The following is a 47,096-nucleotide window of genomic DNA, read 5'->3' as shown; positions in this document are numbered from 1 at the left end:
CTGACGCCAAAGAAGCTGGCCACTTCTGCCTGCGATGCTGTACCGCGCTCACAGGCCCGGACAACTTTGCGTCGTAGATCCACGGAATAAGCAGCGCCCATGATGGCCTCCTCAAGGTGGCGAAGCTCATGGTTAGACCGCTTTAATTCCTCTACATTCCTCCGTCTAGCATTCCGACAACCGCGTTAGGCTTGTGTAGGGTGGGCGCAGCCCACGCGGTGATCGAACAACCGCGTGGGCTGCGCCCACCCTACGAATATCGAACTCCAGCGGATTACTTCATCCCCGCTCCAGGTAGGTCTTCAACACCGCCGCATCATCCAGCTCCGACCATCCCCGCTCCAGCGTTTCCCGATACTTCCGCAGCGCCGCATCCCCCAGCGGCGTCGCATAGCCGGCCGCATGCGCCATGCCGGTGGCCAGGGTCACGTCCTTGGTCAGGATGTGGGCGAAGGCGCGCGGCGCGTAATCGTCGCGCAGCGCGCGCGCCATGCGGTCTTCGAAAACCCAGGAATTACCGCTCGAGGCGCGGATGATGTCGAAGATCTGGTTCGCATCCAGCCCGATCTTCATGCCCAGCGCCAGCGCTTCAGCGCCGGCTACGAGGTTGATGCCGGCCAGCAGATTGTTGACCAGCTTGGCCTTCGCGGCGTCGCCGTGCACTGCCCCGAGCACGAAGCGCTTTTCCGCCATCGCCGACAAGAGCGGCTCGAGCGTCGCCAGCAGCGAGGTTTCGCCGGCAATCATCATGCTCATCGTGCCCGCCTCGGCCTTGGCCGGGCCGCCGGAAATCGGCGCATCGATCGCGGCAATGCCTCGCTCAGCCAGGCGCTGGGCAATGCGTATGCTGTCCTCCGGCGCGATCGTCGAGCACAACAGCACGGTTTTCGTCTTCGCACCCAGCTGCGCCAACCCCTGCTCGCCGAACAGCACCTCGTCGATCTGCTGCGCATTCACCACGACAACGATGGCCACGTCGGCCAGGCGGCCCAGCGCCGCACTGGAGTCGCACTCCTGCATGCCCAGGCTAGCGGCTTCCTGCTGCGCTTCGGGTCGAATATCGCGCACCGCGAGCGTATAGCCGCGCTTGTGCAGGTTTTTGGCTATGCCCATGCCCATGGCGCCTATGCCGATGACGCCGATGATCGATGACTGATTCATGGAAAACGATTCCGGTTGGTTGTTGAGTGTTCACGATCGCGCAATACGAAGCGCTTGACCGCGGCCGGCCATTGTATGGCCGTTCGGCAAACGGTCAAAAACGGCACAAATATTTCCCAGTCGAAAACCTTTACACTTGCGCAAACGCAAGCTAGTTGTTTTCGCGCAAGTATTTGTTATTAATGAAACTTTATTTCCTGGCACACACATTGCTTATAGGAAAACAAAGTGCAGGGAGAAGAACATGAAACGCGTGAACAAAGTGTATTGCCTGGTATTGGCGCTGGTCGCCGCTTCGGCACTGGCTGCCCCTTTCGTCTTTCATCATGGGGCCGGCCCAACGGACAGCGAAGCTGCGCTACAGCTAGACGGCGGCGGCCGCGCCAACAGTTCCGGCGCCACCACGGACGTTAGCGCCGGCCATATCGGCTCGGACGGCCCGCCGACCATAGGCGCTTCCTACGCGGACATCGAGCATTTCAGCTTCCGGCCGGTAATGGGCGACATCGACGACAGCCATGCGGCGCCCGACGGCACACTGCTGAATGTCGGCAATCTTCCCTTCCCGGTAGGCGCAGCCAGCAGCGCTGGCTCGGCACAGGCATACGACAACGCAGGCAGCGCTTCCGGCGTTCCCGGGACGCCGGCCGGCCTGAATGGCCCGGGCATGGCGTTCAATCTGCCCTTCGGTTCGACGCCATCGCGTAATGGCGCTGTGCAAAGCGTGCCGGAAAGCGCCGCCTTTCTGCCACTGTCGCTTCCCGGCAGCGGCGACGGCTCCGGCGACAGCGCTGCCAACAACGGCAGCAACGGTTCCGACACCGGCGCCGGCAACGCGGCCGGCGGCATGGACGGCGCCGGCGGCACGCCCGGCAATACCGAGGGCGTATTCAATCCTGCCTTCGCCGCGCCACTGAACAACAGCCTGCCGGACACCGCCGACGCTGGCGGCGCAGCAAGCGCCGACGTGCCCGAACCCGGCACCATCGCGCTGTTCGGTTTCGGCCTGCTCGGCTTTGCCGCTGCGCGTCGCCGGGCCGCGGCACGCGCCTCACGCTGAAGCGAGGCGCTAACTCGCCCGCTTCCCGACGCGCCGCGGGCGCTCCTGCGCCATCTTGTAATGAGATGTAAGGCCTGAGCGGCATTGCCCGAAGCAGCGCTCGGCACATGCCGCAGCCTCGCCCTTGGCGGCTGCAGCCCGTTCGCCTCCCTCCCCTTCCCAGTGCCACCTCAACCCGCAATGCCGCCACGCATGTTGCAAGCGGTTACGAGATGGCGTTGCCTTAATGCATTAGTTCTATTGCCGCCCCAATTTCCGCCGGCTAATAATGACGACTGTTAAATTTGTTTCCTGAACGTATCGTTACCGGCAGCATGCAGCAACGCCACCGGGGGCGACACACCAGCACCTCGACATGTCCTCAGATTCATCGACAGCTTTCCATTCCTCCAACAAGACTTCCACTGCCGCGACACCCGCGCCCTCGGCCATGGGCGGTCTGTACGCCAGCATCTGGCGCCACGCCGCCGGCGCGCGCCGGCAACTGCTCATCAGCTGGCTATTGCTCGTCGCCGCCGCGGTGCTGGAACTGGTTGCGCCCTGGCTTGCCGCGCGCGCCATCGACACCCTGCAGAAAAACGGCGCCGGCGCGCTGACCCATGCCGCCGGCTATGTCGGCGCGATCCTCGCGGTCTCGGGCCTGGCCTGGGCGCTGCACGGCCCGGGCCGCATCGGCGAGCGCACGGTGGCGCTGCGCATCCGCCAGCGCTTTTCCGATGCGCTGTATGCCAAGCTGATGCGCCTGCCGATGTCCTGGCACGATCGTCATCATTCCGGCGAAGTGCAGCAGCGCATCGGCCAGTCGACCTCGGCGCTGTACAACTTCGCCCAGAGCCAGTTCACCTACCTGAAGAGCGCGGTGTACTTCATCGGCGCGGCCGCCGCGCTGATCCTGTATTCGCCGTGGATCGGTCTGCTGGCCCTTGCCGGCTACATCGGCGTAGCCTTCCTGATGGTGCGCTTCGATGGCCCGCTGATGCGCCTGGCGCAGGAAGAAAACACGGCCGAGCGCCGCTTCCAGGCCAAGATGCTGGACTTCCTCGGCAATGTCTCCACCGTGTTCTCGCTGCGCATGCAGCAGAGCTCGCGTCAGCTCGTCAACGAGCGCATGGACGATGTCTTCGTGCCGCTGAAGAAGAGCATCGTGCTGGTGGAAGCGAAATGGTGCGCCGCCGACCTGGCCTCGGTGATGCTGACCTGGGGCCTGGTGGCTGCAGCCGCATGGCCGCGCCACGGCGGCACGGTGCTGCTCGGCAGCGTGTTCCTGGTGCACCAGTATGCGCAGCAGGCGCGCGGCGTCGTGCTGTCGGCTGCAGACAAGTTCCAATCCTTCGCCCGCACCCGCACCGACGTGGCCAGCGCGGATCCGATCCTGTCGGCCGAGGACATGCCCGCCGCTGGCGAAGCGCTGCATGCGGATTGGCAGCGGCTGTCGATCAAGGGCCTGTGCTATGAGCATCCGGCGCCGGACGCGGGAGCCGATGCTCAGGCGCCGGCGGGTCTGCATCATGTATCGCTGCAATGCGAACGCGGCGACCGCATCGCCCTGATCGGCCACAGCGGCTCGGGCAAGAGCACGCTCATGCGCGTGCTTGCCGGCCACTACATGCCGACGCAGGGGCGTTTCGAGACCGATGCGCGCGCTTATCCGCACACTCGTCACCTCGGCAGCATTGCCACGCTGATACCGCAGGAAGGCGATGTCTTCGAAGCCACCGTGCGGGAAAACATCTCGCTATCCGGTGCGCACAGCGATGAAGAGATCGCGCGCGTCATCCATGCCAGCGCCTTCGACACGGTGATGCGCGACGGCGCGATGGGGCTTTCCACCCCGATCACCGAGCGCGGCTTCAATCTCTCCGGCGGCCAGCGCCAGCGGCTGTGCCTGGCGCGCGGCCTGCTCGCGGCAAGCGCGAGCTCGCTGATCATGCTCGATGAGCCGACCAGCGCGCTCGACCCGGTCACCGAGGACACCGTGCTCTCGCGCATCTCCGCCGCCTTCCCGGAGGCCTGCGTGATGGCCTCGGTGCATCGCATGAGCCTGCTGCATCACTTCAACAAGGTAGTGATGATGGCCAATGGCCGGGTGCAGGATGCGGGCACGGTGGAGGAACTGCTTGCACGGCAGCCGGCCTTCCGCGAGATGCTCAACATGGCGAGCGAGGAGCTTGCGTAGCGTGAGCTGAAGAAGGAAGTCCATTGGAGTTGCAGTTGCTGTTGCCGTTGCAGTTGCAGTTGCCGTTGCCGTTGCCATTGCTTTTAATCCCGTTGATCGCGCCGTGGCGCCGGGCCCTGAAGCGGATAAGGTGCGGCGTCTGTCTGAGCGAAGCGCAGCGTAGCGAGTTTAGCCGCGCCCCGCTTCAGGGCTCGGCGCCACGGGAACCCCGCGCAGCGGGGCGCGATCTCCGGGTCGCCTTTTCTTGGTTACTTCTTTTGGCGAGCAAAAGAAGTGACCCGGCTGCCGGGCCGGGACCCGGCTTGCTCGCCAAGTGCGATGTCCTTTTTGGGTCATCGGGCCTCGGATTTCGACCGGGCGGGCCTTTCAATTCAAGCCTCGACCAACGCGACGACGACCAAGGCAAGAGCCCGCCCCCTCAACGACATCACTCCGGTGATGCAATACGTCTACCTACTCCTCGACCTAGCCGGGTCCCGGCCCGGCAGCCGGCCTACTTCTTTTGCGCGCCAAAAGAAGTAGGCAAGAAAAGGCGCCCGCGGAGATTGCGCCCCGCTGCGCGGGGTCCCCGTGACGGCGCAATCAACGGGGGTTAAAAGCAACGGCAACGGCAACTGCAACTGCAACTGCGTTGCACTCGCGCAGCGTTGTCCTATTACAGCCAATGCAGCAGTTACCGCGCGCGGCGACCTTCAAAGGACCGGCTTGCCAGCCCGACCTACGCCGTATAACGCGCGCTATCCCCAGCCGTGACGTCATAGGTCGCACCCGATATCCGATATGCCTCATCGGATGCGAGAAACAGCGCCACCGGCGCAATGTCCTGCGGCTGCAGCCACGGAATGTGCATCGGGTTCTGCCTGGCGAGCATCTTCGCGACCTCGTCCACCGGCGGATTCTGCGGCGCCTCTTCGGTATGCTGGGTTTCCTTCACCGCGCCGCGCAGCCGCGTTGGATTGCGCGTGAGCAGCGTATCGACCAGGCCCGGCTCGACGCAATTGACCGTGATGCCATGGTCAGCCATCTCCAGCGACACCGACTTCATCAAGCCGATCACGCCCCACTTCGACGCGCTGTAGCTCGAACCGTTCTTCCAGCCCTGCCGGCCCTGGCGCGACGCGATCATGATGATGCGAGCGGTCTTCTTCTGCATCATCATCGGCGCGAATGCGCGGATCGTGTTCGCATATCCGGTCAGATTCACATCGATGATGTCGCGCCATTCGAGGTCGTTCATCTCGAGCAGCGGCTTCATCGTCTGTATCGCCGCATTCGGTATCAGGATGTCGACATGGCCGAACTCCTTTTCGGCGCGCTTGGCCGCATCACGCAGCGCATTCATGTCGCGCACATCGGCCACCACCGGGATGAAGCGCCGGCCCTGCGCCGCCACCAGCCTTGCGGTCTCGTCGAGATCGGCGCGGCTCGCCGGCTCGGCTTCCGAGATCGCGCTGGCTGGGCCGGCGATATCGATGCCCATCACATCCGCGCCTTCGGCCGCGAAGGCTTGTGCAAGGGCACGCCCGATGCCGCGCGCCGCGCCGGTGATGACCACGGTCTTGCCTTTTAGGCGGCCGCTGCCCTTGACCAGCGGCTCGGTGGCGATGACCTTCTCCGCATGCGCGGACGATGCGCCCAGCGCCGCGCCAGCCACGGTGGCGCCGGCGCCGATGAGGAAGGCGCGCCGCGAGGCTGCCTCCTCGCTGGATGACGCACCTGCGCGCGAGGCGTCCGGTGCGGATTCGGGGTGATGGTGTTCCATGCTGATCTCCATAGGCGCTGACAGCGGCGCGATTGAGCCATGCGCGCGGGGTCGCTGTCGATGGCGGCCCGCAATGCAGGTGACGACGAGCGTAGCGTCGAGACGCCGTGCGCGCCACTCATCGACGCCGCCAATCAACGTCAGACTTTTCCGGACAGCGCTCGGTCCGTGCAGGGACGCGTGCGAGCGCCAGGATTCGCGCCTTCGATGGAACCGTTATGAACGCTGGCGGAACTAAGGCTGCGCTTCGCATCAGCGCATCCATGCGCCCGCCCAAGCGGTAATCACGCATATCTTTCGCGCACCGCACATCCCTCCATCCATCGCATCACTGCCGTATGAGGAAAGTCCACATGGACGCATTGTCATCCACCCCCAAGCCAACGCAAGGCATAGCTACGCCGCGAGTAACGCCCGATGCGCCGGGACGATAAGAAAACGCGACCCAGCAAACAACCGGAGAACATTCATGCAAGGCTTACCATCTTCGTCTTCGCATTCTTCCAGCGACACGGCACAGCAACAGCCGCTGGAGCCGCGACAAACCCCGCCCCCGGCGCAACCGGCCGGCAATCAACAGCCGTCTCACCCGGATGCTGCGCTGCAGCCGAATGTGGCCACACCGCCTGGCGCACCGGGACTGCTGCACGCAGTACCTGCGGCGCCGCAGGCGGCAACAGCGCCATTGCTCGCCCCGGCGCCCGGCATGCACTCGGGGCAGAAGCGCGCGACGCCGGATGGCGGTTCGGAACCGCGCGACACGGACAATCCCAAGCGGCCGCGAACCGCAACATCGGCAGCCACGCCTCCCCGGAGGCAGTCGCGGGATGCAGACGACCCTGACAAGAATGCGCTGCCGCACCCGAGCAGGTACGACCTGTATGCATCAAGCTTCGCGATTTACAACGACGCCGACGGCATGGACGTGGACCAACCCACGTCCAGCGCCGCCTCATCGAACGGGGCTGGCAACACATCGCCATGGCAGCGCCAACCCCGGCTGGAGACAACGCATAGTCCGCGTCAATTGATCGAATTGCGGAAGGACCAGCGGTATGCCGAACTCCCGTCGCTGATTACTGCGCTGGTGTTCGCGGATCCGCACATGTTCTACAACGCGCTCACGGAAGAGCATGACGATGTCAATGCCACCGACCAATATGGCTGTACGGCCTTGCACTATGCCGCCGCCCTCGGCCTGGGCGATACGGCTGATACGGTTGATGCGGTCCATGCGCTTTTGCAGTGCGGCATCGAGATCAATGCCATCAACACCGACGGCAAGACTGCGCTGCACTATGCCGCGGCCAATGGCGCACAGGCCGTCACCAATGCTTTGCTCGCCTACTCCGGTAGGGTGATCAACGCCATCGACAATGAGGAAAGAACGGCATTGCTGCACGCCGTGGCGCATGGCCATATCGCCATTGCCGATGCCTTGCTTGCCCAGCACGACATACAGGTCAATATCGCCGACAGCGAGGGCAATACGGCACTGATGTACGCCGTGAAGCATGCCTGCTCTTCACCGGGCCATGAGCCTGAGGCATTGATTGGAAAATTGCTGGGCATCGGCAACATCGATGTCAACCGCAGCGACCTGAAGGGCAATACGCCATTGCTTCACGCGGTGTCGGGAGGGAAAACGGAAATCGCCCTTATGCTGCTCAGGGCGCCGCGCATCGATGTCAGCGCGCGCAACGCGGCAGGGAAGACTGCCATCATGCTGGCCTGCAATGATGCAGCGCTCATCGGCTCACTGCTCTCCAGCCCTGGCATCGATGTCAACGCCTGCGACAACAAAGGCAGTACGGCGCTGATCCGGGCGCTGGAGAGCCGCGAGTATGAGAAGGCGTGGCAATTGCTGCGCGCGCCGGGCATCGATGTAAACGTGAAGAATCAAAAGGGGCACACCGCCTTCTCCTGGGCATTCGAAGACCAGAACGGCGCGGTCGCAGCACTGCTGTTCGCGCGCGTGGACCACATCATCGCTTCGGCCCGCCAGCACGACGATGCCGCCCTGGCCCTGACCGCGGCCGCGGGCGAGACGGCGACGGTTTCGTCCCTGCTCGGCAAACCGGACGTCAATGTCAACGCCGTGCACGCCAACAACCTCACCGCGTTGATGCTCGCAGCCGCCAATGGCCATCCGGACATCGTGCGGGTCTTGCTCGCTGCGCCTGGAATCGACGTCAATGCAACTGACGCAGCCGGGTTCACCGCATTGATGCTGGCCGCAGAAATGGGGTGCGAAGCGACGGTCAGATTGCTGCTCGACGCGCGTGGCATCGATGTCCATGCGTCAAGCGCGAACGACCATACCGCACTGGCGCTAGCCGCGGCGCAAGGACATGGCGCGATAGTCAAGGCCCTGCTTCATATGCCCGGTGGCGAGCGCGCAAGCACGCCCATGGAAGAAAGCTCGGCCTTCGGGCATGCATGGAAGAAGGGCCATGCGGACATCATGAGGATGTTGCTGGCCAGGCCCGAAATCGGGATCGATGTCCTGCGTGGCTCGATCTCGCCATGTGCATTCTTGAGAGATGAAACCGATTTGCGCAAGTTCTTCGCACTGACCCACTTCATGGACATGGAGCGCAGGGCCACTGAAGCCTTGTTGTTGGAGGCGGCGATGAAAAACAACGAAAGTGCGGTGCGGCTGCTCGTTGCCATGCCAGGCATCAATATCAATTGCACTGACATTTCCGGCATGACCGCGCTGATGCATGCCGCGCAGCATGGGCACCGCTCCATGGTCCGGATGCTGTTGTCAGTGCCCGGCATACGGCTCGATATCGGAGAGGGTACAGAGGATGGCACTGCCGCGGACCTGGCGCGAAAAAACTGGCACGACGATATCTGCAAGGAGTTGCGCGATCATGCTTCACTGATGAGCCTCCCTTTTCAAAAGCTCCAATCGGTTTTCGAAGCCGTCTTCGCAAGAGCGGCCATACATCGCGAAGCGAGCACGGAACAGATCAGCAGGATCGACGAGATTTGCGAACGTCTCGAATCCGGCACGTGCGCCGCCGCCGATATCGCGGCCTTTTCGGAATTTGCCGTCATCTTGCCTTCGGCCGTACGTCAACGATTCGCCCGATCGCTCGCTTTCGGCTTTATCACCGGCCACTTCCGCGAAGCCGATGGCAGCCTGACCGAAACATGCGCAGCGTTCATCGGCGACAAGGTATTGCGTATGCGCTTTGATGAAATCGCCTACGCCGTCAGCGCCGCGACAGCCAACATCAACCTGTACCGGAGCGACAGGTTCAACTTGCTCGGCTTCGCGGCCGCGTCGGGCAACGTCCGCATGATCCGGGCGCTGGTGCGCCTGGGCGCGCATGTGGATCTGCCTTCCCCGAATGGCGAGACCGCGTTTGCCATCGCCATCGAAAACCGGCAATGGCAAGCCTGCGCCGAACTCGTCGCCTGCGGCGCGCAGGCGACGCTGCCCTTGCATGATGGCCGCCCCGCGCTGTACCACATCGTTGGCGCGGCCTGCGCTGCCGGGCAACCCGAAGCGCCTCTCATCGATCTGCTGCGCGAGCTGAGGGCAAGGGACATCCCCTTCGATATCCCGTTCAGAAGTCGCAGCGCAACGCAGGCAAACGCCGCGCCGTTGAGCACGCCCATTGCGCTGCTGGGCGCGGTCGATCTGCTGGAAAGACATGCGGGCCTTGCCGGGCCCGCCGGCAACGGTAATGGCGATGGCAATGGCAATGAAGGGCCCAATGGCCGGCCGCCCGTCAGCACGGCGGACACCTCGGCAGGCCTTTCCGCAACCTACCTGAACCGCAAGCCGGCGGATGAAAGCGGCGGAGCGCCGGCGCCGGCGCAGTGAGCAGTGAGCAGTTGCGGCGCACGGCCGGGTAATGCGCAACGAATCCGGCAGCGCCGGTACTCACGCTCCTCGCTCCTGCCGGCATTACCGCTGCCGCCAGCGCCTGCTCCAGTTGCAGCCCATGGATGTACATCCTCCGGATCTTTTCAATCAACGAATCAGCCATGTATCCAGACCAGCCAAGCTGCCCGAACAAGCCGCACAATCCGCCCAACCAGGCGCCCCTGCTGCCCATCCGGAATCAGTTCCTCCCGCCGCAGGCAACGAACACCCCTCCTCAAGTGGCGCCGGTCATTCATCTGCAGCCCATTCCAGCCATGCCGCAACAGGGAACGGTATTTGGGCTTCCCATGCCGGGTTTTCCGTCCCATCCTCCGGGAACGCAACGCCTCGCACCACCGGCAATGCAAAGCCCGCCGGTCCTGAACGCCGGCCAGAAGCGCACCACACCGGAATCCGGATTCGACGCGCGCGCCGACGAACATCTCAAGTGCGGCCGCAGCATGACTTTCGCCACAGCGTCGTCCACGCAGCACCACCCCTTGCCCCAGGCCGGGACGGTGTCGGCGTCGCCCCACACAGGCCTCCATCCTGGCGCGAACTTCATCAACGCAGCGAACTCTTCCGCGCATGCCTTGCAGGCGATGGGCTCGCCATCGATGTCGCCGGCCCGCTGGCCGGAAGTGACGCCGCAGATATTCGAGTGCGAGAACCGCGAATTCGTCCTGAATACCAGCCTGCTTCCCCGCGGTACGCGAGAAAGTCTGGAAGGGAAGTATGCCCATGCGCGGCCTCCGCTTTATGCGGCCCTGCTCAGCCGCAACGCGGTCACCGTCAGGCAAGTGCTTGCCCATCCCTTTATCGACGTCAATTCCGCCGATGCATACGGCTGTACGGCCTTGCACTATGCCGCGGCAACTGGCATGTCGAAGGCAGTGGAAATGCTGGTCCATATCGGCTGCGACCCCAATATTCGCGACAACGACGGCCTGTCCGCGCTGCATTACGCCGCGCTTAACGGCCTCGCGGCCACCGCGGCTGTCCTTCTCGCGGCGCCGGATATCGATGCCGATCTCGAGATCAGGGGCAAGGCGGGCCACACCGCGCTGATGCTGGCGACGCACCAGGGCGAAACACGCATCGTCGAGCTGCTGCTCAACCGGCAGGCAATCAACGTCAACGTTCGCAACACGGACGGCAACACCCCGTTGCTGCTTGCGCTGGACGGGATGTCCAGCAACTCCTCGACAACGGGCGGCCGACACAAGGCATACGAAGCCATTGCCCATGCACTGCTGGCAAGAAACGACATTGATATCCATGCGCATGCAGCAAGCGGCAACAACGCCCTGATGCGCGCCGTGACGGAAGAAGCGGAAACGCTGGTGCAAAGACTGCTTGGCATGCCGGGCGTGGACGTCAATGCCCGCAACGCGAAAGGTCATACGGCATTGATGACGGCTACACAGTGCAGCAACGCAGGAATACTGCGCGCCCTTCTCGCCATGGATGGCATTGATGTCAATGCCCGCGACCAGGATGGAAATGCTGCGCTGATGTACGCCGCGCGCAGCGGCAGCAAGGAGGCCATTTGCACAATGCTCGATGCCGCCGGCGTCAATATCGATGCACGGAACAGCAATGGCGATACCGCGTTCGGCATCGCCCTGAAACGGGGGCAGGTGCACGTTGCCGCACAGATGTTTGCCCGCATGGAAACAAATATCACCGCAGCAGGCGGCTCCAGCAGCGCCGCATTGACGCTGGCTGCCGCGAAAGGCGATGTTGACGCCGTTCGCGCGCTGCTCGGCAGGCCGGACATCGACGTCAACTTCAGCAATGAAAGCGAACTCACTGCGCTGATGCTGGCCGCCGCCAACGGCCACGAGGCAGTGACAAGCGTGCTGCTGGAAGCGAAGGACATCAACGTCAATCATGGCGGCCCGTTCGGCTCTTCGGCCCTGATGCTGGCAGCGGGCAACGGGCACGCAGGGATAGTCGCTTCCCTGCTCGCGAGGGACGGAATCGATATCAACGCAGTCGACCACAGCGAGAACACCGCCCTGATGCATGCGGCAGACCACGGGCACGCCGAGGTAGTCAAACTCCTGCTTGCGTCGCCGGGGATCGATGTCAACGTCATCAGTGACTTCGGTGGCTCGGCTATCGAGTACGCAACGATACGGGGCCAGCTTGAAGTCCTGAAACAACTGATCGTCGCGCCAACTTTGCGTGCGCATGGCGACATCCCGAACGCTCTCGAGCAGGCGGTATGGCATGGACAGGGAAGCGCCGCGCAATTGCTGCTTTGCCTTTCCGGCTTTGGCGTCAATGCGGCCTATCGCCTGCCATCATCCATCCTGGTATTGGCCGCCAGACTCGGCCATGAGCAGATCGTCCGCCTCCTGCTGGCCATGCCCGACATCGATGTCAACGCCCAAAATGAGGAAGGCCATACCGCGCTGATATCCGCTGCCCAGAAAGGGCATGCCGCCATCGTTCGCGCGCTGCTTTCCATGCCAGACATTCTTCCCGGGATTACGAACATGGGCTCGACTGCCCTGGACTTTGCCCGCATCAACAAGCACGAAGCAGTCATCCACGCGCTGGAAGCGCATGTCCTTCCCCCATACACCGCCTCGTCGCGCCTCCAGAAAACGCTCGGCAAGGTTTTTGCGAGCGCAACCAGGATTGCCACGCTCAGCGCCGCAGATGCCGCCAGGCTCGATGGCATCTGCGAAGGCCTGGAAAGCGGCAAGCACGATGTCGCCGGGATCACAGCGCTTTTCGCGTCCATTGCACCGCTGGGCGATGACGCCACCAAGGCATTTGCGCGATCGCTCGCCTTCGGTTTCTGCACCGGTCAGTACCGCAATGCCACGGGCCGACCCGATGAAGCGCAAGCCATCCTGGGCAACGCGCCACGACTGCGTGAGTACTACGACGCCACGGTTGCGGTGGTCAGCGCGGCAGGCAATATCGATCTGCATCGCATCGATCGCTCCAACCTGCTCGGCATCGCCGCCTGGGAGGGAAATGTGCGGATGATCCGCGGCCTGATACGCATGGGCGCCAATGTCAACCTGCCGTCGCCAAATGGCAGGACCGCCCTGGCCGTCGCGGTGAAACGCAGGAACTGGACCGTCTGCGCCGAGCTCGTATCCCACGGCGCCTTACCCACCTTGCCCATCACCAACGGCCGCATGGCGCTGCATCACATCGTCGACGCGTTCGGCGCCGACGATGCCAGCGAAGCTGTCGCCCATCTGATACGCGATTTGCGCATTGGGGGCATGGCTTTCGATTTCCCGATGCAGAATCCCGATCCAGCCATGCGCGAAGCGCGACCTGTCGTGATGCTCAATGCGCTGCTGGCCGGCAAGGTCGAGGCCTGGAGCAAATTCGGGCACATCGTGCATGGATTGGAAGGCGCCGCAGCGGCGGCCGGCACGGCGCCCATGAGCACGGCGGACGCTTCGTCCATCCTTTCCGATACGTCGCGCAATGCCGGCTCCGCATCGCGCGGCAAGCCCGATTGAGCCACGACAGGCACGCGGCCATTCTTGCGGGCGCATCGTGCAGTCGCATCGTGCGGGCGCGCCGGTGCGTTGCTGCACGACGACTTGCGCAGGCAGCAGCCGCGCCTTCCCTTGCGCCCTTGCCGGTCGAACGCCTGCTGCGCATGGCGACTGTGCGATGGCTGCCGGCGACGCTGATGCATAGCCCCCATGATTCCTCGTTCCGATGCCTGGCGCAAGGAACCTGGCCAGCCATTTCCTTACTCAGCCGACTTGTCGCGCGGCGCGCATCCCATGCCAAATTCCCGCAACCCCGCCTGCCAGGCCAGCCCGGATCGACATCCGCCATCCGCCATCCCCACCCACGAGCCCATCATGAACTCCGCCACTCCGCCCACGTCCAATCAGCCTGTGCAACGCAACGCGCCCACTCCCGCTCCCGCCGCACAGGAAATACAAAATCCGCTCGACCCCAGACAGCCTCATCTCAACGCGCAGCCGAACGCGTAGCAACCGATACTGGCTGCGCCGCCAGCGCCGCCCGCTGCTGAAGCCTTGCGACCCAACCCGCCGCCGAGCGTGGCATCGGGTCAAAAGCGCGCCGCACCGGATACAGCGGTGGATGTTCAGCAACAGGCCAAGCGTCAGCGCGCCATGCCTCGCACGCCAGTGGAAGTGGTCCCGCCAGGCGCGCCCCATCCCTCGGCGCCATTGTTAGCGCCAGCGCATCTGCCCAGGCATGCCCTGGCCGCTGCGCCAATGCCGAATCCACCTGCCGAGCCACCCTTGCGCGCCGTGCAGCGCGATCAGCCCATACCCCTGCCCTATGTCGCCAGGCTACTGATACGCAGGACCCACCTCGATTTCGACGAACGTGACCCTGGTCGCCGCAACGCGCATGCCGTCGGGACGTCGGATCGAACGGACGCGCTGTCGCGAGCGCTCATCGATGGTGACTTAGTCGGCTTCGCCATTCTGGTGGCCGACGAGAGCCTGGATACCACGCATCGCGACGAGCGTGGCCGCACGACCCTGCACTACGCTGCCCTGCTGGGCATTCCGAAGGCGGCCGATACACTCGTCAGGCGTGGCTTCGACATCAATGCCCGCGACGACAGCGGCGCTACCGCGCTGCATTGCGCGGTGCGATCCAATTGGCCACCTACGACGAAAGCCTTGCTTGAACTGAAGGAAGTCAACGTGAACGCCGTCGACGGCAATGGCAAGACCGCGCTGATGCTGGCTGCGGAGAATGGCAATGTCGACATCCTGCGCATGCTGATCGCCATGCCGGGCTTGAATGTCAATGCCTTTGATGCCAGCGGCAAAACCGCCCTGATGCTTGCCGCCGAAAATGGACACCGATCAGTCGTCAGGGCGCTGCTGCCGATGCCGGGCATCGCGTTGTACGCCGTTCACAGAGGGATTGAGCTTAGTGCCGCAACGCTTGCGTACATGAACCGGCACGAGCGCATCGCTCGCGATCTGGATCAACATATGCCACCCGCCGCCCGCGCTTCCGATCGCGTATTCCAATTCATTTATCAACTCAGTTCAGCAAGCCAGGAGAACGGCGACGTGATCGATGCTGCACGCGAACGCCTGGAATCCGGCAGCTGCGCCGCCGCCGCTGTCCCGGCGCTATTCGAATCCATAGGCGCAATGTCGGACCAGTCACGCTGCGTCCTGGTGCAATCGCTTGCCTTCGGCTTTCGTGCTGGACATTTCCGCACTGTCGCCGGAGAACTCGATGACGCCGTCGCAGCCCTGATCAACACGTCACAGCTGCGTCAGGTCTTCGACAGCACGGTCCATTAGCTCGAAGCCATTGCCGACAGCATCAACCTGCACACAGCAAATGGCTTCAATTTGCTTGGCATCACCGCCCTGGCCGGCAACGCCCGCATGATCCGCTTTCTAGCGCGCTTGGGCGCAGATGTGAACTTGCCATCGCCATGCGGCAAGACCGCGCTGGCCATTGCCGTGACAAGCGGGTTCTGGCAAATCTGCGCCGACCTGATCGCTTATGGCGCGCAGCCTGCGCTACCCGTGGATGGCGGCTATCCGGCGCTCTACTACATCGTCAGCGCGGCCTTGGCTCCACAGCATGTCGATGTGCAAGCCCTGGACCTGCTGCGTCGGCTGCATGCCCAAGGGGTGCCCTTCGATATCCTGGTCAGGAGTCCGGATGCGAGGCAACGCAACGCCAAGTCGGTGGTCACGCTCAACGACTTGCTGCGCCAGGCCGGACGGCTGGAATTTATTAATGGCCGCGCCGCACCCGCTGAGCCTGTTAATGCGCAGCCGATCGGCAGGGTGCCCGTCAATACGGCCGATAACTCAGCGGGCCTTTCCGCTACCAGCCTGAATCGCTATCCCATGGATGAAGGCGGAGGTGGGCCAACGCAGTGAGCGACCCCATCGTGCCGCCGCGCGGGTATGGGGAATCATGCTCGGCGGCTTCGACGCGCACCAGCGGCAACGGCGGCAAGTTCAAGCACTGTCCATGTTGAGCGAGCCGACCGGCGCGTCCGCTCTTCACGACACGGACGGCTTGCCGTTGCGCATTCCGGCTGCTGCACGAATTCGCCCGATTGAGCCACGATAGGCGCCCGGCTATCGGCGCCCATCAGCACGGCCGACAGTTCAGCAAGCCCTTTCGCTACAAGCCTGAACCGTACGGCCGCGGATGAGGGCAAGGGTAGGCGAACGCACGGAGCAGCCGCATCGCGCAGGCGCACCAGTGCGCTGCTGCACGACGACTCCCGCAGGCAGCAGCGGCGCCTATTCTTGCGCCGTTGTTTGCCGATCGCGCCCTTCGCATCGCGACTGTTCGATGGCTGCCAGCGACGCTGTGGATGGCCCTCCTGGTTCGTCGTCCCCATGCATTGTTCACGGAACTTAGCCAGCAATTCCTTTACCCAGTCGAGTTATCACGTAGCGCGTATCCAGTGTCAAATCCCTACGGCCGCGTCTGCAGGCTACCCGAGCCGCGCTATCGCCATCCGCGATTAACTCCACAAGCCCATCATGAACAACGCCACTTCGTCCACGTCTGCTCAGGCTGTGCAACATAACGCGCCGCCTCCTGCCCCCGCCGCACAAGGGACACAAAACTCGCCCGACCCAAGACAGCCGCAGCTCAACGCGCAACAGCGGATACTGGTTGCGCCGCCGGCACAGCCCGCTCCTCAAGCCTTGTGTCCCAACCCGGCGCCCAGCATGGTATCGGGTCAAAAGCGCACCGCACCGGATACACCGGTAGAAGTCCGCCAACAGACTAAGCATCAGCGCACTACATCTTCAATCAACGAAGCATCCACGTTCCCCATCCAGTCGCACTCTTCGAACAACCATCCAAATTCAGCGCATCCTTTGCCCAACCCGCACCAATTCGCTCAAATACTAGGAGAGTACCTTCCTCCACTAGCCGTACCAATCCATCATCACCCACCGCGCTGGTCTTACATGCAACGGCAATGCATGCCATTTTCACTTCCCTTTCTGGGCTTTGTGCCCATTGAGCAGATAGCGCCATATACCGCGTCACCGGCATTCCAGTCCCAGCCGCCGAGCTTCAGTGCCGGCCCATTTTGCCTCCAGGCGCATTCCGGGTTCGATACGAGCGCCGACCAGGAGAACCCCGCCTTTCGCGGCGAGCAAAAAGACTTGCCAATTCCGTTGCTGGACTTTCTGCAAGACAGGCCCGTTTCCGTATTTCCCGTGCAGAGAGCCGCGCTGCTCCGCCGGGACCATACCCTTATCGAGCAAATGCTCACCAATCAATACGTCGACTTCAACGAACGCGATGAGCACGGCTGCACTGCCTTGCACTATGTCGCGGCCCTGGGCATGCCGAAGGTAGTTGAAGCGCTTGCCAAGAGGGGCGTCGATCCGAATGTTCGCGATCAAACAGGCCGGACCGCACTGCATTACGCCGTACTGAACGGCATGGATGCAACCACGGCCGCTCTGCTGACATTGCCGAATATCGATGTCAATCTCGAGCTTGAGGGTAAAGAGGGACAAACCGCGCTGATGCTGGCAGTGGCACGCGGCAATATCGCCATCGTTGACGCGCTACTTAAGGATCCGAAAATCAACGTCAATGCTTGTGACGAATATGGCAACACGCCATTGCTAATCGCTTTGGAACACGAGTCAAGCAACACGGGAAAGTACCGGACCTTAGTCGATGCCCTGCTGGATAGGACGGACATCAATGTCCGTGCACGCGACTATAACGGCGAAAACGCACTGATGCGTGCCACGCGGAGCAATGCGAAGTCGGTTGTGCGCAAGCTACTTGGCATGAAGGAGATCGACATCAATGCCACCAATGGTGACGGTGAGACTGCTCTCATCATCGCTTCACAAAGTGCAAGCAAAACAATCATGCGCGAACTGCTCAAAGCCCCAGGCATTGCCATCAACGCTCAAAACATACACGGAGATACCGCGCTCATGATCGCTGCAGATTTGGCCCATTTCCGTGCGACTCGCATGTTGTTCCGCACTCCTGGCGTCGATGTCAATGCGAAGAACAAAAAAGGCAAAACTGCGTTCACCTTGGCCGTAGAGGCGGAGTGCGGTGTAGTCGCCGCACTACTGTTCGCCGGCGCGGAGACGAACATCGCCGCAGCAAGCGCCTCCAACAATGCCGCGCTGGCGCTGGCTGCGGCCAGAGGTGACATCGCCGCTGTTCAAGGCCTTCTTGCCAAAGCCGATATCGATGTCAACGCCAGCGCCGCCGGCAATCTCACGCCGCTGATGCTGGCTGCCGCCAACGGACACGAAAGCGTAGTGCAAGCGCTGCTCAAGGCACCAGACATCGATGTCAATATTCAGGGCATATCCAACTCTTCCGCCCTGATGCTGGCCACAACAAACGGGCACACAGCGATAGCCAGCGCTCTACTTGACGTAGACGGAATCGAGATCAACGCGTTGGACCGTAATAGACGCACCGCCCTCCTATTGGCTGCGGAATACGGCCACGCTTCGATCGTCGAAAGCCTGCTTGCGAAGCCCACCATCGATGTCAACATCATTGACGGGGATTGTTTTTCGGCGCTTAAGCTTGCTGCAATTTGCAAACACGTGACAGTCATGAACCTACTGCTCGCCACACCGACGATCAATGTGCTTGACGTAGTCCAAGAAGCCTTGTGGGATGCGATAGACAGGCAAAACGCGACGATGACGCAGTTGCTGCTCGCCTTTCCCGGTATTGACATCAATGCGGAGATACCTGACGGAACGGGTACTGCTCTGATGGTAGCCGCCAAAGATGGCGATGAAGCTACCGTCCGCTTGTTGTTGGCCATGCCGGACATCGATATCAATGCCCAGGATTACCACGACAAAACCGCCCTGATGCTTGCCGCCCAAAAAGGGCATGACTCCATTGTTCGTGCGCTGCTTGCGATGCCTGATATCCGCCTCGATCTCAAAGACAATTTCCAAGGACGTACTGCGCTGGAACTGGCGAAACAAGGAGGGCACGACAAGGTCGTCAGCGCGCTGCAGAACCATATTCTGCCCGCCCCCCATTCTTCGGTGCGCCTCCAGAAAACGCTGCAGATCCTTTTCGCAAGCGCAAGAGGTATCGCCGACCTCAGTGTCGAGAATGCGGACAAGCTCGACAACATCTGCGAACGCCTGGAAAGCGGCAAGTGCGCTGCCGCTGAAATTCCAGCGCTCTTCGCTGCCGTCACGCCTATGGGGGACGCAGCCAGCGAAGCCTTCGTGCGATCGCTTGCCTTCGGCGTTTGCACCGGCAGCTTCCGCAATGCCGCTGGCCAGCTCGATGAGACGATCGGTATCTTTCACAACGCGCAGGGCTTGCGTGCGGTCTATGACGCCACGGTTTTCGAGATCAGCGCCGCGCCATTCAACATCGATCTTCATCGGATCGACCGCTCCAACCTGCTTGGCATCGCCGCCGGACAGGGAAATGTGCGCATGATCCGCGGCCTCGTGCGCCTGGGAGCCCATGTCAATCTACCTTCGCCGAACGGCAAGACCGCGCTGGCCATTGCGGTGGAACGCAAGGACTGGGCTGCCTGCGCCGAGCTGATATCCCACGGCGCCCTGCCCCTGCTGCCAGACGCCAGCGGCTATCCGGCGCTGTATCACATCGTCGAGGCCTTCGGCTCGGATGACGACACCAGTGAATCCGTCGCACTGCTCATTCGCTATTTGCGCATCAAGGGCATACCTTTCGATATCTTGGTGAAGAACCCCGATAAGACCATGCGCGCTACCCAACCCGTCGTGATGCTCAACGATCTGCTGGCGCGCAAGGTGCAGTCCTGGGGCAAATTCGCCGACCTCGTGTATGGATTGGAAAATGCTGCGCCGTCAAGCGGCACGGTGCCGGGGAGCACGGCAGACACGTCGTCCAGCCTTGCCGATACGTCAAGCAATGTCGCCCCTGCAAGGCGCGATGACAAGGCCTGAGCCGCGATAGACATCGATACGACGCCTGCCGAAACGCCAGTCGCAGACCCTGCCTTGATCAGGGACGAGCTCACTAGCGGATGCAGATCGAAGCCAGACGCCTGCGGGTGAAGGCTGTCCGGCAAAGGAGCATGGCATCGGAAGGACGGACTGCGCCGTGCTGCAGCTGCCGTGCAGGGTTGAGCCTCATTGCGCCTGCAGCCAAGCCGCGACATTCCGCGGATTGCGATGCAACGCAATCCGCGGTTTAGGTACAAAGCCCGCTGCCGTACGTCATGGAACGCTTCCTGTAGCGCCGCTGCTGCGCCATTGGCTTCCCGCCGGAATCCTGTTGCCTTCGATCATCCACCAATATTCCCCGTCAGCGAACCAGTCATGGACAACATCAATTCGAATTCCCCATATAACCAGCACAACCAGCACAACCAGCGCAATCCAAACATCCCGCCGCAGCCACCGGCCAATCCACCCCGGGCCGCACCGAACCTCCACCAGCAAGCTTTACTCCGGCCCGTCCTGCAGCAACAGCGGATTCCACTTCTGCCGCCAACGCCGGGAACCCCGCTTTATCCGCCAAGGGCGCAACCTGCCACACCGCCTGTATTCCTGAACCAGCAACCCCAGTTCAGCGGGGGACCGAAGCGCACGACGCCGGAATCCGGCTTGGACCCGCGTCCCGCCGAAGAGACCAAGCGTGGCCGTACCATGTCCTTCACTCCGGCGGCGCCGATGCAGCCATTGCCCCTGCATCCGGCAGGATCGCTTTCAGCCCCGGCGAGCAGTCATTTCCACCCCGGCGCAAGCTTCCCGTATGGACCGGGCTTGCCCATGCATACCGGGCAAGGAATGAGCTCTGCGTCGACGACGCAGACACCCATGCCGGACGTGACGCCGCAAATATTCGAATGCGAGAGAGTAGCCTCCTGCATACGGAGCGATTATTTGCCCGTGCAGATGAAGCACATTAAGGAAGGCAAACCTTTCCTCTCCCTTCCCGCGCTGCGTACCGCGGTGCTTCTAAAGGACGTTGACCAGTTGCGGATGCTGCTCGCCAATTCGCAGTTTAATCTCAATGAAAGAGACGACAATGGATGTACGGTGCTGCACTACGCTGCGGCCATGGGCATGACCAAGCTGGTCGAAGCGCTCGCCAAGAGAGGCATCGATCCCGATGTTCGCGATCACACAGGTCGTACCGCACTGCATTACGCCGTACTCGGCGGCAAGGCCGCGACAACAGTTGCTTTGCTGGCGGTGCGGGATATCGACATCAATCTCGAGATCAGAGATCAAACTGGCCAAACCGCGCTGATGCTGGCAGTGAAAGAAGGCAATACCGCCATCGTTGACGCGCTGCTTGAGAATCCGAAAATCAGGATCAATGTTTGTGACGAGAATGACTACACACCATTGCTAATCGCTTTGCAAAAGATCTACGGCCACACTGAAGAGTACCAGCCCATAGTCGATGCCCTGCTGTCCAGGGAGGAAATCAATGTCCGTGCATGCAGCAATAACGGCAACAACGCCTTGATGCTTGCCGCGGGCAGTGCTGCAGGTGGGCTCGTTCGTGGACTGCTGGACATGAAAGCTTTCAACATCAATGACAGCAATGATGGCGGTAAGACTGCCCTCATCATCGCTTCAAGCAACGGTTACGAGACGATAATGCGCATGCTGCTCGACACCGACGGCGTTGATATCAATGCTCCAGACAAGAACGGAAATACCGCGCTCATGAAAGCTGCAAATAGTTGCTGCATCGATGCGGTTCGCATGTTGCTCAATACTCGTGGCATCGATATCAATGCGAAGAACAAGAAAGGCGAAACTGCGTTCGACTTAGCCGTGGAGGATAGGTTCAGCACACTTGCCGCGCTACTGTTCGCCAGCGCAGACAGGAACATCGCCGCGGCAGGCAAATCCAATAATGCCGCGCTGGCGCTGGCTGCGGCCAAGGGCGACATTGCCGCTGTTCAAGGCCTTCTTGCCAAGGCCGATATCGATGTCAACGCCAGCGCCGCCGGCAATCTCACGCCGCTGATGCTGGCTGCCGCCAACGGACACGAAAGCGTATTGCAAGCGCTGCTCAAGGCACCAGACATCAATGTCAATATTCAGGGCATATTCGACTCTTCCGCCCTGATGCTGGCTGCAAGAAACGGGCACACAGCGATAGTCAACGCTTTACTTGACGTAGATGGAATCGAGATCAACGCATTGGACAATGACTGCTTCACCGCACTCATGTGGGCTGCGGAATTCAAGCACGACACAGTCGTAGAAAGCCTGCTTGCGAAGCCCGGCATCAATGTCAACATCATCGGCCAGGACGAGCACTCAGCGCTTGGTTTTGTTACCCGGCAAAAAAACCTGACAGTCATGAAACTACTGCTCGCCACGCCGACGATCAATGTGCGTGACGTAGTCCAAGAAGCCTTGTGGCCTGCGATATACCAGCGAGACGCGACGATGACGCAGTTGCTGCTCGCCTTTCCCGGTATTGACATCAATGCGAGGTTACGCCATGAAGGGCGTACTGCTCTGATGGTAGCCGCCAAAAACGGTGATGAAGCTACCGTCCGCTCGCTGCTGGCCATGCCGGACACCGATATCAATACCCAGGATCGGGACAAGAAAACCGCCCTGATGCTTGCCGCCGAAGAAGAGCATGACTCCATTGTTCGTGCGCTGCTTGCGATGCCTGATATCCGCCTCGATCTCAAAGACAATTTCCAAGGACGTACTGCGCTGGAACTGGCGAAACAAGGAGGGCACGACAAGGTCGTCAGCGCGCTGCAGAACCATATTCTGCCCGCCCCCCATTCTTCGGTGCGCCTCCAGAAAACGCTGCAGATCCTTTTCGCAAGCGCAAGAGGTATCGCCGACCTCAGTGTCGAGAATGCGGACAAGCTCGACAACATCTGCGAACGCCTGGAAAGCGGCAAGTGCGCTGCCGCTGAAATTCCAGCGCTCTTCGCTGCCGTCACGCCTATGGGGGACGCAGCCAGCGAAGCCTTCGTGCGATCGCTTGCCTTCGGCGTTTGCACCGGCAGCTTCCGCAATGCCGCTGGCCAGCTCGATGAGACGATCGGTATCTTTCACAACGCGCAGGGCTTGCGTGCGGTCTATGACGCCACGGTTTTCGAGATCAGCGCCGCGCCATTCAACATCGATCTTCACCGGATCGCCCGCTCCAACCTGCTTGGCATCGCCGCCAGAGAGGGAAATGTGCGCATGATCCGCGGCCTCGTGCGCCTGGGAGCCCATGTCAATCTACCTTCGCCGAACGGCAAGACCGCGCTGGCCATTGCGGTGGAACGCAAGGACTGGGCTGCCTGCGCCGAGCTGATATCCCACGGCGCCCTGCCGACCTTGCCCATCAGCGATGGCCGTCCGGCGCTGTATCACATCGTTGAAGCGTTCGGCTCCGACGATGCCAACAAGTCCATCGCATTGCTGATGCGCTACCTGCGCATCAAGGGCGTAACCTTCGATATCCTGGTGCAAAATCCCGATCCAGCCATGCGCGAAACGCAACCTGTCGTGATGCTCAACGATCTGCTGGCCCGCAAGGTCAAGGCCTGGGGCAAATTCGCACATATCGTGTATGGATTGGAAAATGCTGCGCCGTCAAGCGGCACGGTGCCGGGGAGCACGGCAGACACATCGTCCAGCCTTGCCGATACGTCGCGTAATACGGGCGCCGCCTCGCATGGCAAGCTCGATTGAGCCGCGATCGGCGCCCGCCTATCGCTGCTGAACGCGCGCCGTCGCTGCCGCTTATTGCGCCGCTGCGTAAGCCCCGATGGCGATGACGGCAGCGGCAGGCCTGTCCTCGGTGCCGGCCACATGCTTGTACTGCTTCGTCGGCGCAAGCGACACGCCGGCTGCCGAGACGCCGACCGCCGAGCCGGCATTGATCAGTGCCGCGCCCGGCAGCGGATGCAGATCGAATGCCAGGCGATTGACCAGCGGCGGCAGCAGCGAGCGAAAGTTGGTCTTGTCGATCGCATTCACCTGCGATGTCGCCTCGCCGGTGCCGGCAAAGATATTGTTCTGCATCAGCACCGGCGTGGTGACGCCGCTGCCCACGCCGATGAAGGTGCCGCGCACGCTGTCGTCATTGAGAAAGGTGTTGTTGACGACGTAGAGGTCCTGCCCCGGATTGGTCGCGCCTTCCTCGCCGTAGGCCAGCATCGTCGCGGCATCGTTGGCCGCAGGCTGCTGGATGACATTGCCGATCACATAGGACGTGCCGGCGTTCGGCAGGTCGATCTCGTAGCTCGGTCGCTCGGTCGAACTGGAAAAGCGGTTGTAGCTCACCGTGTTGGTCTTGGCGCGCGACTTCAGCAGGTGGCCGATCCTGGCGTCATGCGAGTAGCTGCCGGTGAAGACCAGGCTGTTCACATTGCCGATGTAGAGGTTGTGTGTGTGACCATCGCCGCGGCCGTTGTAAGCGAACTCGGAATTTTCGATGACGATGTCGGAGACGCCGTCGCTGTTGGTCAGGATGCCGTTCTCGTTGTCATGCAGATAGCTGCCGCGCAGCGTCAGGTCGCGGCCGTCGAGGCGGATTGCCGCGCCGTTCTGGTCCGGCACCTGCGCGCCGGAAAGCTCGACATTCTCGATCGTGGTGCCCACACCTTCAAGCACCCACAGGCCCTTGCCGATGGCATTGTTGCCGGCGGCATCGATGTGCGGCCGTCCGTTGACGCCGCGTATGGTCAGATTGCTCGGATTGATCTTGCAGACATCGCCGTTGTAGCTGCCCGCGGCATCGATCTCGACCGTGTCGCCGTTTGCGGCGGCGGCAAACGCGGCGCAAGGCGTGCCGTAGGTCTTGCTCGGACCGACCGACAGCGTGGCTGCCCCAGCTGCGCCCATCATGCAGGCCATCGCACCGAAAATAGCGGCGCGACGAAAGGAAAGCGGATTGCGATTGATCGTCATGAATTGTTTTCCTATCGAATGTGCGAGCGTCACAATGCTCGGCAGTTGGCACTGACTCGACAGGAGGATGCTTGGTTCATGACTTGGCGGCTGCCAGAAATTTCTACACGGTATCGAATGTACCGATTGCATGGATGCGGACTGCGCGCCGCAAGATCTGCTGCATTACAGGGTATTTCGCAAAGGGAAAAGCTGCACCGGGAATGAAATAAGCAATGCAGATTTTTGGCTTTCGTTTCGTTATACGAAAAGATCGAGCGGGGTTGCGCTTCCTCAGGGAAATTTCCAAAAGTGCAGACAGCATTGCGTGCCGAGGTCTGTGGCAAGCATGGAATCGAGCTCGACGACATCTGCAGCAATCCTTCATTCAGCAAGCCCGCCGCAGCCGACGTTCCATTCCTTTTGTCTTGCATCGTCTCGAAGACGCATGCTGCCTGCCGCGTCTTCATGCGAGTGCGCGCCTCTGGTTTTCTCGCAAGCCACTACTGTAACGCCAATGGCCGGCTGGTCAGTCATGGCGCCTGCACCTGCACCGCGCTTCCTGAATCGGGAACGCCAGGCCCGCATTGCTTACACAGTTCAACTCAATCACGGCTGTCACGAATATTCATTTACCGCACCAGTGATTGCCACTTATGCGAGCAACCATGGACCAATTCCCGCACTTCACCTCGTACCTTTCGTCCAGCCCGGCACCAGACCATCAACGTCAAGCTGATGTCACGGCCACCACCCCTCCTTCGGTGCAGCCCGCGCCTGGCGTGCAGCCAAACGCATACGCCAACGCAACTGCCGTGCCTGGCCAATCCCTGCTCGTTCCAGTCGCGCCCCCTCCCGGATGGGCAGCAACGCTGAGCCAACTGCCGCTACTGAACGCGGGCACGAAGCGCGATGAGCCGGATTCCGGCCTTGATCCGCAAGACGCTGACAATCGCAAGCGGGCGCGTACCGCGGCGGACGCAACGCAGGTGCCGATGCCGCCGCAGCCCATGCCGCCCTTCCAACCGTTTATGGTCCTTGCCCTGCACGATGCGAGCTACTGGCTGCCCCCGGGCTACGGCCTGCAGCTCGTCGTATGTCCGCCATCGACCATGCACACCACTAACCCGCTGATTCCTCCGCCCGCAATGCAGGGCGACACACAAGGCTCATGCGGGGAAGACACAACGGAAGTCAAGCCTGCCTCTGCCAAATATCGTGCCCAAGTGGTAGACATCGCCCAAGACGACTACGAGCCGCCAGAACTGGCTGCAGCAGCCGAATACAAAGAGATCGAACATTTGATGACACTGCTTCGCGATCCGAACATCGACGTCAATGACACGGACCATGTTGGTCGAAGTGCATTGCATCATGCGACCGAAGGCTACTCGCTCGCCATGGTTCGAATGCTGCTTGCAAGGCCGGACATCAATGTCAATGTGAAGAACTGCAATGGCAATACGGCGTTGATTCAGGCTGTGATGTTGGAGACATGGAGTTCGCCGAGCGAATCCGAAGACCCTCCCTCCGAAGCGGACGTCGCAATCAATGCCAGCAATGCCAGTAATGCGAAAAGCACTTCTGTCTGCGGGAAGGATTATCCGGAAGACTTCGAAGGCATTGTCCTTGCACTACTCGCAGCGCCAGGACTCGATATCAGCGTCAAAAACAGCGCGAGCGAAGACGAACCGGGCTTCAATACGTTGACGACGATCGCGGCACAGAACGAAGTGCATATCTTTCCGCTGGTACTTCCGGTGCTCGCGATGCCGAACATTGACGTCAACGCCGACGTGGATTCCGACACGGCGCTGATCATTTCTGCACGCGTAGGCAACGACGCCCTGGTCCGCATGCTGCTTGCCATGCCGGGAATCGATGTCAATGCCAGGAACAAGGATGGCAAGAGTGCATTGCTGGAAGCCAGGGAAGCCTTGAACAAGAATACGAATTGCGACCCGGCGCCCTATCTGAGGGCCATCGAGATGCTGACAAATCACAGCATTCCCACGCGAGCCACCGCCTTGGACGTCCGCGATCTTTTGCGCGCCATCTTTACTACTCACTACAACGCGCCACAACAAGCCTGCTCAAGCTCCAGCGCGGCCTCGGATATAGTCCTTTCCAACGAATCCGCGATGTGGCTCGACGATGTCTGCGCCAGGCTGCAATTCGGCGAATGCCGCACTTCCGAAGTTCCCATGCTGTTCGCTTCCATCGCCTCGCTGCCTGTCGGGGCGCAGTCCACCTTTGCGCGCGCGCTTGCGTTCGGCGCATGCACCGGCCACTTTTGCAAGGCCAATGGCGCGCTCGATGAGAAAATCGCCGCAGTCATCGCCAAGGCCGGACTGCGCGAGATATTCGACGATACGCTCGGGAAGCTTCAGCGCGCGTCCGAGAACATAGACCTCTACCGCGTCGATGACATGAACCTGCTCGGCATTGCCGCCAGCGAAGGCAACATCGGAATGCTCCGTGGCCTCGCGAAGCTTGGCGCCTGGACCAGCCTGCCTTCGCCGAACGGCAAGACCGCGCTGGCCATCGCGGTCCAGCACAAGCAATGGGATGCTTGCACGCAACTGGTTACCGATGGCGCGCTGCCCATGCTGCCGCTGCACGATGGCTATCCGGCGCTCTATCACATCGGCATCGCCTTCTGCGCCGACGCGCACGCCACCCCGAGCCTGTCGCGGCTGATGTACTGCCTGCAACAGAAGAACGTGCCCTTCGACATCCCGATAAAGAACCCGGATGCTTACGCGCGAATGATGCGCCCCACGGTGATGCTCGACGAACTGCTGGAGACGAAGCTGCGGTCGTGAAGTCGTGAACACAGCGCGACCGCATCGCCTGCAGTCCGGGCTTTCATGGAGCAACTCCCGCATCACTCCATCGCTCGCCCGGCCTGTCCCGCCTGCTCGCCCTTCGCCTTCCCCTGTTCCTTCAGCGCCGCGTGATACACCGTCTTGATGTTGACGAACTCGTGTATGCCGAACCAGGACAGCTCGCGGCCATACCCCGAATGCTTCACGCCACCGAAGGGCAGGCGCACATCCGACTTCACCAGCGCATTGATGAACACGCTGCCGGATTCGATACGTCGCGCCAGGCGCTCGGCCCGCTCCTTGTCGCGCGTGAAGATCGCCGCGCCCAGGCCGAAGGGCGAGCGGTTCGCGAGTTCGATGGCGTCGTCTTCGTCCTTCGCGCGGATCAGCGCCGCCACCGGCCCGAAGATTTCATCGTCGAATGCGGTCATGCCCGGCTTCACATCGGCCAGCACCGTTGGCGGATAGTAGGCGCCTGGCCCCTGCGGCAGTTCGCCGCCAACCAGAAGGCGAGCGCCTTCGCGCACCGATGCCTGCACCTGTTCATGGATGCCATCGCGCAAATCGGCGCGCGCCATCGGGCCGATGTCGACATTCGCATCGCGCGGATCGCCATAGCGGATCTTGCGGAAAGCATCGGCATAGCGCCGGGTGAATTCCTCGTACAAGGCATCGACCACGATGAAGCGCTTGGCCGCGATGCAGCTCTGGCCGCCGTTGATCAGGCGGCTCTTCACGCAGGTGTCGACCGCCACATCCATGTCCGCGTCTTCCAGCACCAGGTAGGGATCGCTGCCGCCGAGTTCCAGCACCGATTTCTTCAGCTCGGAGCCGGCAATGCCCGCGACCGAGCGCCCGGCCGGCGTGCTGCCGGTCAGCGTTACCGCTTTGATCAGCGGATGGCGAATGATGCGCTCGATGCCCTTGCTCTCCACCAGCAGCGTGGTGAACACGCCCTTGGGAAAGCCGGCCTCGCTGAAGATTTCCTCGATCACCACCGCGCAGCCAGAGACATTCGATGCATGCTTCAACACGCCGACATTGCCCGCCATCAGCGATGGCGCGGCGAAGCGAAAGACCTGCCACAGCGGGAAATTCCACGGCATCACGGCAAGGATGACGCCGAGCGGATCGAAGGCGACATGGCTGTCGGCGGCATCGGTGTCGATGGACCGGTTAGCCAGGAATTCCTGCGCATGGTCGGCGTAGTAATCGCAGCAGCCGGCGCATTTCTCGACCTCGGCCTTGCCATCGCGCAGCACTTTGCCCATTTCATCGGCCATCAATGCCGCCAGCTCGTCGCTGCGCCTGCGCAGCACGGCCGCGGCCGCATGCATCAGCTTGCCGCGCTCGGCGAAGGACGTGGCGCGCCAGGCTTTCCAGGCGCCGTCGGCCGCGGCGAGTTTGCCATCGACCTCTTCTTCGCTGTGCGTATCCCAGGAACGGCTCCTGGCGCCGGTGTGCGGATTGACGCTTTCCATGTCGCTTGTCCTCTCCTATGTCTGGGGTGCGGCGGCATGGATCAAGGCACGACAGGTTGCCGCCGCAGGCACGACCGGCGTTTGTTCATAGCCGGCCGCGCAGCTGCTACGACTGCACGACCGGACGCCGGTTCCATCTGAAGGCTGTTATGAACTCCAGGGTTTGCGTGAAACCGTATTACATCTTCTCGGTCTCGCCCGATTTCGGCTGCCACTTCATCAGCCGCCGTTCCACCAGGCCAACCAGTCCATCGAGCACGAGCGCGAACAGCGTCAGCACGATGATGCCGGCATACACGGTATTGACATCGAAGCTGCCCTCAGCCTGCAGGATCAGGTAGCCGACGCCACGCGCCGAGCCGAGGTATTCGCCGACGATGGCGCCGACAAAGGCCAGGCCGACCGACGTGTGCAGGCTGGAAAACACCCAGGAGGTAGCCGAAGGCAGATAAACCGCGCGCAACAGCTGGCCGCGGTTGGCGCCGAGCATGCGCGCATTGGCCAGCACCACCGGACTGACTTCGCGCACGCCCTGGTAGACATTGAAGAACACGATGAAGAACACCAGCGTCACCGCCAGCGCCACCTTGGACCAGATGCCCAGGCCAAACCACATCGCGAAGATCGGCGCGAGGATCACGCGCGGCATGGAATTCGCCGCCTTCACATAGGGGTCGAGGATGGCGGAAGCCATCGGCGACAAGGCCAGCCACAGGCCGATGACCAGCGCCAGCACGGTACCAATCACAAAGGCCAGGAGCGTCTCGGTCAGTGTCACCAGCAGGTGCGGATAGATCTCCGCCGGGAAGTTCAGCGTGAACCAGGTGTTGTCGCCGGTGCCGACTTCCAGCTTGCCGTCGCCGACGGTGAACCATTGCCAGATGCGCTCGAGCACCTTGATCGGCTCGCCAAAGAAGAAGGCCGCCTGCGGATTGCGCGTGGCCAGATGCCACACGACAAAGATCGCCACCAGCACCAGCGCCTGCCAGACGCGCAGGTTGCGCGGGTTCGGTTTGAGGAAACGCCACATGATCGGACTCACACTTTCTTCTTCTGCTGCTGATAACCCTTGAGCACTTCCTCGCGCAGCACGCCCCAGATCTGCGCATGCAATTCAACGAAGCGCGGATGGCTGCGTATCTCGGCCACGTCGCGCGGACGCGGCAGATCGATCGTGAATTCGCCGATCGGATGCGTGCCCGGACCGGCCGACAGCACTACCACGCGGTCCGACATCGCGATCGCTTCATCAAGATCATGCGTGATGAACAGCACCGCCTTCTTCTTCGCGCTCCACAAGTCCAGCACTTCGTTTTCCATCAGCTGGCGCGTCTGGATATCGAGCGCGGAGAAAGGCTCGTCCATCAGGATGATGTCCGGGTCGAGCACCAGGGTCTGCGCGAGAGCAACGCGCTTGCGCATGCCGCCCGAGAGCTGATGCGGATAGCGGTCGCCGAAGCCGGCCAGACCGACGCGCGCAAGCCATTCTTCGCCGAGCGCGCGGGCCTCGCCGTCGGCCATGCCACGAAACTGCAGGCCGGCCACCACGTTGTCCAGCGCGCTGCGCCACGGCATCAGCGCCTCGGCCTGGAACATGTAGCCGGCGCGGCGGTTGATGCCCTTGAGCGGTTCGCCGAATACCGTGACCTTGCCCGAGGATGGTTCGAGCAGTCCGGCCGCGACATTGAGCAGCGTCGACTTGCCGCAGCCGGTGGGGCCGACCACCGATACGAATTCGCCGGGCGCGATCGCAAGCCGGGTGTCGGCTACCGCGGTATAGCGCTGCGAGCGGTCGTCCTTGGACACGAAGGTGCAGCGGATATCGTCGAAGAACAGCGCCGGTGCAGCGGCGCCGGCGGCATTACTTGGTGCTGGCATTGGCATGCTTGACGAACTCATTGGTATAGGTGCGCGCCAGATCGATCTTCTTGCCGGCCAGTTGCGGCTCGAAGGCCTGCAATGTTTTCAGCGCGGTGGCCGGTCCCGCTTCGGGGATCATGCCGTCCGGCGACAGCGCCTCGCGCACATGGCTGAAGGCTTCGAGATACAAAGCCTTGTCGCCGAGTTGATAGCTCTCCGGCACCACCTTCACGATGTCCGACGGGCCGGCTTTCTGCAGCCACTTCAGCGCCTTGACCATTGCATTCGTCAGCGCCTGCGTGGTGCGCGGGTTCTTCTTGATGAAGGCTTCGGGAGCATACAGCGTGGCCGCCGGCATCGGGCCGCCGAACAGCTCCTGCGTATCCTTCAGCGTGCGGGTATCCGCGATGATGCGGATCTCCTTGTCGTGCTGCATCATCGTGATGACCGGATCGAGATTGGAGATCGCGTCGATCTGCCCCGAGCGCAGCGCCGACAATGCGCCGGCCGCGGTGCCTACGCCGATGAAGGACACGTCGGAAGGCTTCAGCCCGCCCTTGGCCAGCACGAAATTCGCCACGATGTTGGTGGATGAACCGGGCGCGGTCACGCCGATCTTCTTGCCCTTGAGGTCGGTGATGGACTTGTAGTTGGGCATGGTCTTGTTCGACACGCCGAATACGATCTGCGGCGCACGGCCCTGCAGCACGAAGGCGGTGATGAACTGGTTCTTGGCCTGCATGTCGATGGTGTGCTCGAAGGCGCCGGACACCACGTCGGCGCTGCCGCCGATCATGGCCTGCAGGGCCTTGGAGCCGCCGGCGAAATCGCTGATCTCTACCTGCAGGCCTTCTTCCTTGAAGTAGCCGAGCTGCTCGGCAATGGTCAGCGGCAGGTAGTAGAACAGGTTCTTGCCGCCGACGGCGATGGATACCTTCTGCTTTTCCAGGCCTTGGGCCGCGTTTTGGGCCACTGCATTGCCGCCGATGAGCGTAGCGAAAAGGCAGCCGGCGGCCGCCAGGAAGCGTCGTTTGCGGGGATTCATCTGGTCTCCTTGATGCGCGCCATGTTCTTGTGGATGGCGCTGTTGTTGTGCTTCAGGCCCGCAGGGCGGGCCGGGGTAAGACATTACCACAGGAGAGAGGCGCGATGGAGGGGGCTATGGGTCACGCACAAGGCAGGCCATAGCAACGCGTAGGTTGGGCTGCCAAGCCCAACAGAAGCCTGCACTGGATCGACCTTCATGTTGGGCTTGACAGCCCAACCTACGCGCTCAAAACATCAACCCATCGCGCCGAACTTGCCATTGGTGTAATCCCGCACCGCCTGCTGTATCTCTTCGCGGGTATTCATCACGAACGGCCCATGCGCCACCACCGGCTCGCCGATCGGTTGCGCATGGCCGAACAGCAGGAACGCATCGCTGTCGGCTTCGATATCGACGCTGTCGCCATCCTCATTGAGCTCGATCAGATGATGCTGCCGGGCGGCTTCGCCGGCGATTCGGATCGCGCCGCGCACGACGTACAGAAATACATTGCGGTCACGCACGCCATCGAAGCTCACCTGGCCGCCAGCGGCCAGCGCGATCGTGCTCATGAAGACGCCCGTCAGTGATTCGAAGGGACCTCGGCTGCCATGCCACTCGCCGGCGATCAAGTTCACGACGCCCTTGCCATCATCAAGCGGCAGCGCCGGTATCGCTTCCTTCTGCAAGCCGACATAGCGCGGCGGCGTCATCTTCAGCCTCGATGGCAGATTGACCCACAGTTGCAGTATCTCGAGCGGTCCGCCGCTTTCCAGGAAAGACTGCGGCGACACTTCCGCATGCACCAGGCCGCTGCCTGCGGTCATCCATTGCACGCCGCCGGCATGGATCACGCTTTCATGGCCGCCGCTGTCGCGATGCGCGAGCGAGCCTTCGAGAATGAAGGTCACGGTCTCGAAGCCGCGGTGCGGATGCGGCCCGAATGGCAAGCCACGGTTGTTGCGGCCATAGGTCTGCGGGCCGTGATGGTTGAGGAAAAGGAAGGGATCGATCTGCTCAACGGCAGGGCCCGGCACCGGGCGACGGGTGACGAGGTCGCCAATGTCGTCACGGTACGCCGGATGCTGATGGCGGATGGTCTTGCTGCTCATGGTCATTCCTTATGCAATGCCGCACGACGGACCGGACGCCTCCAGCTGCGCCGCGCGCTTGCCTTCTTCGATGCGCATCGCCGATGGCAGGTCCACGCCATTCTTCACCGCCGTCATCTCGGCCAGGATGGAGATCGCGATCTCGGATGGCGTCTTGCTGCCGATATACAGGCCGATCGGGCCATGCAGCTTCGCGAGCTGCTCATCGCTGACATCGAACAGCTTCAGCCTGTCGCGCCGCTTCGCATTGTTGGCGCGCGAGCCGATCGCGCCGACGTAGAAGGCCGGCGACTTCAGCGCTTCCATCAGCGCCAGGTCATCCAACTTGGGATCATGGGTCAGCGCCACCACCGCGCTGCGTGCATCGAGCGCCATCTCGATCACCAGGTCGTCCGGCATCGCATGCACTACCGGCACCTCGGGCACGCTCCAGCTGTCGCGGTATTCCTCGCGCGGATCGCAGACGGTCACCCCGTAATCCATGCCGAGCGCGATGCGCGCGACAAAGGCCGAGAGCTGGCCGGCGCCGATGATCAGCAGGCGCCAGCGCGGACCGTGGATGGTGGTCAGGGCCGCAGCCGACACCTGCAGCGTCATGCCGGGGCCGGCCGGACCGAGCGTGACGTCGCCGCTGGCCAGGTCGAGCCGGCGTGCCACGAGTTGATGTTGCGCGAGTCGTTCCAGCAGCTCCGGGATGCGGCTTCGCGATGACAGCGGCTCGATGGCCAGCTGTATCGTGCCGCCGCAAGGCAGGCCGAAGCGGTGCGCTTCTTCGGCGGTAATGCCGTAGGTCACGATTTCGGGTAACTCCCGCGTGATGCCCTCCTCTCGCACTTTGGCGATCAGATCATCCTCGACGCAGCCGCCCGACACCGAGCCGACCACGCGGCCATCGGCGGCGATGGCCAGCGTCGCGCCCTCGGGCCGCGGGCTCGAGCCCCAGGTGCGGATCACGGTGACGAGCTGGCAGGCCAAGCCCTGGCGCAGCCAGGCGTCGCAGGTCTTCAGAACTTCAAGGTCAATGCTATCCATGCGCTCTCTCGTGGGTGGAGGCGGCACTATGCCATAGGGTGGGAGGGGACGTATTGCGCTGTCCCGGAGCGCACACGTCAATCATTTCCTCCTGATCCGTGAACAAAGATTACTCGGCAGACACACAAGCCCTGTTTTGCGTAATCCGTGCCGAAGAGGGAAAACCGATGCCGACTATCAGCTGCTTCTACGGTATCTTGACTCAGATGTTCTGGAACGATCACGCTCCTCCTCACTTTCACGCGCTCTATGCCGAGCACGAAGCGCTTATCGATATCAGAACGCTGGAAGTCATTGAAGGGGCCGTTCCGCGCCGTGCGCTGTCACTCATATTGGAATGGGCCGAGCAACATCGCATGGAACTCATGGAGGATTGGACATGATGCGAGCGCAGACAATCACCGAAGAAAATTCAACCGCTGACCTGACCCCGTCCGTCAAGCCAAGCATGCCGTGGCGTGTGGCGCATGTGGAAGCACTTGGCAATTTTCGATTGCAAGTTCGATTCCTAGACGGCCTCGAAGGCATTGTCGACATGGACGCCTTGGTACATTCTCCGGATGCCGGCTTCTTTCAAGTGCTAGCGCAACCCGCATTGTTCAGGCAAGTACACCTCGTGCACGGTGTGGTGACTTGGCCGGGCGAAATCGATCTTGCTCCCGATGCGATGTATCGTCATATCCAAGCGGAAGGCACATGGCTGCTTCGATAAAGAGCGCATCCGGTTCTTCTTTGTGCTGCAGATTTTCGTTACCGATCTTCATTCGCCTAGAGCCAACAAACTCGCATTCCCACCCGCCGCGCTGGTATTGACGCACAGCGCGCGCTCCACCATTAGCCGCCATAGCGGGATATCCGCCTCCTCCACGACCTCGATCGCCGGCAACAGCGCGCCGTCGCGTTGGGCGAGCGCGATGCGCAGCGGCGCATGCTCGCGGTCCAGCAGGACAAGCTGCGCGTCGACGCTGGCAATGTCATGCGCCTGCTTGATGTTGAAACCAAGAGAGGCCGGAAGCTCCCGCGCCGCCGCGCCGGCCAGTAGCACCGCATTGCCGGTCGCCAGCCCGGCCAGCGCCATGTGCGCCAAAGTCTTCACATTCGCCGCCGCGCACAGCACTGTTCCTCGTGGCGCGAAGCGCAGCGTATTGCGCTCGCCGGTCGGGCCGGGCAACGCCAGCGTCCGACCCAGCGGCGTGATGTCGGCATAACGATTTCCGCGTTCGGCGACTTCCGCCCAGCCCTGTGCCTCGCACCAGGCGAGCAACTCGGCAAACGGCGGCGCGAACCCTGGCCGCGACTGCGCCCCTCCTTGCCACTGCCCATCGCGCTGCAGTCGCTTCAGATACAACGGCCCGCCAGCCTTCGGACCTGTACCCGACTTGCCCTCGCCGCCGAAAGGCTGCGCGCCGACCACCGCGCCGATGATGTTGCGGTTCACATAGAGGTTACCGACGTGCGCCTTGCCTGCGATGTCTTCGACGGTCGCATCGATGCGGCTGTGCACGCCCATCGTCAAGCCATAGCCGGTCGCATGGATCGCATCAAGCAGGTGCGGCAAGTCTTCATGCCGATAGCGCAGCAGATGCAGCACCGGGCCGAAGACTTCCTGGGTCAGCTCGGATACCGCGTCGATCTCGATCAGCGTCGGCGCGAAGAACGAGCCCGCGCCACACGCATCGGGCAAATCCGCTTGATGCACCGCCTTGCCGGCCGCGCGCATGCGCTCGACGTGGCCTTGCAAGGCGCGCTGCGCATCCTCATCGATGACGGGGCCCACGTCGGTGGCAAGACTGGCCGGATCGCCAATGACAAGCTCGCGCATCGCGCCTTTCAACATCTTCACCACCGTTTCGCCGATCTCTTCCTGCACGCACAGCAGCCGCAATGCCGAGCAGCGCTGGCCGGCGCTGTCGAAGGCTGACGCGAGCGCATCCTGCACCAGTTGCTCGGGCAGCGCGGTGGAATCCGCGATGAGCGCATTCTGGCCCCCGGTCTCGGCGATCAGCGCGATCTCCCTGCCCTCGTCGACCGTGCGTCGCGCCAGCAAGCGGTTGATGCCCTGCGCGACTTCAGTCGAGCCGGTGAACAACACCGCGTCCACGCGCGCGTCGAGCACCAGGCGCGCGCCCACGGATTCACCGCGGCCGGGCAGGAGTTGCAGCGCAGTGCGCGGCACGCCGGCCTCAAACAGCAATTGCGTGGCCCGCATCGCGATCAGCGGCGTTTGCTCGGCCGGTTTGGCCAGCACCGCGTTGCCAGCGGCCAGCGCCGCGGCGAGCTGGCCGGTGAAGATCGCCAGCGGAAAATTCCACGGACTGATGCATACCGCGATGCCCAGCGCCTGCGCTGTGTCATCGGCCTCGGCCATGCCGGCGTAATAGCGCAGAAAGTCGGCCGCCTCGCGCACTTCTCCAAGCGCATTGGCCAGCGTCTTGCCGGCTTCACGTATCGCCAGGAGCATCAATTCATGTCGGTGCGCTTCGAACAGGTCCGCAGCCCGCCGCAAGACGCTAGCGCGCTGCGCGGCGTCCGCTTCCCATGCGCGCGCCGCGCAGAGCGCGGCATCGACATCCCGCTCGCTGGGTTCATGCACGCAGCCGACGATGTCTTCGCGGTTCGCCGGATTGCGCACAGGCTGTGCTCCGCCCGGCTCGGCTTCCATGGCGAGCAAGGGCGCGGCATTCCAATCCGTGGCCATCGCCGCGTCGAAAGCGGCATGCACCGCGCGCAGGGCCGATTCGCTGGACAGATCGATGCCGCCCGAATTGCGCCGCTGCGGCTGGTACAGATCAATGGGCTGCGCAATATCCGGATGCGGCGCGCCGCCATCCGAGATCGTCGCCGCAAATGGATCGGCAAGCAGCTCCTCGACGCTGACACGGGGATCGACGATGCGGTTCACGAATGAGGAATTCGCGCCGTTTTCCAGCAGCCGGCGCACGAGATAGGCAAGCAACGTGTCATGCGAGCCGACTGGCGCATAGATGCGGCAGGCCACGCCCAGCGGCGGCGCGCCGACGATTTCGTCATACAGCGCTTCGCCCATGCCGTGCAGGCACTGGAATTCATAGGCGCCAACGCCAGCCTGGCGCGCCCAGTCGAGGACGGTTGCCAGCGTATGCGCATTGTGCGTGGCGAATTGCGGATACAGCACATCGGCGCCGGCGAGCATGCGGCGCGCGCAGGCGAGATACGAGACATCGGTATGGCGCTTTCGCGTAAAGACCGGGAAGCCCGGCATGCCATCGACCTGGGCGCGCTTGATCTCCGCATCCCAGTAGGCGCCCTTCACCAGGCGCAGCATGAAACGCCGGCCGCGCCGCCGCGCCGTATCGATCAACCAATCGATCACCTGCGGACAACGCTTCTGATAGGCCTGGACCACGAAGCCCAGGCCATCAAAACCATCGAGCGCGGCATCTTCGACCAGCGCCTGCCACAGGTCCAGTGACAGTTCCAGCCTGTCGCTTTCCTCGGCATCGATATTGATGCCGATGCCGCGTTCTGCCGCCATCAATGCGAGATGGCGCAGGCGCGGCAGCAGCTCGCGCATCACGCGCACGCGCTGCGCGCGGCCATAGCGCGGATGCAGCGCCGAAAGCTTGACCGAAATGCCCGGGCCATCGTGCAGGCCGCGCCCGGCGACCGAGCGGCCGATGGCTTCAATCGCCTCCTCATAGGCGCGGCAATAACGATCGGCGTCATCCATGGTCAGCGCCGCTTCGCCGAGCATGTCATAGGAATGACGGTAGCCGCGCGCTTCACGCTCGCGCGCATGCGCCAGCGCTTCCTCGATGTCGCGCCCCGCAACGAACTGCCGGCCCAGGAGGCGCATCGCCGCATCCATGCCGCGCCTGATCAGGGGCTCGCCGCCGCGGGTGATCATGCGCGACAGCGCATGCGGCAAGGACTGCGCATCGGCTTGTCCGAGCAGCTTGCCGGAGATCAGCAAACCCCAGGCTGCGGCATTGACGAACAGGGAAGGCGAGCCGAGATGGCTGCGCCAATCACCCCGCACGATCTTGTCGGCGATCAGCCGGTTCGCGGTGTCTTCATCGGGAATGCGCAGCAGCGTTTCGGCCAGGCACATCAGCGCGATGCCCTCCTGCGAGGACAGCGAGAATTCGTGCATCAGCGCATCGACGCCATGGGCATGGCTGCGCTTCTTGCGCACCGCCTCGACCAGGCGCCGCGCCAGATCGCGCGCTCCTGGAGCTTCGGCGCGCGCATCCAGCAGCGGGCGCAGCGCCGCGGCTTCATTCGTGCGGCAGGCGGCGTCGATGGCGCGGCGCAATGGAGCGGGTTCGGGGAGGATGTCGTTGCGCAAGGGGGTGCGCGGGTCGCGGAATGCATCCATGTCGTTCTCCCTTCGGGCTGGGCCGGATGCGTCAAGCATACGCCCTGGTCATGCGCTTGCGTTGACGCAAAGCGCATGACCAGGGCGTATGCCCGCAGGCATGCCACCGGACCTGGGGCAAGCGTTTCATTCACTTACCCACTGCGGTCTCAGGCCGGCTTGGCCACCATCAGGTAGAACACCACCATCAGCGCCAGGAAGGCCGGTATGCCGAGCAGCACCCAGATCCTCAGGTAGCGCCAGTAAATTGCCGGCAATTCGGTGCCGGCCGCGTCGGCCGCGCGCGCATATTCGCGCATCCGTATCTGCAGCCATACCACCGGCAGCCAGCAGGCGCCGGCGATCAGGTACAGCACGATGGTCCACAGGATCCATCGGCTCGTCAGCGGATAGCCGGCCAGGTGCATCATGTAGAAGCCGGTCAGCGGCTGGATGAGGATGGTCGGCGTGGTGAACAGCCAATCGGCCAGCACCACGAAGCGCACCACGCTGGCAATCGCGCGCACATTGCGCGTCAGGCTGATGACCAGCATGTAGAAAGCCGAGCCGATGCCGGTGCCGAACAACAGCGTCGACGACAGGATGTGCAGCCATTTGACGATTACGTATTCCATCCATCCCTCTCGAGTTCGTACAGCATCCAGATCGCGGCGAGCATCGGCAGATTCTTCAGCAGCGGGCCATACGGATGCAGCCAGAATTCCGGCAGGCGCAGGCTGATGATGACGGTGTAGAACAGGATCAGCGCCAGTTGCGCCAGCCACAGCCAGCGCCGCATTGGCCGTGCAAGCGCGATGCAGCCGACGCCGAAGGCCATATCCAGCAGCGCGGCGCCATACAGCATCAGCGGCTGCAACGCTGCCGGCACGCCGGTGCGCGCCAGCAGCGCATAACTCGCTTCCACCGGATACAGGCCGAGCGAAACGATGCCGGTGACGATCCATACCAGCGCGATTGCCCAGCGCATCATGGGCAGCAGCCAGCCGAGCTGCGCGGAAAGTCGCTCTGCTCCTGCATCGCGAGCCGCAATGAAGTCGCGCGGCGCGCGCGGCGCATGGCCGAGCACGCGGGCGAAGTCCGTGGCATCGGCGACGTTGCCGCGCTCGAGCATGGCCAGGCTGTCGTCATCGAGCAAACTGCCGGGCGACAGCGAGCCGGCATGCGCGGCGATGCGGGCCAGGCCGATCGGCACCGGCAGCACGAGCGCGCGCGGCAAACCCATCGCGGCGCGCAATTGCGCGAGATAGCCGGCCAGCGAGACCGGATGCGGCCCGACGGCGGCGATGGTCATCGATTGCGCCACCGGCGCGTCGAGCAGATGCAGCACGGCCTCGCATAGATCATCCACGTGCAGCGGCTGCACCTGCTGCGCACCACCGCGTGGCAGGGCAAGGACCGGAAGGGAAGCCAGCAGATTGAACAGCCGCGCGCTGGCGCCGCCGGGACCATAGACCAGTGACGGCTGCATGATCACCGCGGGCAAATCAAGCCCGCGCAGATAATCGTCGGCGGCCCGCTTGGACAGGTGATAGCGGCTTTGCGCCGCGGCGTCCGCGCCCAACGCCGAGATCTGCAGCACCAGCTTGACGCCGGCATCGCGGCAGGCGGCGAACAGCGCTTGAGGCGCTCGCTGATGCAGTCGTTCAAAGCTCTGGCCCGGCGTCTCGCGGATGATGCCAACTGCGTTGATCACCGCATCCACGCCAACCAGGCGCGGCAGCCAGTCCTCGGCATGCAGGTCGCGATTGAAATCGGCTTCGACTTCGATATGACCGCGCCGCGTTACACCCTGCGGATGGCGCACCGCCGCCACCACGCAGTGGCCGCGGTCCAGCGATGCATCGAGCAGGCGGCGCCCGATGAAGCCGCTTGCACCAGTAAGCAATATGACCAAGCTTGCTCCTTTGTCGGCGCCCTCCCCGAAGCGGGAACCGCATGTGCCGGCCGCCATCCTATCCATACACGCGATACGACCCTCGGATGATTGGCGAGTTCATCCTCCACAGCCGAATGGAAAGCGCCTTGAACACCTGGTCAACTGCTGCAAGGGATGCATGGTGGTCGGCGTCGTGGCCAGCCTGGTAGCGAGCGCGGTGCTGAGCATCTTTCGGAACTTTGCTGACCCTTTCTCATGGCGGCATCGGCCTGGCGCTGGCCCGTCATACCCTGTCCTTTTGCAAAGCCAAAGGCCATTCTTCATAGGGAAACTTCACGGATTCCTACAACGGCTTGGGGGTCTGTCCGATACTGAACGAATTGACATTCTTGTAATCTAATCCGCCTGAATACTGTAGCAATGCGAGCAGGCATCGGTGTCCTGCGCCGCGGGTTTGTTGAACAGGCGATGGCAAGAATCAAAGTAGTGCCGCGTCGAATGCGCCAGCAGGGCAGCGTGCCCTGCAAGGCGCTTCTTCTGGCCGCGCCGCAGCGCACGCCGTCCCGGTGCGTCAATGAATCCATGGAACCGGACGCCAGCGCACATTAGCCCTATCACGCCGATTCCTTTTGGTTGCGCGGCCCGCTCCTACCATGCATGGCTGGCCCGCGCTTTGATGGGCCTCCAAACTTGGCTTGGTCGGTCGCAGCGTCAAACCTCTCAGGTTTCGATGCCATGGCTACGCATTGCTGTTTTTCGACCGCTGCACGCCAAACCAGGAGATAGCATGCCGACCATCATTGTGTTTTCCCATCTACGCTGGGACTTCGTCTATCAACGGCCCCAGCATCTGCTCTCCAGGCTTGCCGAAAACTACAAGATATGTTTTTTCGAGGAACCGATGTATCGTCCCGGGCCCAGCAGTCTGGAATATTCCAGCCCGCTGCCCAACGTCACCGTGTACCGGCCGCATACGCCGGTCGAGATGCCGGGATTCCATGACGATCATCTGCCCTACCTGAAAAAGATGGTGCGCGAGCTGGAGCAGGAAGGTGAGGAATACATTGTATGGTTCTATACGCCGATGGCGCTGCCCTTGCTGCAGGAACTGCATCCGCGCCTGGTGGTGTACGACTGCATGGATGAACTGTCGGCCTTCAAGAACCCGCCGAAGCAGCTGCTGCAGCGTGAGAGCTCGCTATTGAAGCGTGCCGATATCGTCTTTACCGGCGGCCCGAGCCTGTACAACGCCAAGAAGGATCGCCATCCGAATGTGCACTGCTTCCCGAGCAGCGTGGATGTGAAGCACTTCGCCCAGGCGCTGGACCGCGCCAATGCGCATCCGGCGCACCGCGACATTCCGGGCCCGCGCCTGGGTTTCTACGGCGTGATCGACGAACGCTTCGACCCGAGCCTGATCGACAAGCTGGCCGAAGCCCATCCGCAATGGCAGATCGTGCTGGTCGGCCCGGTGGTGAAGATCGATCCCGCATCGCTGCCGCGCCGCGACAACGTCCATTACCTTGGCCAGCAAGGCTACGACGCGCTGCCGCGCCTGCTCGCCGGCTGGGATGTGTGCCTGATGCCGTTCGCATTGAACGAGTCGACCAAGTTCATCAGCCCAACCAAGTCGCTGGAATACATGGCAGCCGAGCTGCCCATCGTCAGCACGCCGATCAAGGACGTGGTGGACTTGCACAGCGATGTCGTTGCGATTGCCCATACACCGGAAGAATTCGTCGCCGCCTGCGAAGCCGCGCTGCTGGCATCTGCAGAAGAGCGGCAGCGCATGGTCGACACCATGCGCGACAAGCTCACCCGCACTTCCTGGGACAGCACCGCCACCAGCATGCACGGCCTGATGAGCGAGCTGGCCCAGGCCGCGCGCGACTCGGCCGCGGCGATTGCCGCCGCCAGCACGCCCGTGGAAGCTGGCACGCTGCAGAACGTGAACCAGCTTGCCAAGCTGCCGGCGAAGAATTACAGCACCATCGTCATCGGCGCCGGTCCGACCGGGCTGTCGGCTGCCTATCACCTGGACAAGGACACGCTGCTGCTGGAGCGCAATGACACCGTGGGCGGCTGGTGCCGTTCGATTCAGGACCAGGGCTTCACCTTCGATTACGCCGGCCACATCATGTTCTCCAACGATGCTTATGTGCTGGAGATGTATGACACCCTGCTCGGCGACAATCTGCACTGGCAGAACCGCGAAGCCTGGATCTACAGCCATGGCGTGCATACCCGCTATCCGTTTCAGGGCGCACTGCACGGCCTGCCGCCGAAGGTGATTGCGGAATGCATTACCGGCGCCATCGAAGCCCGCTATGGCAGCACACGCCAGCCCGACACCACATCGAGCGCGGCCAACTGCAATGCCGCCGATGGCGATGCCAAGGATGCGATGGACTGCTGCGGCGATGGCGCCGCGGTCACGCCGCTGGCCACCCCTGCGCCGGCGCAACAGGCTGCCGCGGTCGCGCTGCAGAACACCGCGCCGCGCAACTTCGAAGAGTTCATCTACCGCGTCTGGGGCGCAGGCATCGCGAAGCATTTCGCGATTCCGTACAACCGCAAGCTGTGGACGGTGCCGCTGACCGAGATGGAAACCTCATGGCTCGGCGGCCGGGTGCCGCTGCCGGATCTGAACGAGATCATCGAAGGCGCGCTCGAGCCGGTGGCCAAGCCGATGGGTCCGAACGCCCGCTTCGGCTATCCGCTGCGCGGCGGCTTCGAAGCGCTGATGCGCGGCTTCCTGCCGCACATCAAGGGCACGGTGGAAACCAATGCCAAGGTGGTCGAAGTCCTGCCGCAGGAAAAGGTGGTGGCGCTGTCCGACGGCCGCCGCTTCCAGTATGAACAGCTGCTGTCGACGATGCCGCTGCCTGAACTGGTGAAGCTCATCGACGGTCATGCGCCGCGCGAGATCCATGCGGCGGCGCAGGGCCTGCGGCACATCTCGGTATGCTGCGTCAATCTCGGCGTGGCGCGCGAGAACATCACCGACAAGCACTGGATCTACTACCCGGAGGACAGCATCTTCCATCGCGTCTTCGTGCAGGGTAATGCCAGCCCGCACTGCAACGCGCCGGGTGGCTTCGCGCTGACCTGCGAGATTTCGTATTCCGAGCACAAGCCGCTGCAGTTGAAGGGCGAAGCGCTCATCGAGCGCTGCATGGCCGACCTGGTGAAGGTTGGCCTGCTCAAGCCCGAGGACACGCTTATGACTTCCAACATCGTCGACATGCCGTATGCCTATGTGCTGTACGACCATGCGCGCGCGAAGAATGTGGACACCATCCGCCAGTGGCTGGCGCAATACGACATCGTGCTCGCCGGCCGCTACAGCGAATGGGAGTACTACAACTCGGACCATGCCTTCCTTGCGGGCAGGAAGGCGGCGCAGGCGGTCGAAGCGCTGCGTCCGAAGAAACGGGTGCTCGGCGCCAATGAATGAGACAACGCTCGCATGATGCACTTGGCCGGCGCTGCGAGGCGCCGGCCTGTTTCCTCTCATTTCTCTGCATGCAATCCACACTGCATGTCCATGCCTCAACTCCCACAACTTCCTACTGCAACGCATGAACGCACACTATCCCAACGCAGAGACCACGCGCGCGCATTCCGCATCCGAAGTACCAGAACTCTGGGGCGGCATTGAGTGCACGGTTGCACGCGTGCGCGAGGATTATCGCAATCAGGCTGACGAGACCGGGCACACGCAGCGCGATGCCGACCTGGACCTCGTTGCATCCCTGGGCATACGCACACTGCGCTATCCGGTGCTGTGGGAAACGATTTCCCCCGACAGGCCCGACGCATGCGACTGGCGCTGGCATGACCGGCGTATCAACCGCATGCGCGAGCTGGGCATCGCGCCGATCGCAGGCCTGGTGCACCATGGCAGCGGCCCGCGCTATACCAGCCTGATGGATTTCGAGTTTCCGGAGAAGCTGGCGCGCCACGCAGCTCATGTCGCCGAGCGCTATCCATGGATCGACAAATACACGCCGGTCAACGAGCCGCTGACCACCGCGCGGTTTTCGGGCCTCTACGGCCACTGGTATCCGCATGGCACCGATGAGCGCTGCTTTCTGCGCACCCTGGTCAACCAGTGCCGCGCAGTCGTGCTGTCGATGGCGGCAATACGCCGCGTGAACCCGGCCGCGCAACTGGTGCAGACCGAGGACCTCGGCAAGACCTTCAGCACGCCGCGCCTGCAATACCAGGCTGATTACGAAAATGATCGGCGCTGGCTCAGCTTCGATCTGCTATGCGGACGCATCACGCGCGAGCATCCCTGGCATGACATCTTTCTGAAGAACGGCATCTCCGCGATCGAGCTGGACTTCTTCGTCGATCATCCCTGCCCGCCCGATATCGTTGGCATCAATCATTACCTGACCAGCGAGCGGTACCTGGACGAGCGCATGGAGATGTTTCCCGAACATCACCATGCCGGCAACCTGATGGAACGCTATGCCGACGTGGAAGCGGTGCGCATCGATTTCGCCGAGCGCCCGACTGGGCCGCTGGCGCGGCTGCGCGAAGCCTGGGAACGGTATCGGCTGCCAGTCGCGGTCACCGAGGCGCATCACGGCAATACCCGCGACGAACAATTGCGCTGGCTGTCCGAGGTGTGGAATGCGACGGTGCAATTGAAGAGCGAAGGCGCGGACATCCGCGCGCTGACGGTCTGGTCCCTGTTCGGCTGCGTCGACTGGAACACCTTGCTCACGCAAAGGAATGGTTTCTACGAGCCGGGCGTGTTTGATGTGCGCAGCAATCCGCCGCGCCCCACCGCGCTGGCGCATGCGGCGCAATCGCTGGCCACCAGGGGCCGCTTCGACCATCCGGTGCTGGACCATGGCGGCTGGTGGCTGCGGCATGACCGCTTCTACAACGCACCGGAATATCCGCCGGCGGCGGCGGCGCTGGTATCCAGGCCGCGCCAGATCCTGATCACCGGCGCCACCGGCACGCTGGGTCGCGCGCTGTCGCGCATTGCCACGTTGCGCGGCCTGGATCATGTTCTGGTGTCGCGGCGCGACATGGATATCACCGACCCGGCCTCGGTGGAAGCGGCGATCGACAAGCACAAGCCTTGGGCCATCATCAATGCGGCCGGTTATGTGCGGGTCGACCAGGCCGAGCGCGAGGAGGAGCGCTGCTTCCGCGAGAATGCGCTCGGCGCGGAAATCATCGCCCGTTCCTGCGCGCGACATGGCATCGCCTATGTAGCCTTTTCTTCCGACCTGGTGTTCGACGGGCTGCTCGGCCGCGCCTATGTCGAAAGCGACGCGGTCAATCCGATGAATGTCTACGGCCGCAGCAAGGCGCAGGCCGAGCGGCTGGTGCGCGAAGCCTTCCCCGATGCGCTGGTAGTGCGCACCAGCGCCTTCTTCGGTCCCTGGGACCAGTACAACTTCGTACACATGACGCTGCGCGCCCTGGCCGAGGGCCGGCGCGTGGAAGCCAGCGATGCGGTGCTGGTGTCCCCAACCTATGTGCCGGATTTGGCACATGCGGCGCTGGACCTGCTGGTGGACCGCAGCTCGGGCGTGTGGCACCTGGCCAATCGCGGCGAGATTTCCTGGCACGAGCTGGCGCTGCGCGCGGCGAAGGAAGCCGGCATGGAAGCATCGGGACTGGTCCGCGTCGATGGCGGCGAGCGACGGGTGACGACGCTGTCCTCGGAACGCGGCTTGATTCTGCCGCCGCTGGAGGGAGCGATCAGCCGGTTCGTCCGGGATGTAGCGGTGGGGTTCAGGTGAAAGAAGAATGTAGAAGGTGAGTGATCTGATTGTGTAGGGTGGGCGCAGCCCACGCGGGTGTTCAAGAACTGCGTGGGCTGCGCCCGCCCTACGGAACTGGAGGAAGCGATCAGCCGGTTCGTCCGGAAGGTGGCGGTGGTGCAGATAAAAGAAGAATGTGGAAGGTATGTGATCTGATTGTGTAGGGTAGGCGCAGCCCACGCGGATGGTTCAATAACTTCATTGGTTGTAATAGCACGATGCTGCGGGGTGCGACGCTAAGGCCGCGGTGCAGGACGTGGAGACCTGCCGTTGCAGTTGCAGTTGCAGTTGCAGTTGGTTTTGGCTTTTGTCGTTGCCGTTGCTTTTCATCCCGTTGATCGCGCCGTGTCGCCGGGCCCTGAAGCGGATAAGGTGCGGCGTCTGTCTGAGCGAAGCGCAGCGTAGCGAGTTTAGCCGCGCCCCGCTTCAGGGCCCGGCGCCACGGGAACCCCGCGCAGCGGGGCGCGATCTCCGGGTCGCCTTTTCTTGGTTACTTCTTTTGGCGAAGCAAAAGAAGTGACCCGGCTGCCGGGCCGGGACCCGGCTTGGTCGCCAAGTGCGATGTCCTTCTTGGGTCATCGGGCCATCAAACTTCGACCGGGCGGGCCTTTCAATCCAAACCTCGATCAACGCAACGACGACCAAGGCAAGAGCCTGCCCCTTCAGCGACATCACTCCGGTGACGCAAAACGTTCAGCGCCCCCTCGACCTAGCCGGGTCCCGGCCCGGCAGCCGGCCTACTTCTTTTGCGCGCCAAAAGAAGTAGGCAAGAAAAGGCGCCCCGGAGATTGCGCCCCGCTGCGCGGGGTTCCCGTG

At 62.6% G+C, this 47,096-nt stretch carries 25 protein-coding genes; 13 read left to right on the top strand and 12 right to left on the bottom strand.

The annotated features are described in order from the left end of the window. Nucleotides 1–279 precede the first annotated feature (279 nt). Nucleotides 280–1,161 carry an NAD(P)-dependent oxidoreductase gene (locus JJB74_RS29940; protein ID WP_200598222.1) on the bottom strand — a complete coding sequence of 294 codons (882 nt, stop codon included), beginning with the start codon at nucleotides 1,159–1,161 and terminating at the stop codon, nucleotides 280–282. A gap of 244 nt (nucleotides 1,162–1,405) precedes the next feature. Between JJB74_RS29940 and JJB74_RS29935 the strand changes: the two genes are divergently transcribed. Further along, entirely contained in the window at nucleotides 1,406–2,221 is an 816-nt protein-coding gene (locus JJB74_RS29935) for a PEP-CTERM sorting domain-containing protein (protein WP_200598221.1), read from the top strand. Between the two features lie 355 nt (nucleotides 2,222–2,576). After that, nucleotides 2,577–4,397 (top strand): ABC transporter ATP-binding protein, encoded by a 1,821-nt coding sequence (locus tag JJB74_RS29930; protein WP_234484979.1) that lies wholly within the window; start codon nucleotides 2,577–2,579, stop codon nucleotides 4,395–4,397. Between the two features lie 718 nt (nucleotides 4,398–5,115). Here the strand turns inward: JJB74_RS29930 and JJB74_RS29925 are convergent. After that, nucleotides 5,116–6,159 (bottom strand): SDR family NAD(P)-dependent oxidoreductase, encoded by a 1,044-nt coding sequence (locus JJB74_RS29925; RefSeq protein WP_200598220.1) that lies wholly within the window; start codon nucleotides 6,157–6,159, stop codon nucleotides 5,116–5,118. A 469-nt stretch (nucleotides 6,160–6,628) separates the two neighbouring features. Between JJB74_RS29925 and JJB74_RS29920 the strand changes: the two genes are divergently transcribed. The 6 genes from JJB74_RS29920 to JJB74_RS29895 all read left to right on the top strand — a co-directional run bounded on the left by JJB74_RS29920 (nucleotide 6,629) and on the right by JJB74_RS29895 (nucleotide 23,712). After that, nucleotides 6,629–10,000 (top strand): ankyrin repeat domain-containing protein, encoded by a 3,372-nt coding sequence (locus JJB74_RS29920; protein WP_200598219.1) that lies wholly within the window; start codon nucleotides 6,629–6,631, stop codon nucleotides 9,998–10,000. 404 nt (nucleotides 10,001–10,404) lie between these two features. After that, nucleotides 10,405–13,539, top strand: a complete 3,135-nt coding sequence (locus JJB74_RS29915; RefSeq protein WP_200598218.1) for an ankyrin repeat domain-containing protein — start codon at nucleotides 10,405–10,407, stop codon at nucleotides 13,537–13,539. Between the two features lie 597 nt (nucleotides 13,540–14,136). Then, complete coding sequence (locus JJB74_RS29910; RefSeq protein ID WP_200598217.1) at nucleotides 14,137–15,336, top strand: ankyrin repeat domain-containing protein; 1,200 nt, start codon at nucleotides 14,137–14,139, stop codon at nucleotides 15,334–15,336. A 51-nt stretch (nucleotides 15,337–15,387) separates the two neighbouring features. After that, nucleotides 15,388–15,930: an ankyrin repeat domain-containing protein gene (locus JJB74_RS29905; protein WP_200598216.1), complete on the top strand. Its 543-nt coding sequence runs from the start codon at nucleotides 15,388–15,390 to the stop codon at nucleotides 15,928–15,930. A 1,071-nt stretch (nucleotides 15,931–17,001) separates the two neighbouring features. Continuing rightward, the gene (locus tag JJB74_RS29900; protein WP_200598215.1) at nucleotides 17,002–19,980 is read left to right on the top strand and encodes an ankyrin repeat domain-containing protein; all 2,979 of its coding nucleotides are present in this window, start codon (nucleotides 17,002–17,004) and stop codon (nucleotides 19,978–19,980) included. A gap of 375 nt (nucleotides 19,981–20,355) precedes the next feature. Next, nucleotides 20,356–23,712 (top strand): ankyrin repeat domain-containing protein, encoded by a 3,357-nt coding sequence (locus tag JJB74_RS29895; RefSeq protein WP_200598214.1) that lies wholly within the window; start codon nucleotides 20,356–20,358, stop codon nucleotides 23,710–23,712. A gap of 51 nt (nucleotides 23,713–23,763) precedes the next feature. On the opposite strand, the gene JJB74_RS29890 is transcribed toward JJB74_RS29895, so the two are convergent. Beyond that, entirely contained in the window at nucleotides 23,764–24,933 is a 1,170-nt protein-coding gene (locus tag JJB74_RS29890) for a right-handed parallel beta-helix repeat-containing protein (RefSeq protein WP_234484978.1), read from the bottom strand. 647 nt (nucleotides 24,934–25,580) lie between these two features. On the opposite strand from JJB74_RS29890, the gene JJB74_RS29885 reads away from it, so the two are divergent. Next, a complete protein-coding gene (locus JJB74_RS29885; RefSeq protein ID WP_200598213.1) occupies nucleotides 25,581–27,737 on the top strand; it encodes an ankyrin repeat domain-containing protein in 2,157 nt (718 codons plus the stop codon). Nucleotides 27,738–27,799: 62 nt separating this feature from the next. Here JJB74_RS29885 and JJB74_RS29880 read toward each other — a convergent pair whose 3' ends face one another. From JJB74_RS29880 to JJB74_RS29855, 6 genes are all read right to left on the bottom strand, one after another. Then, the gene (locus JJB74_RS29880) at nucleotides 27,800–29,221 is read right to left on the bottom strand and encodes an NAD-dependent succinate-semialdehyde dehydrogenase (RefSeq protein ID WP_200598212.1); all 1,422 of its coding nucleotides are present in this window, start codon (nucleotides 29,219–29,221) and stop codon (nucleotides 27,800–27,802) included. Between the two features lie 178 nt (nucleotides 29,222–29,399). Next, nucleotides 29,400–30,251, bottom strand: coding sequence for an ABC transporter permease (locus JJB74_RS29875; protein ID WP_200598224.1), 852 nt, complete (start codon nucleotides 30,249–30,251; stop codon nucleotides 29,400–29,402). Between the two features lie 8 nt (nucleotides 30,252–30,259). Next, nucleotides 30,260–31,099, bottom strand: a complete 840-nt coding sequence (locus JJB74_RS29870) for an ABC transporter ATP-binding protein (protein ID WP_200598211.1) — start codon at nucleotides 31,097–31,099, stop codon at nucleotides 30,260–30,262. Continuing rightward, entirely contained in the window at nucleotides 31,083–32,126 is a 1,044-nt protein-coding gene (locus tag JJB74_RS29865; protein WP_200598210.1) for an ABC transporter substrate-binding protein, read from the bottom strand. Before JJB74_RS29865 ends, JJB74_RS29870 begins: the two co-directional genes overlap by 17 nt. A 236-nt stretch (nucleotides 32,127–32,362) precedes the next feature. Then, the gene (locus JJB74_RS29860; RefSeq protein ID WP_200598209.1) at nucleotides 32,363–33,220 is read right to left on the bottom strand and encodes a pirin family protein; all 858 of its coding nucleotides are present in this window, start codon (nucleotides 33,218–33,220) and stop codon (nucleotides 32,363–32,365) included. 9 nt (nucleotides 33,221–33,229) lie between these two features. Beyond that, nucleotides 33,230–34,252, bottom strand: a complete 1,023-nt coding sequence (locus JJB74_RS29855) for an XdhC family protein (protein WP_200598208.1) — start codon at nucleotides 34,250–34,252, stop codon at nucleotides 33,230–33,232. Nucleotides 34,253–34,419: 167 nt separating this feature from the next. Here JJB74_RS29855 and JJB74_RS29850 point away from each other — a divergent pair, with 167 nt between their 5' ends. Then, nucleotides 34,420–34,635: a DUF4160 domain-containing protein gene (locus JJB74_RS29850; RefSeq protein ID WP_200598207.1), complete on the top strand. Its 216-nt coding sequence runs from the start codon at nucleotides 34,420–34,422 to the stop codon at nucleotides 34,633–34,635. Next, nucleotides 34,632–34,964 (top strand): DUF2442 domain-containing protein, encoded by a 333-nt coding sequence (locus JJB74_RS29845; protein ID WP_234484977.1) that lies wholly within the window; start codon nucleotides 34,632–34,634, stop codon nucleotides 34,962–34,964. Before JJB74_RS29850 ends, JJB74_RS29845 begins: the two co-directional genes overlap by 4 nt. A 48-nt stretch (nucleotides 34,965–35,012) precedes the next feature. Here JJB74_RS29845 and putA read toward each other — a convergent pair whose 3' ends face one another. The 3 genes from putA to JJB74_RS29830 all read right to left on the bottom strand — a co-directional run bounded on the left by putA (nucleotide 35,013) and on the right by JJB74_RS29830 (nucleotide 40,503). Continuing rightward, entirely contained in the window at nucleotides 35,013–38,609 is a 3,597-nt protein-coding gene (gene putA / locus JJB74_RS29840; protein WP_200598206.1) for a bifunctional proline dehydrogenase/L-glutamate gamma-semialdehyde dehydrogenase PutA, read from the bottom strand. 149 nt (nucleotides 38,610–38,758) lie between these two features. Then, a complete protein-coding gene (locus tag JJB74_RS29835; RefSeq protein WP_200598205.1) occupies nucleotides 38,759–39,223 on the bottom strand; it encodes a DUF2269 family protein in 465 nt (154 codons plus the stop codon). Next, nucleotides 39,211–40,503 (bottom strand): NAD(P)H-binding protein, encoded by a 1,293-nt coding sequence (locus JJB74_RS29830; RefSeq protein WP_234484976.1) that lies wholly within the window; start codon nucleotides 40,501–40,503, stop codon nucleotides 39,211–39,213. Before JJB74_RS29830 ends, JJB74_RS29835 begins: the two co-directional genes overlap by 13 nt. 769 nt (nucleotides 40,504–41,272) lie before the next feature. Between JJB74_RS29830 and JJB74_RS29825 the strand changes: the two genes are divergently transcribed. Together JJB74_RS29825 and JJB74_RS29820 are read left to right on the top strand one after the other, a co-directional pair. After that, nucleotides 41,273–43,942: an FAD-dependent oxidoreductase gene (locus tag JJB74_RS29825; RefSeq protein WP_200598203.1), complete on the top strand. Its 2,670-nt coding sequence runs from the start codon at nucleotides 41,273–41,275 to the stop codon at nucleotides 43,940–43,942. A gap of 124 nt (nucleotides 43,943–44,066) precedes the next feature. After that, nucleotides 44,067–46,259, top strand: coding sequence for a family 1 glycosylhydrolase (locus JJB74_RS29820; protein ID WP_200598202.1), 2,193 nt, complete (start codon nucleotides 44,067–44,069; stop codon nucleotides 46,257–46,259). Nucleotides 46,260–47,096 lie beyond the last annotated feature (837 nt).

The sequence above is a fragment of the Noviherbaspirillum pedocola genome, from assembly GCF_016632335.1.
In the GTDB taxonomy this organism is placed as follows: Bacteria; Pseudomonadota; Gammaproteobacteria; order Burkholderiales; family Burkholderiaceae_D; genus Noviherbaspirillum_A; species Noviherbaspirillum_A pedocola.
The sequence above is the reverse complement of the archived record's forward strand: the minus strand, read 5'-3'. Positions and strand labels throughout refer to the sequence as shown.

What these genes read in the sequence shown, in the direction of transcription:
- JJB74_RS29940 (WP_200598222.1), bottom strand. Translation starts at nt 1,161, where the DNA reads ATGAATCAGTCATCGATCATCGGCGTCATCGGCATAGGCGCCATGGGC.
- JJB74_RS29935 (WP_200598221.1), top strand. Translation starts at nt 1,406, where the DNA reads ATGAAACGCGTGAACAAAGTGTATTGCCTGGTATTGGCGCTGGTCGCC.
- JJB74_RS29930 (WP_234484979.1), top strand. Translation starts at nt 2,577, where the DNA reads ATGTCCTCAGATTCATCGACAGCTTTCCATTCCTCCAACAAGACTTCC.
- JJB74_RS29925 (WP_200598220.1), bottom strand. Translation starts at nt 6,159, where the DNA reads ATGGAACACCATCACCCCGAATCCGCACCGGACGCCTCGCGCGCAGGT.
- JJB74_RS29920 (WP_200598219.1), top strand. Translation starts at nt 6,629, where the DNA reads ATGCAAGGCTTACCATCTTCGTCTTCGCATTCTTCCAGCGACACGGCA.
- JJB74_RS29915 (WP_200598218.1), top strand. Translation starts at nt 10,405, where the DNA reads ATGCAAAGCCCGCCGGTCCTGAACGCCGGCCAGAAGCGCACCACACCG.
- JJB74_RS29900 (WP_200598215.1), top strand. Translation starts at nt 17,002, where the DNA reads ATGCCATTTTCACTTCCCTTTCTGGGCTTTGTGCCCATTGAGCAGATA.
- JJB74_RS29895 (WP_200598214.1), top strand. Translation starts at nt 20,356, where the DNA reads ATGGACAACATCAATTCGAATTCCCCATATAACCAGCACAACCAGCAC.
- JJB74_RS29890 (WP_234484978.1), bottom strand. Translation starts at nt 24,933, where the DNA reads ATGACGATCAATCGCAATCCGCTTTCCTTTCGTCGCGCCGCTATTTTC.
- JJB74_RS29885 (WP_200598213.1), top strand. Translation starts at nt 25,581, where the DNA reads ATGGACCAATTCCCGCACTTCACCTCGTACCTTTCGTCCAGCCCGGCA.
- JJB74_RS29880 (WP_200598212.1), bottom strand. Translation starts at nt 29,221, where the DNA reads ATGGAAAGCGTCAATCCGCACACCGGCGCCAGGAGCCGTTCCTGGGAT.
- JJB74_RS29875 (WP_200598224.1), bottom strand. Translation starts at nt 30,251, where the DNA reads ATGTGGCGTTTCCTCAAACCGAACCCGCGCAACCTGCGCGTCTGGCAG.
- JJB74_RS29870 (WP_200598211.1), bottom strand. Translation starts at nt 31,099, where the DNA reads ATGCCAGCACCAAGTAATGCCGCCGGCGCCGCTGCACCGGCGCTGTTC.
- JJB74_RS29865 (WP_200598210.1), bottom strand. Translation starts at nt 32,126, where the DNA reads ATGAATCCCCGCAAACGACGCTTCCTGGCGGCCGCCGGCTGCCTTTTC.
- JJB74_RS29860 (WP_200598209.1), bottom strand. Translation starts at nt 33,220, where the DNA reads ATGAGCAGCAAGACCATCCGCCATCAGCATCCGGCGTACCGTGACGAC.
- JJB74_RS29855 (WP_200598208.1), bottom strand. Translation starts at nt 34,252, where the DNA reads ATGGATAGCATTGACCTTGAAGTTCTGAAGACCTGCGACGCCTGGCTG.
- JJB74_RS29850 (WP_200598207.1), top strand. Translation starts at nt 34,420, where the DNA reads ATGCCGACTATCAGCTGCTTCTACGGTATCTTGACTCAGATGTTCTGG.
- JJB74_RS29845 (WP_234484977.1), top strand. Translation starts at nt 34,632, where the DNA reads ATGATGCGAGCGCAGACAATCACCGAAGAAAATTCAACCGCTGACCTG.
- putA (WP_200598206.1), bottom strand. Translation starts at nt 38,609, where the DNA reads ATGGATGCATTCCGCGACCCGCGCACCCCCTTGCGCAACGACATCCTC.
- JJB74_RS29835 (WP_200598205.1), bottom strand. Translation starts at nt 39,223, where the DNA reads ATGGAATACGTAATCGTCAAATGGCTGCACATCCTGTCGTCGACGCTG.
- JJB74_RS29825 (WP_200598203.1), top strand. Translation starts at nt 41,273, where the DNA reads ATGCCGACCATCATTGTGTTTTCCCATCTACGCTGGGACTTCGTCTAT.
- JJB74_RS29820 (WP_200598202.1), top strand. Translation starts at nt 44,067, where the DNA reads ATGAACGCACACTATCCCAACGCAGAGACCACGCGCGCGCATTCCGCA.